This is a genomic window from Shewanella sp. KT0246, assembly GCF_019654955.1.
Taxonomy (GTDB): domain Bacteria; phylum Pseudomonadota; class Gammaproteobacteria; order Enterobacterales; family Shewanellaceae; genus Shewanella; species Shewanella goraebulensis.
In genome coordinates this window covers 1-48,599 of record NZ_BPEV01000035.1, presented here as the reverse complement: position 1 = coordinate 48,599, position 48,599 = coordinate 1, and the positions used below count along the sequence as shown (strand labels likewise).

General features: G+C 40.6%; 42 protein-coding genes. 7 read left to right on the top strand and 35 right to left on the bottom strand.

What is annotated here, in order from left to right; translation table 11 throughout:
• Positions 1-148: 148 nt before the first annotated feature.
• From K5Q58_RS16325 to K5Q58_RS16295, 7 genes are all read right to left on the bottom strand, one after another.
• On the bottom strand, positions 149-1,897 hold the full coding sequence (locus K5Q58_RS16325) for a hypothetical protein (protein ID WP_220754964.1): 1,749 nt from the start codon (positions 1,895-1,897) through the stop codon (positions 149-151).
• 129 nt (positions 1,898-2,026) lie between these two features.
• On the bottom strand, positions 2,027-2,434 hold the full coding sequence (locus K5Q58_RS16320) for a GFA family protein (RefSeq protein ID WP_220754963.1): 408 nt from the start codon (positions 2,432-2,434) through the stop codon (positions 2,027-2,029).
• A 227-nt stretch (positions 2,435-2,661) separates the two neighbouring features.
• Positions 2,662-4,920 carry a xanthine dehydrogenase family protein molybdopterin-binding subunit gene (locus tag K5Q58_RS16315; RefSeq protein WP_220754962.1) on the bottom strand — a complete coding sequence of 753 codons (2,259 nt, stop codon included), beginning with the start codon at positions 4,918-4,920 and terminating at the stop codon, positions 2,662-2,664.
• A gap of 2 nt (positions 4,921-4,922) precedes the next feature.
• Positions 4,923-5,390 (bottom strand): (2Fe-2S)-binding protein, encoded by a 468-nt coding sequence (locus K5Q58_RS16310; protein WP_220754961.1) that lies wholly within the window; start codon positions 5,388-5,390, stop codon positions 4,923-4,925.
• A 3-nt stretch (positions 5,391-5,393) separates the two neighbouring features.
• Positions 5,394-6,050, bottom strand: a complete 657-nt coding sequence (locus tag K5Q58_RS16305; RefSeq protein WP_220754960.1) for a nucleotidyltransferase family protein — start codon at positions 6,048-6,050, stop codon at positions 5,394-5,396.
• A complete protein-coding gene (locus tag K5Q58_RS16300; RefSeq protein ID WP_220754959.1) occupies positions 6,050-7,087 on the bottom strand; it encodes an XdhC family protein in 1,038 nt (345 codons plus the stop codon). Before K5Q58_RS16300 ends, K5Q58_RS16305 begins: the two co-directional genes overlap by 1 nt.
• A gap of 258 nt (positions 7,088-7,345) precedes the next feature.
• Positions 7,346-7,990, bottom strand: a complete 645-nt coding sequence (locus K5Q58_RS16295; RefSeq protein ID WP_220754958.1) for an MBL fold metallo-hydrolase — start codon at positions 7,988-7,990, stop codon at positions 7,346-7,348.
• A 401-nt stretch (positions 7,991-8,391) separates the two neighbouring features.
• On the opposite strand from K5Q58_RS16295, the gene K5Q58_RS16290 reads away from it, so the two are divergent.
• Positions 8,392-9,690 carry an alpha/beta fold hydrolase gene (locus tag K5Q58_RS16290; RefSeq protein WP_220754957.1) on the top strand — a complete coding sequence of 433 codons (1,299 nt, stop codon included), beginning with the start codon at positions 8,392-8,394 and terminating at the stop codon, positions 9,688-9,690.
• A gap of 275 nt (positions 9,691-9,965) precedes the next feature.
• Here the strand turns inward: K5Q58_RS16290 and K5Q58_RS16285 are convergent, their stop codons facing one another.
• From K5Q58_RS16285 to K5Q58_RS16260, 6 genes are all read right to left on the bottom strand, one after another.
• Entirely contained in the window at positions 9,966-10,460 is a 495-nt protein-coding gene (locus tag K5Q58_RS16285; protein ID WP_220754956.1) for a hypothetical protein, read from the bottom strand.
• Between the two features lie 193 nt (positions 10,461-10,653).
• Positions 10,654-11,640: an HlyD family secretion protein gene (locus K5Q58_RS16280; protein ID WP_220754955.1), complete on the bottom strand. Its 987-nt coding sequence runs from the start codon at positions 11,638-11,640 to the stop codon at positions 10,654-10,656.
• Complete coding sequence (locus K5Q58_RS16275; protein WP_220754954.1) at positions 11,640-12,092, bottom strand: hypothetical protein; 453 nt, start codon at positions 12,090-12,092, stop codon at positions 11,640-11,642. Before K5Q58_RS16275 ends, K5Q58_RS16280 begins: the two co-directional genes overlap by 1 nt.
• 182 nt (positions 12,093-12,274) lie before the next feature.
• A complete protein-coding gene (locus K5Q58_RS16270) occupies positions 12,275-13,156 on the bottom strand; it encodes a heparin lyase I family protein (RefSeq protein WP_220754953.1) in 882 nt (293 codons plus the stop codon).
• Positions 13,157-13,339: 183 nt separating this feature from the next.
• Positions 13,340-14,218 carry a prohibitin family protein gene (locus K5Q58_RS16265; RefSeq protein ID WP_220754952.1) on the bottom strand — a complete coding sequence of 293 codons (879 nt, stop codon included), beginning with the start codon at positions 14,216-14,218 and terminating at the stop codon, positions 13,340-13,342.
• 114 nt (positions 14,219-14,332) lie between these two features.
• A complete protein-coding gene (locus K5Q58_RS16260; protein ID WP_220754951.1) occupies positions 14,333-16,372 on the bottom strand; it encodes a DNA topoisomerase III in 2,040 nt (679 codons plus the stop codon).
• A gap of 412 nt (positions 16,373-16,784) precedes the next feature.
• On the opposite strand from K5Q58_RS16260, the gene K5Q58_RS16255 reads away from it, so the two are divergent.
• Positions 16,785-16,967, top strand: coding sequence for a hypothetical protein (locus K5Q58_RS16255; protein ID WP_153913104.1), 183 nt, complete (start codon positions 16,785-16,787; stop codon positions 16,965-16,967).
• 169 nt (positions 16,968-17,136) lie between these two features.
• On the opposite strand, the gene K5Q58_RS16250 is transcribed toward K5Q58_RS16255, so the two are convergent.
• The 15 genes from K5Q58_RS16250 to fabB form a co-directional block, all read right to left on the bottom strand.
• The gene (locus K5Q58_RS16250; protein WP_220754950.1) at positions 17,137-17,454 is read right to left on the bottom strand and encodes a hypothetical protein; all 318 of its coding nucleotides are present in this window, start codon (positions 17,452-17,454) and stop codon (positions 17,137-17,139) included.
• A 122-nt stretch (positions 17,455-17,576) separates the two neighbouring features.
• Positions 17,577-17,981, bottom strand: coding sequence for a VOC family protein (locus K5Q58_RS16245; RefSeq protein ID WP_220754949.1), 405 nt, complete (start codon positions 17,979-17,981; stop codon positions 17,577-17,579).
• Between the two features lie 226 nt (positions 17,982-18,207).
• Complete coding sequence (lepB, locus tag K5Q58_RS16240) at positions 18,208-18,930, bottom strand: signal peptidase I (protein ID WP_220754948.1); 723 nt, start codon at positions 18,928-18,930, stop codon at positions 18,208-18,210.
• A gap of 370 nt (positions 18,931-19,300) precedes the next feature.
• Complete coding sequence (locus K5Q58_RS16235) at positions 19,301-20,191, bottom strand: dienelactone hydrolase family protein (RefSeq protein WP_220754947.1); 891 nt, start codon at positions 20,189-20,191, stop codon at positions 19,301-19,303.
• A gap of 117 nt (positions 20,192-20,308) precedes the next feature.
• Positions 20,309-20,554: a DUF2164 domain-containing protein gene (locus tag K5Q58_RS16230; RefSeq protein WP_055026111.1), complete on the bottom strand. Its 246-nt coding sequence runs from the start codon at positions 20,552-20,554 to the stop codon at positions 20,309-20,311.
• Between the two features lie 192 nt (positions 20,555-20,746).
• Positions 20,747-21,814 (bottom strand): DUF4382 domain-containing protein, encoded by a 1,068-nt coding sequence (locus K5Q58_RS16225; RefSeq protein WP_220754946.1) that lies wholly within the window; start codon positions 21,812-21,814, stop codon positions 20,747-20,749.
• Positions 21,815-22,134: 320 nt separating this feature from the next.
• A complete protein-coding gene (purF, locus tag K5Q58_RS16220; RefSeq protein ID WP_220754945.1) occupies positions 22,135-23,646 on the bottom strand; it encodes an amidophosphoribosyltransferase in 1,512 nt (503 codons plus the stop codon).
• A 33-nt stretch (positions 23,647-23,679) separates the two neighbouring features.
• Complete coding sequence (locus K5Q58_RS16215) at positions 23,680-24,168, bottom strand: CvpA family protein (protein WP_220754944.1); 489 nt, start codon at positions 24,166-24,168, stop codon at positions 23,680-23,682.
• A 115-nt stretch (positions 24,169-24,283) separates the two neighbouring features.
• Complete coding sequence (locus tag K5Q58_RS16210; protein ID WP_220754943.1) at positions 24,284-24,877, bottom strand: SPOR domain-containing protein; 594 nt, start codon at positions 24,875-24,877, stop codon at positions 24,284-24,286.
• Between the two features lie 4 nt (positions 24,878-24,881).
• Entirely contained in the window at positions 24,882-26,210 is a 1,329-nt protein-coding gene (gene folC, locus K5Q58_RS16205) for a bifunctional tetrahydrofolate synthase/dihydrofolate synthase (RefSeq protein ID WP_220754942.1), read from the bottom strand.
• Positions 26,211-26,270: 60 nt separating this feature from the next.
• On the bottom strand, positions 26,271-27,056 hold the full coding sequence (gene truA, locus K5Q58_RS16200; RefSeq protein WP_220754941.1) for a tRNA pseudouridine(38-40) synthase TruA: 786 nt from the start codon (positions 27,054-27,056) through the stop codon (positions 26,271-26,273).
• Positions 27,057-27,171: 115 nt separating this feature from the next.
• On the bottom strand, positions 27,172-30,561 hold the full coding sequence (locus K5Q58_RS16195) for a FimV/HubP family polar landmark protein (RefSeq protein ID WP_220754940.1): 3,390 nt from the start codon (positions 30,559-30,561) through the stop codon (positions 27,172-27,174).
• A gap of 179 nt (positions 30,562-30,740) precedes the next feature.
• Entirely contained in the window at positions 30,741-31,757 is a 1,017-nt protein-coding gene (locus K5Q58_RS16190; RefSeq protein WP_220754939.1) for an aspartate-semialdehyde dehydrogenase, read from the bottom strand.
• 2 nt (positions 31,758-31,759) lie between these two features.
• Positions 31,760-32,902 (bottom strand): 4-phosphoerythronate dehydrogenase, encoded by a 1,143-nt coding sequence (locus K5Q58_RS16185; RefSeq protein WP_220754938.1) that lies wholly within the window; start codon positions 32,900-32,902, stop codon positions 31,760-31,762.
• 240 nt (positions 32,903-33,142) lie between these two features.
• The gene (gene fabB / locus K5Q58_RS16180) at positions 33,143-34,354 is read right to left on the bottom strand and encodes a beta-ketoacyl-ACP synthase I (protein ID WP_220754937.1); all 1,212 of its coding nucleotides are present in this window, start codon (positions 34,352-34,354) and stop codon (positions 33,143-33,145) included.
• A gap of 265 nt (positions 34,355-34,619) precedes the next feature.
• On the opposite strand from fabB, the gene mnmC reads away from it, so the two are divergent.
• Positions 34,620-36,626, top strand: coding sequence for an FAD-dependent 5-carboxymethylaminomethyl-2-thiouridine(34) oxidoreductase MnmC (gene mnmC, locus K5Q58_RS16175; protein WP_220754936.1), 2,007 nt, complete (start codon positions 34,620-34,622; stop codon positions 36,624-36,626).
• Positions 36,627-36,712: 86 nt separating this feature from the next.
• Complete coding sequence (locus tag K5Q58_RS16170) at positions 36,713-37,174, top strand: hypothetical protein (RefSeq protein WP_220754935.1); 462 nt, start codon at positions 36,713-36,715, stop codon at positions 37,172-37,174.
• A 2-nt stretch (positions 37,175-37,176) separates the two neighbouring features.
• On the opposite strand, the gene K5Q58_RS16165 is transcribed toward K5Q58_RS16170, so the two are convergent.
• The 6 genes from K5Q58_RS16165 to prmB all read right to left on the bottom strand — a co-directional run bounded on the left by K5Q58_RS16165 (position 37,177) and on the right by prmB (position 42,648).
• A complete protein-coding gene (locus K5Q58_RS16165) occupies positions 37,177-37,743 on the bottom strand; it encodes an RNA methyltransferase (protein WP_220754934.1) in 567 nt (188 codons plus the stop codon).
• A 125-nt stretch (positions 37,744-37,868) separates the two neighbouring features.
• Positions 37,869-38,144, bottom strand: a complete 276-nt coding sequence (locus tag K5Q58_RS16160; RefSeq protein ID WP_220754933.1) for a YfcL family protein — start codon at positions 38,142-38,144, stop codon at positions 37,869-37,871.
• 3 nt (positions 38,145-38,147) lie between these two features.
• Positions 38,148-39,338: an ATP-NAD kinase family protein gene (locus tag K5Q58_RS16155; RefSeq protein WP_220754932.1), complete on the bottom strand. Its 1,191-nt coding sequence runs from the start codon at positions 39,336-39,338 to the stop codon at positions 38,148-38,150.
• A 55-nt stretch (positions 39,339-39,393) separates the two neighbouring features.
• Complete coding sequence (locus K5Q58_RS16150; protein ID WP_220754931.1) at positions 39,394-40,566, bottom strand: MFS transporter; 1,173 nt, start codon at positions 40,564-40,566, stop codon at positions 39,394-39,396.
• A complete protein-coding gene (gene aroC / locus K5Q58_RS16145) occupies positions 40,567-41,661 on the bottom strand; it encodes a chorismate synthase (protein WP_220754930.1) in 1,095 nt (364 codons plus the stop codon).
• Positions 41,662-41,703: 42 nt separating this feature from the next.
• Positions 41,704-42,648 (bottom strand): 50S ribosomal protein L3 N(5)-glutamine methyltransferase, encoded by a 945-nt coding sequence (prmB, locus tag K5Q58_RS16140; RefSeq protein ID WP_220754929.1) that lies wholly within the window; start codon positions 42,646-42,648, stop codon positions 41,704-41,706.
• 80 nt (positions 42,649-42,728) lie between these two features.
• On the opposite strand from prmB, the gene smrB reads away from it, so the two are divergent.
• Complete coding sequence (gene smrB, locus K5Q58_RS16135) at positions 42,729-43,256, top strand: endonuclease SmrB (RefSeq protein ID WP_220754928.1); 528 nt, start codon at positions 42,729-42,731, stop codon at positions 43,254-43,256.
• Positions 43,257-43,342: 86 nt separating this feature from the next.
• Here smrB and sixA read toward each other — a convergent pair whose 3' ends face one another.
• Positions 43,343-43,816 (bottom strand): phosphohistidine phosphatase SixA, encoded by a 474-nt coding sequence (gene sixA, locus K5Q58_RS16130; protein WP_220754966.1) that lies wholly within the window; start codon positions 43,814-43,816, stop codon positions 43,343-43,345.
• Between the two features lie 192 nt (positions 43,817-44,008).
• On the opposite strand from sixA, the gene K5Q58_RS16125 reads away from it, so the two are divergent.
• Positions 44,009-46,822, top strand: a complete 2,814-nt coding sequence (locus K5Q58_RS16125) for an insulinase family protein (protein ID WP_259651371.1) — start codon at positions 44,009-44,011, stop codon at positions 46,820-46,822.
• A 272-nt stretch (positions 46,823-47,094) separates the two neighbouring features.
• A partial coding sequence (locus K5Q58_RS16120) for a two-component regulator propeller domain-containing protein (RefSeq protein ID WP_308443250.1) occupies positions 47,095-48,599 on the top strand: 1,505 nt, incomplete at its 3' end.

Here is a 48,599-nt window from a genome sequence, read left to right as displayed (position 1 = left end):
GCTTAGCTGGACTGCTTTGATTTTGAATTTTACAGGATAAAACCATGTCTTTCTTGGTTGGGTATATCTAGGCATTTTAGCCTCCTCAAAGTGATGAGGAGGTGTCTACTAAACTGGGGGAAGAGCATAGTCCCGCTTGATTGGCTTGTTATCTTTCGATTACGTCGAGTATTTGCTTCATCGCAGGGTCTTTACCTTTAAAGTAGCTGTCCGACGACAGATTTACAGGAATATGAGGTGCGATCCAGATACGATGATCTTCAGCCTTTGAAGCTTGATGATATTGAGAAGAAATTATCCCCCATACACCACTATAGGGAAGCTTAAACCAGCCCGCCTCACCAAGATGATTAGGCCTACTGCCACTGGGCTCGCCTACGATGATGGCGTCTGTTAAGCGATTAATATCAGCAAGTAATAAATGTGCCGCTGAAAAGGTATTTCTGCCAACGATAACAAATAGCTTATTTTCTTCGCTCTGTTCAACAAAGTGAATCAACGCCCTAGTTAGCGGTGGTAAAATTGAGCCATTGCCCCCACTATTGTGGCGTAAATCCAGTACCAGATTTTTTATCTTACTTTTTGATAAGACTTGGCGGATCTCTTTGCTAAATAGTGCAATAGACTTGGACTTATTCTGAGCAATAGCATTTAGCTGCACGAAAAGGTAATTATCTTTTTTGTTTTCCTGATACCAGTAATTTTCATTCTTTTGTTGTAAATAATCCGGAACATTTGCGCCTTCTAACTTAGGTAATGTAGGAAAACCTCTAAAATTGAACGACTCTCCCGATAATTTGACTCGTTCATTTTTGCCATTTTTATCAGCTAAAGTTAAGAGAACTTCCTCTGCACTTTTTACGATGCCAAGCCCCTCTAGTACCTCAGGTAAAGCCAAATAATATGGCCCTAGCCAATATTGTTGCATCTCATTATCCCTGGCATTTACACTAGCTATCTTTTCCATTGCTTTTTCAATAGGCGTATCTGCAATTGATATCACTTTCCGCCCAAGTAAATGCTGATAATCTGCATTTGTTTTAACAATATAAAGACCATCACTAAATTTATAAAACTGGACAGGTAAGCGAGTAAATGAGCCTTTTTTGGAGTGAGTAGGAACAATAAAGTTATGTCCATTACCAACACTAGCGACAAGTTCCATAAACTGGAAAACGATTTGCTGATCGCTTAGGTTCGGAATATTCTGTGCTACTGCTTTTGCTTGAAGTTCAAGCTCACCTTCAGAAACGTGATGATAAGTATCAACATGAAGACGTTTAATCTCATCAAGTAAAAATTGTAAATCTACCAACCAGGCATCGTTTCTTGATAACCCTGATTCAAGGTACTCCCCCGAAAGCCGCTGATAGCTTTCATTATCAACGAGTTTTTGAAACTTGGGACTACCAATAAGTGACTTTCTGTCATCCCACCTAAATTCAAGGGCTGTCTTTATCCAATCAAGAGCTTGTGATTTATTCCCCAAAGCTGAATAACACTGAGCAATTTTAATCATTATGTCGTTAGACGGCGAGCCTGCCGACTTGAGCCCTGTCATGATTGTACCGAGTTCCAATGTTTGTTTTAGCGCAGGTATGGCTTGCTCGCATCGATCGGTTTGCAGATAACCATGCCCCAGCATAAACCAAGTATCACCATCATCTTGGTATTCTTGAGTAAGGCTTTTAAGTAATGGGATAGCTTTGTCCCACTCGCTTTTTCTAGCTAAGTGGATTGCCTGATTTCTCTGAGCCCAATACTCAGCGCCACTTTCGGGAAAGCTTGTTGATGGCAACCTACCAATGGCCTCATTGCTCATTAAATTTGACTTAGATGCAGCGAGTGAAGTGGTACATACAAAACAAAGAAGATAGGTAATTATTATTTTTTTCATGATGCTTGACTCTAATGTTGTCGAGAAAGATAACACCCTGTTAACAGGCAAAATATAGTTGGCTAAAATGAGGAACGAAGTGACAAAAGCCAACTGTTTTTTGTCCTAGTTTAACAACTTGTTAGAGAGCTATTTACGGCTAGGCTCGAACGAGTCATATCTTGGAAGCTTAACATCTAGTTCTTCCCAATTTGCTTTTGACGAAACAAAATTATGAGAGATTGGGCGTTCTTCTATATCTGAATCAAGAATACCCAGCCTTAATCTATAACGTGTAGGATCTTGTTCATTTGAACTATAAACTGGAGAACCACAATTAGTGCAGAAATACCTATTTTTACCTGGCTTAAATGAAAATTTGCTTAAGCTATTTTTGCCTGATGTAATCTCTAAATCTACAGAGCTTATGAAACCATTTGTGGCAAAAGCTGTACCGCTATTTTTTCTGCACAAAGAACAATGACAGTGAATAATGTCACTGATTTCACCATTTATTTTTATTTGCACTTCGCCGCATAAACACTTGCCTAGATACATAATTCGATATTCCTACAGCTCTCTAACGTCGCAATATGGGGCGCATAAATGCTTGGCTAAAATTAGCGACGAAGGAGCCCAAGCCAAGCGTTTTGCGTCCCTTTCATAAATGCCTAGTTATGTTTTTATACGATATAGCAAATAGTTACCCAGCAGCAATGGCCAAATTATTATTGCTACAGGTTGAACATAAAGCTTGGGCATCGTTATCACTCAAGGATTTAATGCTACATCTTCAGCACTTTACTCAGCGGTAAATCGCGATAACGTTTACCAGAGGCTGCAAATATGGCATTGGTTAAACTCGGGGCCACTGGCGGCACGCCCGGTTCACCGACGCCTGCAGGTTTGGCATCTGACTCAACAATAATGGTTTCAATTTCTGGTGACTGGCCGATGCGTAGCAGCGGATAGTTATGGAAATTTGATTGCTCGACTTTACCGTCTTTGTAACTAATTTCGCCCATCATCGCGAGGCTTAAACCAAATATGATGGCGCCTTCAGTTTGTGAGTGCACGCGGTCAGGGTTGACAACTGTGCCTGCATCAATCGCTGCGATACTCTTCAGAACCTTTAGCTTGTCACCATCCATTTCAACTAATGTGGCGACAGCAACATAGCTGACGAAGCTGCGATGCACGGCAAAACCCCAGCCTTGATTGGCTTTGATTTTAGGCTGATTAGCCATGGCCTTTTCAACGGCATCAATCACACCTAAATAGCGGCCAATATCAATGGGGAAGTCTTCTAGAGTCTCGCCATAGTTACCGTATTTAACCACTTGGTTTTCAAGCTTTTCATGTCGCGGTTTGCCCAATAGCTCACGCCACATGCTAATACAGGGTTTGCCTGCATTGACAGCAAGTTCATCGACAAAGCTGCCGACACCAAAACCATGCTGAATATTACACACTGAGCGCATCCAACCGATTCGAGAATGCGCCGTTGCTTTGACTGACTCCAGCTGAATTTGGCTTAGGTTAAACGGCATATCCGAAAAACCAAGGTCTAATTCCCCTGCTGATGGCATATCTACGCCTTCGGCAAAAGTTGAGCTAATCGACGGGAAACCTGTTCGGGCAAGTAATGCCGTTGGGGCGTTATTGCCATCTAACTTAGCTTGATAATGCTGTGCACTAATAGCATGGTAATACCCGTTTTGAATTTCATCTTCACGGCTCCATATCAGTTTGACGGGTTTAGCTATTTTTTGTGATAACCATGCAGCTTCAGCGCTAAAGTCAGGTTTCGATTTACGCCCAAAGCCGCCACCTAACAAGGTGACATTCACTTTAACTTGCTCGTCTTTTAAGCCTAAAACGCCAGCGACATTCTTTTGAGTACTTTGCGGCGTTTGGGTTGATGCCCAAATTTCGCAACTATCTTTAGTCACTGATGCCGCAGCCGCTGGCGGCTCCATCATGGCATGGGTTAAGTACGGTACGGTGTAAACAGCTGACAAACTATTATCGTTACTCCAATCAGTAACAGAATCGCCCAATTGACGAATAACCGTGCCAGACTCCCCGACGCGTTTTACAAGCTCAATTAAATCGGCATCCGAGTCATATTGGCTGTTAGCAGAGTCTGTCCAAGTGATTTTTAACGCTTTACGCCCTTGCAGCGCACTCCAACTATTGGTTGCAATAACGGCAACTCCGCCAAGCGGCTGAAATAACGGCGCACCTTTTGATATCGGGATTTGTATGACATCTAACACCCCTGCGACTTGACGAGCGGCGCTATCATCTAAGGTAGCCACATCACTACCAAACACTGGCGGGCGAGTAATTGAGGCGTGCACCATTCCTGCTACTTTGACATCAAAACCATATTCAGCTTTGCCGTTAAGCATATCGTCCATATCCACAATAGTGGGCGACTTACCAATGTGAGTAAATTTAGATGCTGGTTTTAGTACCACACTATCAAGTGCGGGTGTTGGCAGAGCAGACGCTGCAATCGCTAGCTCACCAAATGACAGGCTTTTACCATTGGTTTTGTGATGGATTTCACCTGCCTTTGCATACACATCTGATGGTGAGACTTGCCACTGATTAGCGGCGGCTTGCTCTAACATGCTTCTTGCTGTTGCGCCCATTTGACGCATTTTTTGATAATGCTTACGAATACTGCGGCTGCCATCGGTGTTTTGACTGCCATACTGCTCATCTGCTAGGCCTTGTACGACAACAATTTGATCCCAATCGGCTTCTAATTCATCGGCTAAAACTTGTGGCACACCTGTTCTGATCCCCTGACCCATTTCTGAGCGGTGACAGGTTAAATACACCTTATTATCTTCGCCAATGGCGATAAAGATATTCAGCTGTGCTTGCTTGCCTTGAGCGCTTGCCTCTTGACCGATTGCCATAGGACTCCACGCTAAACCTGAGGCTCCTAGTGCTAATCCGCCGCCCACTGCGCCAAATAGTTTAAGCACATTACGACGGCTAATATTTTCAACTGCGGTAAATGTGGTCATGGTTATGCCTCCGCTTTACGATTGTCTGCTGCGGTATTGATCGCAGCTTTAATACGGGGATAAGTGCCGCAGCGACAAATATTGCCTGACATCGCATCATCGATTTGCGCTTCAGAAGGTTTGGCTGTGGTGTTAAGTAACGCTGCCGCTGACATAAGTTGCCCAGCTTGGCAGTAACCACATTGCGGGACGTTGTGTTTCTCCCAAGCTGCTTTTAATTTTTCAGCTTCAAGCCCTTCAATGGTCGTTACAGATTTACCTGCGGCCTGCTTAATGCTGGTTAAACAACCACGTACAGGTGAACCATCGATATGCACAGTGCAGGCTCCACAAAGGCCAGCGCCGCAGCCGTACTTGGTGCCAGTTAACCCTAAGATATCCCGCAGTGCCCATAAGATAGGCATATTAGGGTCTGCATCTAGGGTGAAACTTTTACCGTTCACTTCAAGTGTTTGCTTTTGTTGCGTCATCACTTACTCCTTGTTAGCCAACCACCAGCTAAGATCGGCTTTGGTATCAATATCAATGGCGGCTTGCTCTAACGGAAAGACGGCCAAGGTTTGATTAGTTAAATGTTGTTTTAATAGTTTTTTAGCCCCTGAATCGCCAGTTAATTGCTGAAGGGCATCAAAGTCTTCAGCAAGGAATATGGCTGGCACACCTGGGTTTTGTTGATAATAAGCAGCTGTCGTTTGACCAAAAAGACAAAACAAACGATAGAGGCTTAAATAATGTAAATGAGAAATAGCCACTTGATCAGCAAGGCTTAATAGCAAGGCATCAGCTTTTTCAGCTTGGGCATATTTGGCGGCCATGTCCACCGAACTGGCAATACCCGATTGCCAGTCTTGATTGATGAGTATCGGCGTATTCATTGGCACCAATGGAGATAATTCATCAATATGACCGCCCAAAATTACGCAAGGTTTACCAATATCTATTTGCTCAGCAGCTTGAGTTAATTCCAATAAGCTATGCGTCAGCAAGCTGTGGTTTTCAGCTTGTGGATCTGGGTCTTTCACTTCTGGGCCTGATACTGTGGCAGCAAGCTTTGCACCATCAAACCGTGTGCTTTGACCCGCAGCCAACATCACGCTGATCACTTTGGGGGCTTTAGATAAAAAAGTCACTAGCCCATGACCCTATCTAAGCGGCATAAATCATCATCTTTACCGATGCTATGATGGAGCACCCCATGACACTGGGATAATATGCTTATTGCTACCGAGCTCGGTAATTCGCCGCCGAGCGCGAGTCCTGCAGGCGCTGAAAAGAAGCCACTGAACTCTTGCTGTGAAAGCTTGGCTAAACCTAGCACTTTATCTCGTCTGTGCCCTGGGCCTAATAACGCGATATAAGCGATATCGGTGGGCTGTAATGCGCTAAGTGCTAGTGCATCTAACTCAAGATTGTGATTCATCACAACAGCAGCGTCTAATTGAGTTAATGTGTCACTTTTAAGTTGTTGCAGTGGGGTTTTATTGATTTTAGCAACCGGAAAATCATAGCTGCGAGCATAGGCTGAGCGACTATCAAATACGGTAACTTTCCAGTCTAATTGGGCAGCCATTGCCGCTAAAGGCTGTGCATCTAATCCACCGCCGAATATGCCTAAATGAAATGGTGCACGAACTGGTATCGATAAATACTCTTTCTCAGCTAATGTGAGTTGCTGAGCTTTATTCGATAAGTCGTTAGTTTGAATTGGCTTATTGGTATCAGACGCAATAAATCTACCTGACATCTCACCAGCGTGACTGGCATTGTTATTAAGGGATAATTGATAGTGGCCGCGATAACCAAGGGTTAATTGCTGGTGCAGCTCAGGTAAGCCAAGGTAATGGTTGTCAGCCAGTAATGGCACCATCATGATATTAACTAACCCACCACAACCTAGCTGATAACTCGTGTCGTTTTCATCGGTGGCATCATAAGTAAGATGAAGCACTTGCTGAGTTTGAATTGCTTGCTGTGCATGTCGGCGTAAGTCGGCCTCTAGACAACCACCACTGAGCATTCCCAGAGTTTTGCCTAACGGGTCAAATAACATCATGGCACCGGGCTTACGGTAAGATGAACCTTCAACCGAAGTAATAACAGCTAATGCCCATTCAAGTTGCGGTTTTTCAGCCCAAATATCCAATAGTGATAATAAGTGATGCGCCATAAATCCTTGCCTGCTCAATCAATCCTTAATTAACTCATAGCCTAGTTAAGATACGAGTCATTGCCAGCACATTGTTGTGTTGGAGCTTATAAGCTAACAAAGGATGTCAATAATGCAAAGATTAGTGAAGGCTAAAGAATGTAATAAACCATGTAAACTCGAGGGAGGATTGCCAGCGAGTCAGGCTACTCGCTGGTTTGCATAGGTGCGGATAATAGGTAAAAAAATGTAACTTTATATCCCGACATATCGACTGGCTTAAGCCAGTAACTGATCTGCCACAAATGGGTTGTGCTGTCGCTCTTCTTCAAAAGTAGACATAGGGCCATGACCCGGAATAAAACTCACCTTGTCGCCTAAAGGCCATAGCTTTTGCGTAATTGAGTTAATCAGCTGCTTATGATCTGATTGCGGGAAATCAGTTCGGCCAATTGAACTTCTAAAAAGGACGTCACCAACCCATGCAAGATGCGACTCTTTTGAGTGAAATACCACGTGACCTGGTGTATGGCCTGGACAATGTAGTACTGCTAGGGTTTGCTCACCAATAGTGACTTCATCGCCTTCGTTTAAATACTGAGTTGGTTCAAAAGAATCTATATGCGGGAAACCAAAATTTTGACTCTGCTTCGCTAAGTTTTCTAGCCAGAATTGGTCAGCAATATGCGGTCCAATAATCGGAATATTGAGTTGATTAGCGAGCATTTTAGCACCACCAACATGATCAATATGACCGTGAGTTAATAAGATTTTATCTAAAGTAAGCCCTAACTTACTGACTTCGGTCACAATGCGATCAATGTCTCCGCCGGGATCAACCACTGCTGCTAGTTTGGTTTTTTCACACCAAATCACACTACAATTTTGTTGGAACGGGGTAACTGGAATGATTTGATATTTCATTTCTTATTTCCTCACAGTAGCAAGTGTTTGCTTTGAGCTTATTATGCTTCAAGTGGCGTAAAAAAGTTTGATCTATCTTTTAAATATTTATAAAAAAAACACAATCACACGAACGCTTGATGCCAACTTGATATATAGACCGTACATTCAATGTATTTATTTAAGCAATAAACAAGGTTAATTTACTCTTAGTTCCTTATTTTAATATGAATAGATCATTAACAATCAAACTGTATTTAAAGGTGAGTAATAAGAGTGAGTTGAAGCGATTATAAACAATTACAAACATAAATTAGCTTTTGCTAACAAAACTTAGCTAATTCAGCTTAAGTTTTCATTGTGATCGATAGTTAAGCTTTCTACAATACTACCTTTCTCTAGTCTCTCTTCACAGGTACGGCATGCAAATGGACAGCATTCTCTCAGGTATTGTTTCAAAGAAACATTTTTTCTCGGTTCCGCTCAATTATCAGCAACCAGAAGGAGAGAAAATAACGGTATTTGCTCGTGAAATAGTCAGTACTGAAAACCAACAAAAAGACTTACCTTATTTAGTGTATTTTCAAGGTGGCCCAGGTTTTGGTGCAGTTAGACCCATTGAAAATAGCGGCTGGATAAAACGTGCTTTGCAAGAGTATCGGGTTATTTTACTCGACCAACGAGGCACCGGCCTTTCAAGTTTAATTAATCATGTCACGCTGAACCATTTACCCCTTGAACAGCAAGTAGAGTACGTTAGCCAATTTCGAGCTGACAATATTATTCGCGACGCTGAGTTTATTCGCCTTAAACTGACCAACAATACTCAGTGGAGCATTTTAGGCCAAAGCTTTGGTGGTTTTTGTGTATTGCACTACCTGTCTGCTGCGCCAGATTCGATTAAAGAAGCCTTTATTACCGGCGGTATTCCATCATTAACTCGCCGCGCTGATGATGTTTACAAAGCGACCTATCAACGTGTGATTAAAAAGAATAATGACTTTTATCGCCGCTTTAAAGATGCAGAGCAATTAACCGCTGAGCTTGCTGAATACGTAGATAACAACCAAGTTTCATTAGCCACAGGTGAACAACTCACCGTTGAAATGCTACAGTTACTTGGGGTTAATATCGGGATGGAACAAGGCCCTGAAGCAGTGTATTACCTGTTAGAGCAAGCATTAATTGACACAGCTTCAGGCAAGCAGATTAATCCGCTTTTCTTACATCAATTTAGTCAGTTCTTGGACTACAATACCAACCCTATTTTTGCTTTAATGCATGAATCGATTTATTGCCAGCAGTTCCATCAGCAAGGTGCTAATTGGTCGGCCCACCGTGTAAGAGAGCAGTTCCAGCAGTTTAATTATCAAAAAGGTCAACGCCTGTTATTTACTGGCGAGATGATTTATCCATGGATGTTTGAGCAATTTAACCAACTAAAGCCGCTTAAAGCCTTAGCCGATGCTATTGCCAGTAAATCTGATTGGAGCAATTTATATGACGTTGATGTGTTAATGCAAAACACAGTGCCCGTTACAGCAGCAATTTATAGCGAAGATATGTATGTTGATATGAATTACAGCCTCGAAACAGCGGTCTTGGTTGATAACCTTCAATATTGGCTAACATCTGAATATGAGCACAATGGTATTCGTATTGATGGTGAACGAGTGTTAGATAAGCTGATTTCATTAAATCGTCAAAAGTCGTTGAGATAATATGACTTTTGGTCAAAAAACGGCTTGAGATCACAATGTGAATGACTAATTTAATTTTCGTTTAAGCATAAAGGCTCATAATCACTCGTGTTCCGCCCTTTATGTTGTGAACTAGTGAATTTTTATGAGTAATCCTTTATTGGCTTACTCATTTTTTTTGGCTTAAATTCTTCAGTAAATTCAACTGTATTTTACTAACACCATTTGTCATTTGAGTTGCAAAAACTAAAGGGAGCCTCAATAATTTTAGCTCCCTTCATGCAAGATAAATAATCTTAAGCAGTTTCAGCTGTTGCTTCGTCAGTCGGTTTATCACGCAGTGAAAAGTAAATTTTCGAAACCAAAAACTCAGCGATTAATATCCCAAATACCAATACAAAGAAGGCAACAATTCCGTTGAACGGCCCGGTAAAGGTAATGCTGTCACCAAATGCTAAGTTAATCGCTTCAAGCATAATAATTTTTGAAAAGAACAAAATTGCCCATGTGCTTAACGCGCGGTAAATCTTTGGCGCCGTACCCGGTTTACTCTTAAAGTGATCAGCTAACTTGTGTTCAAATGCAATAGTTAGCTTGAGTAATAATTGCAGTAAAATGGCAACTAACAAGGTTACCGAAAAAGACGACACGGTGATATGTTGCCAATACTCAGCAAGTAAGTTCAACACAGTTAAATCAACTAACACTGCTAAGGTATAACCTACAAAATAACGTTGTGGGCTATTAAAACCATGTAATGGTCTAGCTAGCGTGGTTTGTTCTTCTGACATAGTAAACCTCTAATTTATCTGTGTTTATAAACGATTAACTTGCCTATCAATAGTAACCAGTTATCAACAATATTCAAACAAATAAGTTACTAATGCCGATTAAATTAAGCTCCTGCAAGCTCAATTTGATCATTAAAATGCTTCGGCATTAGAGTGTTTAAGAATGAGGCAACCTAAATAAGGAGTGCCTAAATCAAAAGGCGCCAAAATAACTCTTCATTGCTTTAAGTCTTAACGTGGCTGCGCCTAACATATCGATTGGACCTAATAATGAAAACGGCTTTTCAGTTGATATCCACGCAGAGCCTCGAGCACCAATGGGGATTTCAATCCCTTCAGGGTCGGTGAATTCAATTAACACGGTGCGGCCAATGTTTTTCGAGTTATTAATAAGTTGCTGAGCAACACCTTGCTCTTGGCTACCATGACTACCTCTAGCTTCACCTGTTGCTAATGAAATTGAATGTACTCTACCTCGAAAAATATGACCTGGATAAGCATCAACATAAAACTCAGCAAACTGGCCTTGCTTCACCCTATTCCATAATTGATCAGGGATACGCATTTCTAAAATCTTCGTCTCAGTATTCCACAGTTGAATGTTACCCACTCTTGAGCCTGCTGCAGTGTCGATTCGAGTAATCGCACCATCAAAAGGCGCACGAATTTCAAGTTGGTTATTTTCAAATTCAGCTTGTTGCTGCTGCGCTAGCAATGACTCACGGTCAAACCTTAGCGAGCTGAGCGTTGACTGATATTGGTCAATATCGCGTTTTGCTACCACGTTTTTAACTTGAGTCAGTCTTGTTAAGTCTTGTTCTGTTTGGCTAATTTCGCTATCTAGGCTGTTAATTTCAGCTTCAATTTGGCGCAAGCTATTACTCTCTTCGTTATTTACCAAGGTATATAATAACTGCCCTTTTTCAACACGCTGATTATGCTCAACGTAGTAATGGTCGATTGATTCAGTTATCGGACTTAAAATCGCCGTTTGCGCTCTCACAACCGATGAGTCAGTTAAATCCACTGGCGAATAAAATCGATGGGCGAAAAACACTGCTAAGTTAATCAGCACGCCCACCACAACCATTGAAATGTAATTAGCCGTTGTGCGCTTGACTAAGCCCGTTTTTAACAAAATCCAGCAAATCAATATATATGGGTAAAGTAGCTCTTTCATTATGCTTGTCTCCCTTTTATCACTGCAGTAATTTTTTTCCAGTCCGTTACTACAATTAAGATGGCTGCTATCCACAATTCGTTATAAAAAAAGCCGATAGTACATAACCAAAACACCAACTTGGCTTGTCCCGTATGTTCTGCATGTTTTTTAGGTAGTGAGTGCAATTTCCAATAACCCCAAATCGCTAAGCAAATCGTGACAATCAGCATCATGGTCAGTGCGCCGATAAAAATCTCGGTATCAAGTAATTTCCCTTTAAGCGCGGATGTGGTGGTCCAATAATCCGCTGGAATATCTTGATGGTGCACAGTAAAACCGCTGGCTAATACAACTGAGCCGATGGCGATAAATACAAGGGTCATTAAAATAATGAATATCGTTTTGTAGCGACTAACAAAACCTGCTGCGGGTTTGGTTTTAGGGATAGTAGTAGGAACCGAATGTGTCATAACCTGCCTCTATTTGATGTTGTTTAATCATCTTGTAATGGCAGAAATTATAGGTTGAGGCTGGCATCAAAAGTTACCATTTTACGCCACAATATTAGGGAGCATAAATTGACCGATTTACTGGTTTGATAGCTGGTTAACTCACAAGCGACGAATATAAGAATCGAAAATAGTAATGCAGATTAAAAATGACTGACTTTCACATCATCTAACCAGATTGATTCGACTCGCTCAGAGCGCTCACGTAAAACCCCTAACTGAACAAACATATTCTCATTGCTGGCAACTAAGGTTTGTAAGGTTAAATCGACTTGCTGTTGGTTATCCAATGATACTTGTATATGGCCTTTATTCATCGACCAACGGGTTGCTAACTTAACGGTATACCAAACGTTTGTTTTTATATCGTCAAACTGCCATAAGGCTTGTTGGACGTTTTGAGTTTCAGGTTGATCACTAATCACTACCGTTTTGGCAATATTAGATACCAAACTCATTCTTGCACCATTAAGTTGTAATCGATAACTCTGTCGATAGGTTTTATCGGACTCCCAATACGCTATTTGATGGGTGTCATCACTGAACAAGTTAGGAAGCATAAACTGCCAGCTTACAATGGTCGTTTGGCCTTCTCTGGTATATGCAGGCTTATGCTGTAACTCAACACGATTAAGTGCATCGATACCACGCCAAAGATAGGATTGTTCACCTGTAATCTCAATTAAAGCTGCATAATCTTGAGCCATAGCGGAGGTTGAAGTTTGGGGTAATGCAGAAGTAATAGCTGGATTCGGTTTTGGCCGAATGCTAATACCTTGAGGATGTAAAATATATGACCACTTATCTAAACTTTGCTCATCAAAATTTTCGTGCCAAATACCTGTTGAGATAACACTATTGTCAGCCTGAACTAGAGCACTTTCAGCCAAAGAAGGTTTTGCTGAGCCTATCAATGTAATAGCAAGTATTAGCGCTACAAGTGTAGTAACAGCAACAACTGAAGCTGAATTTTTAATCCCTATTACTCGATTACGATAATATTGCTGCATTCCCAATTTATCCATTATCCATTAACCCTTTCAGCCCAAGATAAACGATTTATTTAAGCTCACAGATTAGCGAAAGTAGTAAAAATTAACGAACTTTATATTGAATAAACTATGTACTCAATAAACAACAATAAAAAAGCGCAATATTGCTATTGCGCTTCACGGTTAATCGAGAAAACTTGAATCAGTCATTAAGAACTAGTTAGCCTGATTCTCGCGAATATCCATTATTGGCATCACACCTTCACCCATCATGGTAGTCGGTAATTTTCCGTCCCATGCTTGCGCTTCAGTTAAGGTGACGATTAACGGGTTGTTTTTAAGCGCCTTGGCTTTAGCCTCAATCGCTTGAGCTTCAGCCTTACCTCTTAATAAAATAGACTGAGCCTCTGCTTCAGCAATCTTTAAAATACCTTTTGCTTTAGCATCAGCCGTGTTCACTGCGCGTAATGCTTCTAGGCGCTGTCTTTCAAGTTTATGCTCTTCTGCCGCAGCTAAGTTTTTCTCAGTTTGCTTAATTTCAATAGAGTTAATGTACTTTTGCGGCAAGATAATATTTTCAATTTGAATGTTATCAACGACAACCGGAAAATCAGCCATTTCTTCAGATAGTCGACGTTCGATACCTTGAATAGCACTGGCTCTGTCTTGAATCAATTGTTCAGCTTCAAACTGAGGAATCGTATCTTTTGTTGCTGAGCGGAATCGAGGGTCTAAAATACGCTGCTCAAATTGACTCAAACCACCGTAGCTTTTAAACAGTTCTAATGCGGCTTCTTTATTAACCGTCCAGTTAACCGATACTTCAATGGTGACTGGCATCTGTTCTTTAGTGCTTGAGGCCATTTTTTCCGCATTTTTACGGGTTCGGACTTCAATCACTTCTACTGTTTCAATAAAAGGAATTTTAAAATGTAGGCCCGGGTTTTGCTGATCTTTTGCTTCTCCGAAGCGTTTTACCACACCAACATGGCCTTCAATGACGATGTAGTAAGAGTTAAACACAGCAACGATGAGCAATAAAAATGGTATCGCTTTTAAAAGCGAAGAAGGGGTAATAACATCCTTGATATTCATAAACTTCCTAATGATTTAAATAACATAGCAATTTCCTGACGCGCTAGATTACCTAAAACAAACAAAATCACAACACAATTTAGTGAAATGTATCAACCAATCTCAACCAATAAATTACTTAGCGCTGCGGCTTTTGGTGTTTCTTGCTGATTTAGCAGTCCCCTTGGAGGTGCTGGTAGATGATTTACGTTTATAACCGCCTTTTGAACCTGAGCGACGCTTTTTATAACCAGGACCCGTTACCCCAGATAAGGCATTGGGTAATCGATTAGCAGCTTGAGTTATCAGTTCATTCAGTTGAGTGATTAATGGTGTCATAAACGCATCGTAACGTAATTGCTTTTGACTTATGGCATCTAGGCTACTTTCCCACAGCGCTGTCATATCTGGCGTTGTAGCAGATTCGGGCAATGAGTTCACCAAACCGCTTCCCACAGCCGTTGCTACAATCGCCTTGCCTTGGCGCTGTAAATAGCCACGCTTGAATAGCAACTCAATGATACCTGCACGTGTGGCTTCAGTGCCTAATCCATCGGTATCTTTGAGGATTTTTTTCACATCTGCATTGGTGACATAACGGTTAATTCCGGTCATTGCCCCTAATAATGTGGCATCGGTAAAATGCTTTGGTGGTTGAGTTATTTTTTCAACGAGCTCTCCATTTAGGCTTTGTAATTGCTGTCCCTTTACTAGCGCAGGCAGGGTTGCTAACTCATCATCATCTTCTTTGTTGGTATTAACACCATTATTGCTGTAGTTATTGCGACTAGAACTATTACTACTAGAACTGCCTGATGCAAAAAGCTGTTTCCAGCCCAGTGAGGTTTCTTGTTTAGCTTTGGTAGTGAATAAACCGCCCTCAATAGTGACTTCAACCAGTGTTTCGTCATATAAATATGCAGCGTAAAACTGCGCTAAGTATTGTCTAGCAATATGGGAATATAACTTGGCTTCTTTTGATGACAGATTAGCTAAATTACTGACCTTTTCAGTGGGTACAATTGCGTGGTGAGCATCAACTTTTTTATCATCCCAAGCTTTAGATTTAAGCTTAGCATTTGGTGCATCTGCTTTTGCCGTTAAAGAGGGATCGTTTTTAGTGATTGCATTAATCACATGCGGTGCTAAACCATGTTGCTCAACCGGTAAGTAACGACTATCTGAGCGAGGATAAGTAATCAGTTTATGACGTTCGTACAAGCTTTGGCATATATCCAATACTTCTTTAGCACTCATACCGAATCGTTTAGCCGCATCAATTTGTAATGCCGATAAACTGTATGGCAGCGGTGGATTTTGGCGTTTACTCTTAGCTTCGATTTGGGTCACTTCAGCGGATTGATTGCTAATGCGACCAACAACATTTTCAGCTAGGCCTTTTGCCAGTACCCGCCCTTCTTCATCCATATATGGCTGACACGCTTCACTGGGTTTCCACTTAGCAGTGAATGATTCATTTTGCTCAGTTAATAAATGCGCTAACACTTCATAAAAAGGTTTAGGAACGAAGTTCGCGATTTCTTCATCACGCCTCACGACTAACCCAAGTACAGGGGTTTGGACTCGTCCAACCGATAATACCCCTTGATAGCCCACCTTTTTACCCTGAATGGTATAAGCGCGGGTCATATTCATGCCATATAACCAATCAGCTCGGCTACGAGCTAATGCAGAGGTTGAAAGTGGCACAAACTCTTTATTGGTTCGCATTTGGCCAAGCGCTCTTTTTACTGCCGAAGGATTTAAATCACTGATCAGCAGGCGTTGAGTTTGAGCAATCTTATCGGCTTTTACCCCTGAATGAGAAATGACTTCATCCACTAGCAACTGCCCTTCTCTGTCGGGGTCGCCAGCGTTAACCAAGCTCGAAGCCTGCTTAATCAGTTTCTTCAAGGTAGACAATTGCGAACGTGTTTTTGATTTCGGCTTCAATTTCCATTGTTCAGGCACAATTGGAAGGTGAGCTAGCTGCCAAGACTTGTAAGCTGGATCGTAAGCATCGGGTTCGGCTTGCTCTAATAAATGTCCCACACACCATGAAACACAATCACCGTTGGCGGTCATAATGTAACCATCACCTTTTTTGTGTGGCTTTGGCAATACATCAGCTATGGCTCGGCCTAAGCTTGGTTTCTCGGCAATATATAGAATCATTCAAGTCTAACCATCTAGATTGGGAAGCGCTCTTAACACTGTATTTTAAATAATATGGCTCCTACTGTATATAATTACAGTTATTATTAACAGTAAATATTCACTGAAATTAGATTTAAAAAGAACTGGCAATAAATAACACCTGAGCGAGTTTAAATAACAATTAAAGGCTTCTATATCTAGCTGTTCAGTATTTAATTAGGCTATTTTTGTAGTTAATTTTCATAACCGAAAAACAAAGAATATAAAATCGCCCCTATTGCCATACAATTGACTTTTTATACCGCCAAAAACAAACGTTTCATCTAAGTTCCCATCATTAAAGCTGAAATAAAGTTGATCCAGATCATCATTGTTAACGAATTCTTGGGATAGGTTTAGTTATCGCAAATTTTGAGCTCAGGAGCCCGTTATGGAATTGAAGCAATGTGAGAAGTGTTACACAGACGTCTGCGTAAACGGGAAATGGTTTCATCATGATCATTTGACCACAAGTGCTTACATGTTAAATGGTGGTTCACCAGAAATGGTTGAACTTGCTAAAATGCCAACCACTGAAACTGAGTTAGTCGATATGCTGACTAGCACTTTTTGATTAAACTTGATTGAGTTTATTCAGCCTAAAAGTGGCAACAAAGCTCTATAAATTTTGATCAAAAAAGCAGTGTTAACACTGCTTTTTTTATGCCTGCTATTTAAACCCGCAACCAGAGCGAATTTTGTCTTTGGTTCTATGTAATAATAGGCTATGTGTTTGCTATTAATCATTCACGCTGCGCTTTCATAGTACGTACCACTAAAATAACGATAGCAGTGGCTGCAGGGCTCAATATTGTCAGTGCAGTTTTGGTTGACCATACCGTTATCAGAATATCGAGATCGTTATGGGATGTGTAATAATCAACAGGGAAATAGAAAATCAACAACCACAATGGTATTGAGCTTATGACAATATGAAGCATGTACTTGCTGTTAACCTCTCGCTGCTTAGCTTTTTTATTGCACAGATGAATAACACCAACAGTGATAACAGAAAAAACCACTGCCACACCCCATAAAAGAAAAGCAATCACCATTCCCATTCATTACCTCAATAAACGATTAATTAAACTTAACCACTGCATTTAACGCAGCTTTTAATACTACTGTTATCGCTTTATTAAGCTGGCTTATTCGACTTACTTATTCAACTTGCTTATTCAACTTACGAATTCAACTGCAGTAAGTCCCATTTATTGCCGTATAAATCTTGGAAAACCACGACAGTGCCATATTCTTCTATCCTAGGTTCTTCATTGAATACCACTTCATTGGCCAGCATTAACTTATAGTCACGCCAAAAGTCGTTAGTTTGAAGAAACAAAAATACCCGACCTCCAGTTTGATTACCCACCGACAGCTTTTGAGTTTCATTGCTGGCTTGGGCTAATAGCAACTTGGTGCCATTGCCATTTGGCGGTGACACTAACACCCAACGTTTTCCGCCACCTAAATCGGTATCTTCGAGCAAGGTAAACTGTAGTTTTTGAGTGTAGAAGGCAATAGCGTCATCATAATCGTCAACGACTAATGCAATCATTCCAATTTGCTGTTGAGTAACTGTCGACATGCAATGTCCTTTTAATTGAATGTAAAATTAGCACTAAGATTGTAAGGCTTTAATTATAAAAAATCTGATTTATTTTATTGATATAAAACAAGTTAAATAAAATTTGGTAGGCTTAAGTTCAGTGAAAATAAAAAATAAGCCACTCATTAATGAGTGGCTTATTGTGAATTAATTGGTCAACAAATAGTAAACTGCTTTAGCGACTATTAGTTCCTTTGAGCCACGTTTAACTGCTGACGAGGGAGTGGAAAAATCTATCTTTTCTCGGTAAATAGTAATTTTCATAATTAAAAGACATCACAACACGCTTTGTGCGTCCAATGATTTCATTGCGAGGCACAAAGCCAATCACACGTGAATCAGCACTGTTATCCCGATTATCACCCAATACAAGATAATACCCGGGTGGCACTGTCACTTCGTTAAAGTTAGCACGTTTTGATCCAAATTTATTGACTCTTATTGAATGCTCTACGCCAAGTAAATCTTCAATCTTATCCTGCAAATCATGGCTGCTTGTTATTTGGCTTTCTTGCTCAGTATCGAATTCAAGCTTTTGAACAGCTTTAGCGGTGACATCTAAATCATCTTGATAGCTAATACTTTGATTATTGATCACTAGTTGATTGTTGTTTAGCGAAACTGTGTCACCAGGAACTCCAACAACACGCTTTACCAATCTATTTCCAGCAGCTTCGGAGTCAAAAATAATGATATCACCGCGAACTGGATCGCCTGTTTTATATAAAGAAAAATGAGTAAAAGGAATGCGAACATCATACGCCATTTTGTTTGCAAGAATTCTGTCACCGATTAATATGCTTGGCTTCATTGAGCTTGTAGGAACGGTATACCAATCAGCGACTGCACTTCTGAATACGCTCATTAGCGCGATAAAAATGAGCAGTGATTTATACTCTTTTAGAAACTTTGCGAGTTTGTTTATCATCATAATCCCTTATGTTTAGTGTTGAACCTAGTGCTAGCGTTAAGCTTGCGGCTTTGCGCTTACCGTTTAATACAATGTACTTTCTGCAATGTACTCTCTGTAATGCATTTTCTGTAATGCACTTTATGTAATAATTTGAGCACTTGATTAAAGCAATTATAAGGCCACTATTATTTAATAATAAATTCAGTAACTTGATATTTTCAGGGTTAACTTAAATGAGTAATTTCACCACCTATTAGTCTCTTAACCTTAACAAGTGATGAGTCGTCACATGAAAATGAGCTAAACAAACCACTCGTTCAAAAATTTTGCATTAAAAAAGGAAGCCGAAGCTTCCTGTTATAGTGACGTCATCAATGAAGGGTCGTTAACTTAATTTCTCTGTAAAAAAGTTAATGGTACGATCCCATGCAAGTTTGGCGTTGGCTTCATCATAACGGCCTGTCGAGTCATTATGAAAACCATGCTTGGCGCCTTTATACATATGCATCTGATAAGGTACTTTATAACGATTTAAATCAGCTTCGTAATCAGGCCATGATTTATTAACCCGCTCATCTTCTTCACCAAGTTGTACCAACAAAGATGCTTTAATATTTTCACGAAGTTCTTTCTTAGCGGGTGTACCATAAAAAGGCACGCCAGCGCTAAGCAAGTCAGATTCGACTGCAGCAAGGTAGTTAACGATGTAACCACCAAAACAAAAACCTACTGCGCCTAATTTTCCGTTACTGTTACCATGAGATTTTAAAAATTTAGCCGCAGCGACAAAATCTTGCTGAATTTTATCTCTGTCCATCGAACGCTGCATTGCGCGGCCTTCATCGTCATTACCAGGATAGCCACCTAATGGATATAAAGCATCTGGCGCAAATGCAATAAAACCAGCTTTTGCTAAACGACGCGCCACATCTTTCACATAAGGGTTTAAGCCGCGATTTTCGTGAATAACTAAAACAACAGGTAACGGACCCGTTTTATTCGTAGGAATAACAAAATAACCTTGCCCTTTACCGTGGCCCTGTGGCGAGTCAAATGCCTCGTAAGTCGCTTTAATATCAGCGTCATTAAATGACACTTGCTCAGCAAGAGCATAGTTAGGGAGTAGCGCAGATGTCAGAACACTCATGGAGTATCCAACAGCGACTAAAGTACCCAGCTTCTTCATAAAGGTTCGACGGTCCATACCACCGTGGGCATATTCGTCGTACCAATCAAATGCTTCTTGCGGGATATCATTTCTTTGTGGCTGAGACATTGCTTTTCTCCATTTTGAATCTTTTAAAATTGAGTTCCTTTGACTAACCTAGGGGAGGAAAAGCACAATGTAAATAGTTTGTCGTACAAATAGTAAATGACTGATTTATTTGAATAGCTATTTTATATCTTTCTCAATACCGTATATATCTTCATCAATGGTTTCGATACGAGCTTCGAATATTGCCCGGGCATCATGTAAGCCACGATTGTAAAAATGCGCACCAATATTCTTGCCTAAAAAGTCCAATAAAAACTCTGCATCAAACTGTCCTAAATCTTGATCTAGCTCTTCTTCAAAATAGCGTTGAAGCTTGTTAACCATCATTTCACGTTGTTCTGCGGTAAATTCGATTTTAGACATTAAATAGCCTCCATTTAGTGTTAACCGGTAAACCATATATAACGGTTGATACTGTTTTAAAAAGTAATTAATTAAAATTCAGCTAAGTATGACTAATTCCCCTTTAATAAAACAAACTAATTTTCGATATTCATGACATAAAAAAGAGAAGCTAGGCTTCTCTTTTAAAAGTAATGAGTCATTCATCTGCGACTAAAGCGTCATTGGGAAATCTCTTACAGTTGTTTCATTTTCAACTACCACAACACTCTGCTCATCTGCACTTAAAAAGAACGGCAAAGAACCATCGTCAGGCTCAGCAATGTTGGTATCTTCTGGATCATCGTTTTGTGCTAAACAGGTATAACCTAAACTGTAGGTTTCTGCACTGACAAAACCAAACTCATATCCATAGCTTTCAACGTCTCCGCTGGCATCAAGAGTTGGATTAACTCTTGCTGAAGCTATTGGCGCCACTTCATCTTCACTGTAGTCAGCGTCTCTGAAGTCAGCCATTGACTCTAGTGCGGTGTCATTAGGATAAAGGTAAACAGCAGCGTTAAATTCAGAACCACCAGCTGCAGTCTCACAATCAGCCATAGTTTGTTCGCTGATTTGGCCAGAGATTGCGCCCACTTCAACAGTATTAACTAACTGAACAGAAGTCGGCTTTAGGGTCCAATAATCTTTATTACCTTTTGGTCCTTGTAGGCCTTTGGTAAGGTTAAATTCAGCAACAAAATTATTGGTTCCAGCTGCGATGGTGAATGATTTATTGAAGAAAAGTCTGCCAGTATCTTCCTCTTCAGCCCCAACACCACCACATGAGCCATTACTATTAGTGACAAGCCCTTCGACCATGCCACCGACCCATTCATTGGTGTCAGTATCTTGCTCTGCGCCAGACAGCACATATGAACTCTCATCTATTGAGACTTCATTGTTTTGCATGTAAATACACATCTGGTATTCGCCAACAGGAATTGACTGTCCGCTAACTAATGTTTCTATTTCAGAGCCTTGTACACTTAATAAATCGACGTGTTGTAAGCCATCGTCTCCAGTGTTTACATCAAATGAAATTGCACCATCGCTATTTTTTAACACGACCTGCTTAAATGCAATATTAACCACATTCGCTGATGCTGGGTTATCTGAAACACCTAAGCTAAACACACCTTGCTCTGGTGTTGGATTTGAGTCTGAGTCCGAACCACAACCGACTAATACACTACTAATTGCGACGGCCAATGCTAGGCGCGAATATTTTTTGATTGTCATCATAAATCCTTATTAGAACACCATTGATGAGTCTTAAATCCTTTTAGTTTCACTCAATCACTGTTTATTCATTTATTGTTTGTATCTGCACATTATAAGCGCTAATGCTTATGCAGGTTTGAAAATGTATATAAGTTGATCATTTTATGGGTTAGTTCGACGATATTTCCAGCTCACTAGCCTTATAGGTTTACATCAGCCCATAAAAACACACATCTGTATTACCTATAAATCTCTATAATAATCAGCTGTTGATGGGATTACACGCACAAAAAAGCCAGCTTTCGCTGGCTTTTCAAATGCAATGGCGTCACGTCAAATTAAGGATGACAAACGTTGTGCATCTCTAAGTTAGTACCAATGTCTTTGCTATTTGCTTTAGCATCATCGTTACGTAACTGTGTTAAGTGATCTAAGTAGGCTTGGTCAACATCATTGGTGATGTATTGACCATCGAATACTGAGGTTTCAAAACGCTTAATATCAGGGTTTTCCATTCCTACAGCATCGACCAAATCAGTTAAATCTTGGAAGATAATGCCATCTGCACCGATGATTTTTGCAATCTCGTCAGCATCACGGCCATGAGCGATAAGCTCATTGGTCGTTGGCATATCAATACCGTAAACGTTAGGGAAACGGATTTCAGGAGCAGCTGATGCAAAGTAAACTTTCTTTGCGCCTGCTTCACGTGCCATTTCAATAATCTGCTCAGAAGTGGTACCACGTACAATAGAATCATCGACTAATAATACGTTTTTACCTTTAAACTCAGTGTTAATAGCATTGAGCTTACGACGTACAGACTTCTTACGCTCTTGCTGACCTGGCATGATAAACGTACGGCCAATATAACGGTTTTTCACAAAACCTTGACGGTAAGGCAGATCCATACAACGGGCAATTTCTAATGCGATATCACATGATGTTTCAGGAATTGGAATAACCACATCAATGTCATGATCTTCCCATTCTTTTTGAATTTTAGCGCCCAATTTTGCGCCCATGTTTACACGGCTGCCATAAACTGAAATTTTGTCCATCGCTGAGTCTGGACGAGCAAAATAAACAAACTCAAAAATACATGGCGCATAGCTCGGGTCTACTGCACATTGGCGAGTAAATAGCTGGCCATCTAACGAGATATAAATCGCTTCACCAGGCGCAACATCACGCATCACTTCAAAGCCTACGGCATCTAATGCAACGCTTTCAGAAGCGACCATGTATTCGGTACCCGTTGGAGTTTCGTGCTTACCAAGCACTAACGGACGGATACCGAAAGGGTCGCGAAATGCGACTAAGCCCTGACCAATAATCATCGCTGCAACAGCGTAAGCACCACGAGTTTGTGCGTGTACTTTAGCCACTGCATCAAATACTTCATCAGCGCTTAAGGTTAAACTGCGAGTTTCTTGAAGCTCATCTGCTAATAGGTTTAGCAGAACTTCAGAGTCTGAGGTGGTGTTAACATGACGACGTTTTTTAACTAGGCTTTCAGCCAGTTCAACCGTGTTAGTTAAGTTACCGTTATGGGCTAAAGAAATACCAAATGGTGAGTTAACATAAAAAGGTTGCGCCTCTGAAGCACTTGAGCTGCCCGCTGTTGGGTAACGCACGTGTCCAATGCCAGCTTTACCTTGCAGGCGTTGCATATGTTTAACTTCGAAAACGTCTTTAACTAGTCCATTTGCCTTACGTAAACGAAACGCACTCTTGTCAACAGTCACAATACCTGCTGCATCTTGACCACGGTGCTGAAGCACGGTCAAAGCATCATAAATGGTTTGATTAACCGATGACTGACCAACTATTCCGACGATACCACACATGGGTAAGCTTCCTCATTGTAAGATGTTTTATATTTATATTTTGGGTACAAAGCTAGATGTGTTTTCCAAGTAGTCAAAAAACCACTGAATCACCACACCAAATTGGGGTACAAGTTCTGACTCTTTCCACCAGTCTTGACTTGGCGAACCGGTAAAAGCATCCAGAAAAAATAAGATTGCGCTGACAATTAATGCCCCGCGCAGTGCACCGAAACACAAGCCTAAAACTCGATCGGTACCTGATAAACCAGTTTTAGAAACCAGTTGACCTAATAAGTAGTTTACTAATGCGCCTAAGATAAGCGTGGCGACAAACAAGATGGCAATGGCAACACCGTTGCGCATGGTTTCGTCGCTCATTTGCGTTAAATGAACGGCTAAGTCTTGATAAAATTGGCTGGCAATAAAGAAGGCAGCGAACCATACCACTAAAGACATGGCTTCTTTGGCAAATCCGCGGATCAAACTGATGACAGTTGATAAGCCGATAACGATGAGAATAGCGTAATCAATCCAAACCATTGAGATGGGGATCCGGTATAGATGTTAAGACGGCGCGATTCTAACAGAGACAGAAAACTTTCTCACCAACTGCTAGATAAATTGACTTTGCGCTGTACCAAACAATAGTGAATAGTTAGTTTTCTAGGGGATTGTATTGAACAATTTTGCCTTGAAGACCGTTAATTTTTTTGATTTTTTTCTGGTATGTTTTCAATTTATCAGTCGAAAGCTCAGGGCCGACAAATACCTTAGTCAACGAACCATCAATTGGTTTTGCAGGTAAGGTGTAGGCAGTAAAGCCATTTTCTCTAAGCTTTTTAACTAAATCTTCAACATTTTTGGCATTGTTAAATCCACCCAACTGCAAAGTGTAACCCGCTTTAATAGGCTCCACTTTTTTCACTTCAGGCTTAGCTTTAGCAACTTGTTTAACTTCGGCAGTTTGAGTTTGAGTAGGTGCACTATTTGCGATCGACTCCTGAGCAGTATCTTCTGATACTCCTAGGTCTTGGGTTTGGGCGATTTCTTCAACTTCAAAGGTTTCAGGTTTGTAACCTTCACCAATGGCATCACTTGCTTGCTCATTGATTACTGGACGCAGCGGGATTTCAGTGAACTCTTCGATTTCTCGTTGTTTCTTGCCATCGAGTAAGTCAGGCAAAAATATCACCCCAAGCGCCACGATAACGACGGTTCCCACTAATCGGTTTTGAAATTGAGCAGACAAATGTTTATTCCCTTTGTAAAATTTTGCTAAAGCCAGCCACAGTGTAAAATGAGCCAAAAACAATTACCACATCATCTGCAGTTATATTTGCACTTATGCCCTGCCACGCTTGGCTAATTGAATCAAACTGATAAGATACGGACTTAGCTGAATTATTGGTTGAACTCACCGGCAGCTGATTTGCTAACGTTTGCGCATCTAAGCCGCGATCAACATCTAAGCTTGTAAAATACCACTCATTAACTGTGCCGTTAAGCTCGCTAAGTACAGCGGATGCATCCTTATCTTTTAACATGCCACACAAAGCAATAATGCGAGCAGGTTTATATTGTTGCAATTGAGATGCTAAATACTTTGCGGCATGGGGATTATGAGCAACATCGACTAGTACAACAGGTTTATCTAACACTTGCTCTAATCGCCCTGACAAGCTCGCTGTTGCGATGCCAGTGGTGATATCAGCAACACTAATTGCTGGCCATGTTTGTTCAATCACGGCAATGGCAGTCGCAGCATTAGCTAAGGGTAGCTTAGGTAAGGTCAGTTTATTAATGGCACACTTTTTGCCACTGAATTGCCATTTATCGCCATTAAGGTGATAGCTAAAGTCTTTATTAACTCGATATACCTTAGCGTTAATTTCAGCGGCATATTCAAGTACTGTACTTGGCAAGTCAGGCTCACCAATCACGGCTAAACAGTTTTCGCGAAATATGCCAGCTTTCTCGCGGCCCACTAACTCACGGGTATCGCCAAGATATTCTTGATGGTCGATATCAATTGAGGTAATGACAGTGACATCTGCATCGATAATATTAGTGGCATCTAAGCGTCCACCTAAACCCACTTCAAGTAACACCACATCAGGTTGAGTCTGCTTAAATATATACAGCCCTGCTAAGGTGGCATATTCAAAGAAGCTTAATGAGATTTCGGTTTGTTGACTTTGTGTTCTGGCACTTTCAATCGCAATAAAAGCTGCGATTAACTGTTCATCAGAAACATCTTGATGATTCAATCGAACTCGCTCATTAAAGTTAATTAAGTGAGGAGAGCTATACACGCCTACGGTTTTACCCGCTTGCAGTAATACGGACTCAATCATGGCGCAGGTCGTCCCTTTGCCATTAGTGCCTGCAACAGTAACAACCTGAGAGTCGAGATTTAGTACATTTAAGCGCAGAGCCACCTCAGTGACACGGGTTAAGCCCATTTCAATTTCAGTTGGGTGAATAGACAATAAATAATCTAACCACTGAGATAAACTTGCACCTTTATTTGGCGCCTTGATAGCCTGACTATCATTTTCACAACTGGCATTTACTGAAGTCATGTTATTCCTTAACTCAACAAGTCTGATTTATCCAAGGTTTAACTCATAAAACCGAGTTACTTAATCGAGCATAAATAATGGCCCCATAGGCGGCTTAGGTAATTGATATTGCTCCGGGTAAGTCACATCCACTAGATATAGGCCATTTGGCTTTGATGTTGGCGCAGCATACTTTCTATCTTTTAAGGCAAGTAGCTCATTGACCCATTCTACTTTTTGATTTGACTGACCAATTTCAATTAGGGTGCCGACAATATTTCGCACCATATGGTGTAAAAAAGCATTGGCTTTAATATCAATCATAATGAATCGCCCTTGGCGAGTAACATTAACAAATTCGATGGTTCTCACAGGGCTGTGAGCCTGACATTGCAGGGCACGGAAACTGGTAAAGTCGTGTTCGCCGACAAACAGCTGCGCACCTTGATGCATCAATTCATGATCAAGTTCGTAGTGATAATGACTTAAGCCATTGCGCAAAATGCCCGGTCTAAATTCACTATTATCAATAATATAACGATATCTACGGGCAGTAGCTGAAAAGCGAGCGTGGAACGTATCGTCCACTTCCTTTGCCCATCGAATCGCAATATCATCAGGTAGTTTGGCATTTACACCTAAGGTCCAAGCGGACATTTGGCGAGTAGACTGAGTGTCAAAATGCACCACTTGGCCTGTACCGTGAACCCCTGAGTCGGTTCTGCCAGCGCAAATTATCTCAATGGGTTCATTGGCTATTGATGATAAAGCGGCCTCGATTCTTGCCTGTACAGAAACAACTTCTTTCTGTCGCTGCCAACCGAAGTATTGACTACCATCATATTCGACACCTAACGCCACACGCATTGAAATAACCCTCAAATTTTAAGAGCGCGCATTTTAGCACAAAAAAAACGGCGCATGCATGCTGCGCCGTTTGATCATTTTTATTGCTTAGTTAACACACTATATTCGTTGTTTATTAGCTCATATTATCAAGCAGTTTACCCGCTTCTGTTTGTTGACGTTCGTTGCCGTCAATTTGAACTTCTTTCAAAATCGCTTTGGCGGCATCTTCATCTTCGATTTCGATGTAAGCGCGAGCTAAATCTAACTTGGCATTGACAGAGTTCTCTTCATCATCAACATCAATCATTTCAGCATTGCCGATTAGGGAGTTAACCTCTCCCATATCCACATCGACATCTTTATATTGATCACTTAAGTCGATGTCCTCATCGGCATCGTTAAGTAATTTATCAATATCAATAAAGCCATTCTCTTGCTCAAACGTATCAAGTATTGCCTCAGAAGGCGCTGCTGAACTATCGGACTGTTCTGATTCAGTTTTAGTTGATTCACTTACTGTGAGGCCTTCTTGGGCATCTAATGCCGCTAAAGCTTCATCTACGGTTAAATTATCATCAACTAATTGATAACTATCATCATCGTTACTGATACTGTCAGTTTGCTCTGCAGCAGGATGGTTAGAAGCTTGCTGGAATAAATCCGCTTCCCAGTCCAAAGCTGGCGATTCGGATTTCTTAGACTTTAAATCATCGAAGAAGCCTGAGTCTTTAGCAGCAATTTCGGTGTCAGGCTGTTCTTCAACATTCAATTCGACATTTAATTCGCTGTCTTCAGAATCTGCTACTGAAAGCTCAGATAACATAGCGTCAAACTCCTGCTCTGAAACAGTAGTTTGTTCTTGATCTTCTTGTGTTGAGTCTAATTCTGTTGCAAAGCTCTGCTCTGGCACCAGAGTTTCATCATTTGAAAATAGTGGCACTTCTTCGTCAGCGATTTTATCGACATCAAAATCTGCTAACAGGGCATCAAGCTCATCAATATCTGAATCTTGTTCTTCATTACTTTGTTGCGAAACTTTATCTTGCTGCTCTGCTGCAAGCAATTCAGTGACCAGCAGATCTTCTTGAGGCTCAGTTTCTTTTTCTGATTGCAATTCAGAAGGCGAATCATCTTGCATATCCAATAAAGACTCATCACCTGGCGCAAACTTAAGATCTGTCTCATTTGAGTCTGTAACATCTAGGTCTGTAACATCTAAGTCAGCTAACAATTCATCTAAATCGGCAGCTTCGTTATCAGTATTTTCTAATTTTGATGAGAATTGCTCTGGTTGCTCTTGTTCAATGTCTGCAATGATGTTGTCGATTTCGAAATCAGTATTGGTATCAAAATTGGCTTCATCTTTTTCGGTTTCTGAACCATTCGATTCTAACTCTGAAAGTAGCGAGTCGATGTCGCCATTATCTGATTCAATTTCAAGTTCAGACTCTATTTCTTCAAGTTCTGCACTCAATACCTGCTCAACATCAAGACCTTCATTGCTTAATGGAGCGAACTCTTTCTCTGGATCAACTTCAGCGATAAGCTCATCAATATTCGCCGTTTCATCTAGGCTGACTGAAACATCATTTTCTAATTCGGCGGCAATTTCTGCGGTAAAATCATGTTCATCTTCCGTAGGTGCGTCAATGGAGGCTAAAAGCGCATCCAAGTCATCTTCATCCGAAGTCGTTTCTGCTTGTTCAGATGCTGACTCTGTCTCAATTTCAGCCTCTAAAGCTAAATCAGCATCAGTTGAAATCTCATCTGGTAAATCAAAGTCGGCTAATAAGTTATCGATATCATCTTGGGTATCTGTCGCTTGAGCTTCTGTGACTTTAGCTTCTGTGGCTTGAGCCGCTAGTTCTGGCGCTGCAGGCTCATCTTCTGTTGTTAAGACTTCTGAATCTGTCTCTGCTGGTATATCAAATCCAGCTAACAGGCTATCAATATCATCTTGTGGGTCGGCAGCAGGAGTGTCACTTTCCAGCGATTGAGTATCACTAGAGTCAGTTTCTTCAGGTAAATCAAAGTCAGCCAATAGACTGTCGATATCATTTTGTGGATTGCTATCTTCTGTTGCATCAATGTTTGACTCCGAACTTGAATCTAAACTTGCTGCAGAGTCAGGCTCTGGTTCGTCAAAGCCAGCTAATAAGCTGTCTAAATCATCGGTGTCTGATGCTGTTTCTTGTTCTGCAGCGGTATCTTCAGATTCAACTGGCGAATCTAAACCTTCAAGTAAACTATCAAGGTCATCTTCATCAGCTTCAAGAGGTTGTAAATCTTCCTCTTGCTCTTCCATAGCTTCAGCCCATAGATCATCTAACGATGTTCCTTCAGCCTCTTCTTCAGTCGTTTCCGTATCTTCGGTGATGTACATATCAGCATCGGATGATTCGTCCAAGCTTAGTTCTTCAGTGGCTGTAGTTTCTAAATCAAGCAAATCATCGATGCTGTCGGTTGACGCTTCATCTTCATCTAAATGAATGGCTAAGTTTTCAATATCATCCACTTCTGCTTCAGGTTCAAAAGCCTCCTGTTCCATCTCTTGCTCTGCTGAAGTTTCAGCTTCATTCGATGCATTGTTCTTACGGCGCATTAGCCAAAATATCAACAAGAAAATAATGACTAAAGGTAGCGCAGCAACCAGTGCTAACAACATCATATTGTCTGAAATTGAACGCCAGAAATCAGTCGGTTCTTCTACCACCTCAGGTTTATTATTCTGCTCCACTAACTGCTGATGAGTCGTCTCTAACCCTTGGTATTTTTCAGTGAGTAACTGAAAGTCTTCTTGCATCGCTGATAGCTGCAAAGTTAACTCTTGGATCTTAGCTTTTAGTGCAGTGTTGTCTGCATCTTTCACCATTAACATATCTTCTGCACGCGCAAGCTCGTCAGTTAATGACAAGGTCTTAGTTTGTGCATCTTCTAATTTAACAGTTAACTCATCAATTTGAGGCTGGCTTTTAGCTGCGGCTTGTTTTGCTAAGTCTGTTGCCGTGGGTTGCTTTGTCTCAGCCACTATTTGTAATGGCTTTTGCGGCGATGGTTGATTAGCTACCGACGGGTTATTTGTTGAAGGAATCGCTGGAGGTGTTGTTGATGTAGCACGTTGATTCGCATTAGGAAGACGTTTATCGTTATTTTCAGCCCTTGTTTTAGCTTCTGAACGACTAACTTGTGCCATAACATCAGCAGATGGCACTAATAGTGTCATGCCGCGTTCTAATGAATTGTAATTATTACTGCTAAAAGCATGAGGGTTCGCGTCAAATAATGCCGCCATCACTTGATATACGGAGATATTTTGATTGGGTCTTACTTTTTGAGCAATGCTCCAAAAGGTATCAGCTGAGGTTGTTGGGCCATATTGACGAGCTGGCGCGGAGCTGACCTCACCATTTGGACCGGTAATTTTGAGCGTTTCTGCATGGGCAGGCTCGATAAAATGAGAAGCAGAAACAACGGCCATTGCACAGGCCATAATGCCAACAAAATAAGAGGTACGAAAAATCATCAATCTTTCCCTTTGAGCGCGATCGAGTTGTCTTCGTGACAACTGGCTTTAGGTCATTTATTTTTATTAATTAAGACTATAAACCAGATTTAGTCACCCTGCTACTGCTGACAGCGGTAAAACGAAAAAAGCCTGCAGGCTGCAGGCTTTTTAGTCTAAATAACTCTATTCATAGCAGATTAATAATAATCTCTAATGAGAACTTCAGCTATTTGAACACTGTTTAAAGCAGCACCTTTACGAATGTTATCGGCCGTTACCCATAAATTTATACCGTAATCGTGAGAAATATCTTTTCTTACACGACCGACAAACACAGGATCTGTGCCAGCAGAGTCGGTTACAACTGTTGGGTAGTCTTCATCGTTTTCAAATAACACCACTCCTTCTGCATCACGCAGAACTGCTTTTACTTCTTCAGCTTCAACAGGTTGACGAGTTTCTAAATGCACAGCTTCTGAGTGTCCGTAGAATACAGGAACACGCACAGCTGTTGGGTTAACCACAATATCGTGGTCGCCAAAAATCTTCTGTGTTTCCCACACCATTTTCATTTCTTCTTTGGTGTAGCCATTTTCCATAAACACATCAATTTGCGGTAACACGTTAAATGCAATTTGCTTTGGATAAACTTTGTTTTCAGCAGGTAAGCCTTGAAGTAACTTCGACGTTTGACCTGCAAGTTCATCAATAGCTTGTTTCCCAGAACCAGAAACTGATTGATAAGTCGCAACGTTAATACGCGAAATACCAAATGCATCATAAATCGGTTTTAAAGCCACTAACATCTGAATGGTTGAACAATTAGGGTTGGCAATAATGTTACGATTACGAAAATCAGCAATGGCTTGTGGATTAACTTCAGGTACAACAAGCGGTACGTCGATGTCGTAACGGAAATGTGAGGTGTTATCAATCACAACACAGCCATTCTCAGCAGCAATAGGTGCCCACTTAGCTGATACATCGCCACCAGCAGAGAAAAAGCCAATTTGAGCTTTACTCCAATCGAACGTGTCCACATCAAGAATTTCTACTTGTTTACCATTAAAGCTTACGGTGTCGCCTGCACTGCGGCTACTTGCTAATGGGTATAAGTTTGCGACTGGGAATTTTCGCTCTTCAAGGATCTCAATCATAGTTTGACCCACTGCGCCCGACGCACCTAAAACAACAACATTAAATTCCTGTGACATAATTAACGCTCGACTCCTGAAAAACCTAGTTTATATATCCAATTTACCTCAGATAGCCCCGTGTTGACTAGCGACAATGCACTAAATTCACGTCTATGTGTGTGATTTTTTCTCATATGGTCAAACCCATGGTTATTAAGAAAGCTATTTCTAAACAAATAGTCGTCATCACTGAGGTTGTAGACCAACCTTGAGATATTCAGTAACTGAGTTTCTGAAAGGTCACTGTTAATATTAAGCTGGCTGATATTAAAAGCGGGTAACAAATTGCTGACGCTCTTATCGACCTCAAGATTAAGAATAGCGCACAGTTTTTGGAACAACATGTGCGTTCCTCGTGCTTTACCTTCAAGGCTGTAACCCGCAATATGAGGAGTCGCAAATTCAACTAATGGAACTAGCTCAGGCATTGGGTTAGGCTCACCTTCCCATACATCCAAAACCAGTTTTAAATCGCTTCTTTGTTGCTTTACTTTAATCAGGGCGCGATTATCAATGACTTCGCCGCGACAGCAATTTAATAACCAAGTATTGGGTTTAAGTTGGTTGAGTTTAGCTTCGTCAAACAAATACCAAGTCTTATCTTCACCTGTTCGTGTAATTGGCACATGTAAACTAATGATATCGGCTTGGTCAATAATGGTATCAAGGGGAACAAACTCGCGAGATGCATTGACTTTATCGCCTTGTTTAGCCAAAACAGGATCGCACAATAGTACTTTCATACCGTAAGCTTTTAGACAATGTTCGAGTGCTGAACCTGTATTCCCTGCCCCAACAATGCCTACAACCTTACCTTTAAGCGGTTGCTTGAATCGTTTAGCAAGCTCTAACATGGCAATAAACGCGAACTCACCGACAGCTGTAGCATTACAACCTGGAGCATTACTAAAGGGAATATTGCTTACTTGAAGGTAATCAAGATCAATATGGTCAGTGCCAATTGTCGCGCTGCCGACAAACTTAAGCTTATTAGCTTTTGCAAGTAGCTGCTTATTTACCTTAGTGACGGAACGAACCAATAAAACATCGACATCGACCAGTTGCTCTGGTCTAAGTTGACGGCCATTAACAAGAGTTATTTCACCTAGTTCGCCAAATAATGCTTCAACATAAGGCATATTCTCATCAGCAACAATCTTCATACTTGGGATTTACCATCTTAAAACGATACGATTGCCTTATTCTATCAAGTAATGAGAAACAGTCGTTACCTTCAAAAACGAAATAATGAATTCTATTTTAAATTTGGATCCTAAACAGCGGTTAATTTACTTTAAATACAAAAAAACCTTCAACGTTTCCGTTAAAGGTTTTTAAATATTCAGTCTAAATATCAGCTTTAATGAGTCATAAAATACATCATAACGACAAGCTAAATATTATTACTTAAATTTACGCATCACTAATGTTGCGTTAGTGCCACCAAAACCAAAGCTATTGCTCATAACAGTGGTTAGCTCAGCATCACGATATTCAGTGACTAATGGAATACCAGCCGCTTTTTCGTCCGGAGTATCGATGTTGATACTTGGCGCAATAAAGCTGTTTTCCATCATTATCATGCTATAAATCGCTTCATGAACACCTGCAGCACCCAAAGCATGACCTGTCATTGACTTAGTTGAAGCCACTGGCGGAATGTTGTCTTGGAAGACTTCATGGATTGCTTCAAGTTCACGCACATCACCTACTGGGGTAGATGTACCGTGAGTGTTAACATAATCAATTGGTGTATCAACATCAGCAAGTGCCATTTGCATACAACGAACAGCACCTTCACCTGACGGAGCAACCATATCGTAACCGTCTGAAGAAGCGCCATAACCGATAATCTCGGCATAGATTTTAGCGCCACGAGCTAATGCGTGCTCTAACTCTTCAACAACCACGATTCCGCCGCCGCCAGAGATAACAAAACCGTCACGGTCAGCATCGTAAGTACGTGAAGCCAATTCTGGTGTTTCGTTGTACTTAGTTGATAACGCACCCATCGCATCAAACCCCATAGTCAGGGTCCAATCTAATTCTTCAGCACCACCAGCAAATACCATATCTTGCTTACCCATTTGGATAAGTTCAGCCGCATGGCCAATACAGTGAGCAGATGTTGCACAGGCTGAACTGATTGAGTAGTTCATGCCTTTAATTTTGAATGGGGTAGCTAAACATGCACTCGCGGTACTCGCCATAATACGAGGTACGATGTAAGGACCTACACGTTTAACGCCTTTTTCACGTAGCTTATCAGCTGCTTCCACTTGGTTTTTAGAAGATGCACCGCCGGTGCCAACAACTAAACCCACACGATGGTGAGAATATTGCTCTTCAGTTAAGTTTGCATCGCTGATAGCTTCTTGCATAGCAATGTATGCATAAGCGGCAGCATCACCCATAAAACGTAGCGCTTTACGGTCAATGTGATCTGCTGGGTTTAATTTAATCTCGCCCCACACGTGGCTGCGTAATTTCATTTCTTCGAATTGGTCAGAATGGGTAATACCACTACGTCCAGCTTTAAGTGAATCAGTCACTTCTTGCTTGTTATTACCGATGCTTGAAACAACACCTAAACCTGTTATTACGACTCTTTTCATTTTTTGCTATCCATTTTGTACGTGTCAGTACCTAATTTTGCTGCCGCAATGATATCCGCTTTAGACGAATAAAGTGGTCAGCTTTCAACAAACATAGGTAAAATAATCTCAATAGAACCAAATTTGAGTATGAGCTTTGACCAATTTAACCACTGACTTCCCTATAGTTACCCGAGATTGTGCAACAATATCGACTAATTTTCCAAGTAGTTACTGTCAAAACCCTAATTATGCAGCAAGCATAAGGCATTATTATGAAACTGTCTTGTCAGATAAGCCAAACTCTCACAAAACCTTGTGTATTGGTCAGCTTGGGTTTGGAATTGGCATGGAAGTCATGCTGCTTTGGCAATTATCTGAACAATTTAGCCAATCGATCCACCTCAGTGTATTTGATGCATACAGCATTAATGCATTTGAACTAAGTCAGTTGATTCAACAAGCTCAGATTCAATTGACCCAAGATGTAACAAGTCATGAATTAACAACTCTTTCTTCCCCTTGGCATGATTATGTTGTGCAATTAACAACATCCTCTATTGCCAATATTAACGGATGCCAGCGGCTCAGTTTTAACCAAGGTCAATTTGTTGTTGATGTTTACTTTGGTAATCTACACAACAGCATTCAAACTCTTCCTTTTAGCCAACAAGGCCAGCTAGAGCACTGGCATTGCTTACCTCATACGACGCAAGAAGAGTATTTAGATCAACACTTCACTCAAAAGCTATTCTGGCAAATGGGTAGGATCAGCCTCGACAGTGCTAGCTTTTACACTTTTGATGAAAGAAATGCTCCATCAAAGCTAGTCCATTACGCTGAGAGTGCTGGATTTACCTTAGTTTCAAATCCGCAGAAACGTGAAAATGGCGTTTTAAAACTGCTTAATAATGAAATTCCCCTATGTGAGCGAAAAGCACTTCGCCAATTATTATTAAGCGAGTATGCCTATTGTTTACCTCACGCAAATTTGCCCCCTGAAGATGATAATGAGTCCATTGCGATTATAGGCGGTGGCATTGCAGCCGCTCACCTTGCTTTGTCACTGGCTGAAAAAGGTAAAAATGTCACAATTTATTGTAAGGACCAAATGCTGGCTGATGGCGCATCAGGTAACAAACAAGGGGCTATTTACCCACTTCTAACTCCCGATAACGGTTTAATGAGCCAATACTTTCAACAAGCCTTTTTGTACAGTCGTCGCCGTTTAGAGGAGTTAACTGCTGCGGGCCATCAAATAGATCATCAGTTATGCGGCGTGTTGCAAACGGGCTTTGATGAACGTAGTGATGCAAGGTTAAATAAGATTATTGATGGTCAGCCTTGGCCAAACGAAATAGCATTTTCCGTAAGTTCCGCCAAAGCGAATGAGCTTGCCAATATTCAAATAGATAAGCCCGCATTTTATTACCCGTTAGCAGGCTGGATTTGCCCCCAAGAGTTTGCAGTGGCTGCAATAAAACAAGCACAGAAAATAGCCTCAAGTAAAGGCAATGAAGTGATTGTAAAGCTTAACTGCAAGATTTCAGCATTAACCAAAACAGATTCAGTTTGGCGACTAACCTCAACGGAGCATAATGAGTTAGGTACGCAGCATTATGAACACCCCATAGCTGTTGCAGCATCAGGCGCGCAGCTAACGGAGTTTGCACAAACTCGTTCACTGCAAGTCACAGGGTTTCGCGGCCAAGTGAGCCATATTCCCTCAAAAGGTAAACTTGCCGAATTACAAACGGTAATTTGCGCTCATGGTTACCTCACCCCTGAAAATAACCAGCATCATTGTGTGGGGGCAAGTTACGTTAAGTCACCTGACAACCTTGATTACTGTCCTGATGAACAACGAGAGAACGCTCAAAAAATGCATCATAGTTTCCCCGACAGGGATTGGGTAAATGATGTGGATGTTTCAGATGAAAAAGCTAGAGTCGGCGTACGAATGGTCACTCGAGACCATTGCCCTATGATGGGATTAGCGCCAGACATCGATAGCATATTCGCGCAATATCACACTGAGCCATTAGCAGACCATCAACTCACTGTTGCCAGTCGTAAGTTTTGGCGCCAGCACCGCGCACCTTCACATCAAGGTTTATACGTTTTAGGTGGGTTAGGATCAAGAGGGTTAAGTTCAGGGCCGCTAGCTGCTGAGGCATTAGCCTCCATTATTTGCGAGCAAACGCCGCCAATCAGTTACGACATGTTCGCAATGTTAAACCCCAATCGCATGTGGTTAAGAAAGTTACTCAAAGGCAAATCTTTGATGGTCTAATTTTCTAATTTAACTAAAGTCTTCAGTCAGCAAAATGATGAAAACTCACTTAACATCCATACCCGAAACTTGCTATAGGAAGTATTATGAACCAAAGGATCCACCAAGCTTATTTAGGCGAGTTGTACGGCATCGCCTTTTTTACTTTATTTCAGAATGTAGAACAAAACCCTCAACGTCAGCTCCTTTGGAATAAGCTTGTTGAAGTAGAAACACTAACTGCTGAGTTACTATTATCATACCTGTTAAAGCAATCTGAACGCTTTAGCTACCCAGTCGATAAAATGACACAGAAAGGCCATGAAGATGCACAGAAGTGGCTGGGGTTAGAGTGGACTGAACTACTGCAAACTCTAAAGACTTGGGTGGAACCCTTTGAGGCAGAATACCGTCAATGGGCAAAAGACTGTAAAGAAAATCAGGAGGTATTTGATTTAATCGCCGCCCATGAGACCGCCATACTGCAATGCTTTGAAGCCGAAATAATCCAAAAAAATGGCCAAGTTAAACTTGACCATTTTATTCAGCAACATAGTAAACCAGCTTAACGCTATTTGAGCCAAGTTTTGACTTTGGTGCGATTATTATTATCGCGACTCTCACGAATAAGCTCATCATCAGCCGCTACTTGGGCACTTTTTGATAAACGGTCATATAACAATACATTGACCGATGCCGCCAGATTCATACATCCCACAGTCGGTACATATACAACGTCATCTGCAGCATCAATAATTTGCTGTGGAATGGTGCCATCTTCAGGGCCAAAGATATAAAAAGCATTTTGCGGATGTTCAAATAACGGCAACGGCGTGGCACCAACCACTAAATCAACACAAATAATTTTAGCACCTTCTGGTGCTTGCTCAAGCAACGACTCCACCCGTGTTAACGGAATCGTTTTGGCTGCATTTTTAGTATCAACGTCATATTGCGCTTCGCCTGAGCGAGCAGCAAGTTCGTAACGATTACCAGTGTAAAGTACTGACTTTGCTTGATAACAACCCGCAGCGCGCATAATACCACCTACGTTAACTGGGGTTTTAGGGTTAACAAGACCAATAGCAGCCCTTGAGTGTTCGAGGGTACTATCGATAGTATTGATTTGTTCAGTCATGCAATATCACTTACTTTTACTATATATTTAATATCAGTGCTTAGTTAATAACTAATGCTTAATTAATAACTAGTGTTTAGTTGATATCGGGGCTTAATTAATTTCTGAGCTTACGTAATATCGCGTTATTTGATATCGCTGATAATTTGACGTAATTGTTGCCAAGCATTTTGCACTAATTCAAAGTCTGCTTGTTCTAATTCATCGTTAGCCAGTGCCAAACAATCAACCATTTTTTCATCTAACGCTTCAATACCGCTAAGTTGTTCTTGTTCAAGCTGAGAAAAAACCACTGCGATATGGCCTTGTAAGTAACCACTTGCAAATAGCGCGTCATCATCACCATTGGCAACTGTATGTTCAATCCAACCTTCTAATGCCGCATCGTACTTCTCTAACATGCTCTAACTCTCCGATAAATCTGGGTTGGCGACTTGGTACATCACGTAATCGTGGTATCCAGTGGTAATTTTATAATAACCAGCAAGCGCACTATCTAATTCAGGGTCGCCACTATCCACAATTAATGGCCTTCCTTCAAGTGCTTTTAACTTAGTTTTTGTTGCTAGAATAATAATATTGTCTTTTCCAATACGTTTAATCAGCTGTGGCGATAGTTGCTGATTACCTCGACCGAGAATATGCCCTTGGCCACCAATGAGGGTAATTACTAACTTGGCTGGGTTGTCTTCAGTTAATTCAAGTAACTGTTTTGCCGTTACATCTGATGCGATAAGTTGTTGATGCTGAATAACATCTACACCTAATAAGGTATTGTCGAGATGCAAGTCTTCCATCACTGCGGCAACCGTTGAGCCACTGCCAATAATATAAAGCTCATCTTCCATTTGATTAATAACATCTGCTGCAATATCTGCCAGCACTAATTCATCCACTTCTTTACCGCCCATTTTTACCGCTTGAATGTAACGCGGCTCAGCAGGTACTAGCATTTCACCAAAGCGTTTTGCTCTAACCGTGCCCTGTCGGAAAGCTTGTTCATCAATGTCCATCACATCGGCGCTCATCAAGCTAACTAACTCGCGTTTAAGCAACATACTGACGACGATACCCGCTGCATGTGGCGTGATGGCATAAACGCCAGAATGAATTTTCACGCCTGCAGGGACGCCTAAAACGGGCAATTGTGCAGGTAATGAGTCATCCATTACGGCATAAATATCACGGGCCGTGCCATCTCCGCCAGCAAACAACAATAAATCTAACGATTCATTTAAAAGAGCTTTGACAGCCTGCTGCGTATCATCAGCAGATGATTGATATACGGAGGATGATTGATTTGAGTCGGATGATTGCAGCGCAGAATCATTAGCTTGATATGAATGAATACAAGTGACTGAAAACCCCATCTCAACAGCAAGGTTTTGGCCCATATCGCCTGAAGCCGTAATTATATCAATTTGGTCTTTAAACGGCTCGATGACAGCCAAGGCTTGCTGCATTCTTAGACCTGCTTTGGGCTCAGCGCCTTTTTCAAACGCCAATTGCGCCACATTGTCAGAGCCTTTCAGACCGACACTGCCACCTAATCCTGCCAATGGGTTAATAATCAAACCTAATCTAAAACGCTTCACTGCAATGAATCCTTTATTTTTACCTTAAATCAGATGTGTAAACCTAATATCAAAACTAACAAGTGCTTTGACTATTTGGTTTTGTCTCTTTAATCGCAGCAGCTGCGATTAACGATAGTAGTGCACAAAAAGAGGCAAACAACCAGGTTTGGCCAGAGCCTGAACCGTCGCCCCATATCATTCCGCTTATCCATATCCCTATCGCGCCACCTAAGCCAAAACTTAAACTAGCATATAAGGCTTGGCCTTTACTGCGATGAGCAATATCAAAATTTCGATGAATAAACTGTATCGACGCAGCATGAGTTAAGCCGAAAGTGAATGCATGTAATGCTTGACTGATAGACAAGAGCAAAAGATTATCGACCCCGTAGGCAAGCAAAACCCATCTTAATACTGTAAAAGCAATACTGACAATCAATAATATTTTCACGCCAAATCGCCCCAGCAGTCTAGGCGCTAGCATAAACATTAAGATTTCAACGACCACGCCAAAAGCCACAAACAGCCCTGCTACGCCCTCAGAGTATCCTGCTTGTTTAAGATACAAAACGAAGAAACCGTAAAATGGCCCAACACTCATTTGTAATAAAATCGCAGAAATCAGGAACCAAATAATAGGAGAAGTTAACTTCAGAGGAGGTCTAGAGGCGGCATCGCCAAGTGAGGCTCTATTATTTGGTAAGGCTAAGGCACATAGAAACATACCCACAAATAGCACCATGCCAATTGATGGCACAATTTCAGCCCCATACTCACTAATTGCAAAGCCTGCGAAAATCACTAAACAAATATAACCTACACTTCCCCAACTTCGTATAGCACCGTAACGATGCGATTCATCCCCTAAACTTTCAAGAGTAATGACTTCAAGTTGGGCCAAAATAGCATTCCAGAAAAAGGTATAGACCATCAGGCTTAAGGCAAGATACGTTAAGCTGCCGTCAAAGAAAAAGCTGATATAGGTTATCGCAGCGGCAGCTGAACCGAATTTGACTAATTCAGAACGCATTCCCGTTCTATCAGCCACCATAGCCCATACATTAGGCGCAATAATGCGCGTCCCCATGAGTATCGCCATCAGAAATCCAATTTCTTGCGCATTAAAGCCTCGGTTATCAAAAAAGACACCAAGATAAGGAACCATTAACCCAAGAATTGAAAAAAAGAAAAAGTAACAAGCGCTGAGCCAACGGACGTTAGGCTCAGCAGATAACGCATTAGGCATTTATTTCATACCGATAACAGGGGTTTGAGAAACCACATCCTGATTTTGAGCGCGATGACGAAGCAAGTGATCCATAAGAACAATCGCTAACATCGCTTCTGCAATAGGTACTGCTCGAATACCAACACAAGGGTCATGACGACCTTTGGTAACAACATCAGCCGTTGTGCCTTGTGCTGTCATACTTTGCCCTGGCACTGAAATGCTTGATGTTGGTTTTAGCGCTATATGAGCAACGATAGGCTGACCAGAAGAGATGCCACCTAAAACGCCGCCAGCATGATTTGACTCAAACCCAGCTGGAGACATTAAGTCGCGACCTTCTGAACCTTTTTGGGTCACGACGCCAAAACCGTCACCGATTTCAACCCCTTTTACCGCGTTAATACCCATGAGTGCATGAGCTATATCAGCATCTAGTCGGTCAAATACTGGTTCACCTAATCCAACAGGAACTCCTGTTGCTGCAACAGTAATTTTAGCCCCGACAGAGTCGCCTGATTTTTTTAAATCACGCATGTACTCATCAAGTTGCTCTAATTTAGAGGCATCAGGAAAGAAGAAAGCATTTTGCTCTACTTCATTTAAGTCAACCGAATCAGCGCAGATAGGCCCAAGTTGGGACATGTAACCGTTAATTTCGATCCCATGAACTTGTTTAAGGTATTTTTTAGCAACGGCGCCGGCTGCTACACGCATCGCAGTCTCACGGGCAGATGAACGTCCACCACCACGATAATCACGTAGACCATATTTTTGCTGATAAGTGTAATCAGCATGACCTGGACGAAATAAGTCTTTGATATTTGAATAATCTTGACTGCGCTGGTCAGTGTTCTCAATTAACAAACCAATTGAAGTACCTGTTGTTTTATCTTCAAAAACACCAGATAAAATGCGTACTTCATCAGGTTCGCGGCGCGCAGTTGTATAACGTGAGGTACCCGGGCGACGGCGATCTAAATCGTGCTGCATATCTTCAACCGTCAGTTCAAGACCTGGTGGGCAGCCATCAATAATACAACCTAATGCAACACCGTGACTTTCACCGAAAGTCGTTACGACAAAATTCTGACCTATGCTATTTCCCGACATGCTATCTGATTACCTCAACGTGATATATTTTTCTAATCGTTATTATTCACTATCTTTATAGATGGCGAAAAGTGATTCATTTTCAACTAGCTGATCATAGGTAAGAACAAACACACCGTCTCCGCCATGTTCAAACTCGACCCAAGTGAATGGAACATCTGGGAATTGCTCGTTCAAATGCACCATCGAATTGCCGACTTCGACAACCAATAAACCATCAGGAGTCAGATAATCTGCTGCATTAGCAAGAATACGCTTGGTTAAATCTAACCCATCACGACCTGATGCTAAGCCTATAGCTGGCTCATGACGATATTCATCAGGCATATCGCCGATGTCTTCTTCATCTACGTATGGTGGGTTCGATACGATCAAATCGTAATGTGGACCTTTTTCAATCGATGAGAAAATATCAGATTGAATGGGGAAAACTCGGTCTAATACATTTAATGATTCAATATTAATTTGAGCAACTTCTAGCGCGTCTTCACTGATATCCAATGCATCAACCTCAGCATCTTCAAACGCATAAGCACATGCAATAGCAATACACCCACTGCCAGTACATAAGTCCATAACACGTGACACTGGCTTGTTGTACAGCCATGGGCTGAAACCGTTATTGATCATTTCAGCTATTGGAGAGCGTGGCACTAACACACGCTCATCAACATAAAACTCTAGATCAGCAAAGCGGGCTTTGTTGGTTAGGTATGGAACCGGTAAACGCTCTCGTACACGACGAATAATTAATTCAACAATCTTGTGTTTTTCACTGCTAGTCAGGTTTGAGTTAACCACCTGCTGACCAATTTCTTCAGGAAGATGTAATGCATGGAAAACCAAAGAAATAGCTTCATCCCAAGCATTATCAGTTCCGTGCCCATAATAAATGTTAGCATCATTAAAACGGCTCACAGCCCAACGCAACATATCGCCAACGGTTCTTAATTCGGTGACAGCTTCATCTACAAAGATTTTATCCAAAACATAACTCCTGAAAAATTGTTCCTGACCATTGTAACTGAAGTCTATTAAGATGACCTAGAATTCAATACAATAGCGCTATGAATAAAGAAAATAATCCTGACTTTGCGCTGTTTTCAGAGCAATTTGACGGCGTTAAACCGTTAAATCAAGATAAACACCATTTTAAGCAGTCGGTCAAATCCAAACAACAAGTCGAAATAAAAGAGCAGCAAGTATATGCTGATAGTTATTTCTCGGATAATTATCAACCTATCTTGCCTGTTGAAGGGCCAATGCGCTGGTTGAACGAAGGCGTTGAAAAAATTGAGTTGAAGCGATTACGTCGCGGAGATTATCAGCCTGATTTATTACTTGATTTACATGGTATGCGCCAAGCTGAAGCTAAACTTGAATTAGCTGCGCTACTGCAGGCATGTGTCAAACAACATATTCTTTGCTGCTGCGTGATGCATGGTTACGGTTCTGGGATCTTAAAGCAACAACTACCTATGTGGCTCGCACAGCATCCCAAAGTGAAAGCTTTTCATCAAGCACCTAAAGAATGGGGCGCTGATGCAGCTTTACTCATCTTGGTTGATATTGGCGACCATGCTCATCGAAGATAATTTTAATAACAGTTTATGAGTGCTCGGTATTTCGATAACCAAGCACTCACCAGACTTCACACTTTACAAAATGACTGAAACTAGATTTAAGCACTCATTTGCGTAGGGGTTTGCATCAATTCAAAATGACCGCCATGTTCATTTCGCTCAATTGACGCGATAGCTGAAGTGGCAAAAATAGGTGGTTCCATTCCGGCGACTAATTCACTGACCATGTAACCTAGAATGGGCATGTGAGCAATGACTAACACCTTGTTAGCATCATAATGTTCTGCATAAGCCAAAATCGCATCAACAGCAATTTGTGGGCTTCCTGAAGGCGTAATATCATCTAAAACTAACCACTTATTCGGCTCTGGTAAGTGTTTAGCGACCTCTTGCCACGTTTGCTGAGCTCTTAAGTAAGGACTCACAATCACTAAATCTACACTAGCGACTTTTTCAGTTAGCCAGTTTGCCATGGCATTAGATTGAATGCGGCCTAATTGCGACAGCATTCTTTCTCTATCAGATGGTGCATCAAAGCTTGCTTCACCATGTCGCATCAAAAATAGCTGCATACTTCTATTGCTGCTCATCGTCGCCACTCATTATTATTGTGTTTGTTTTTCAATTGTAGCCTTAAAAAGGCCATCTACAAAGTATCAATGAAGTAAAATTAATTAGTCTTTAGTCGATATTTTCATTAGATATTTGCTAAAAGTCGTCAACGAGATCAATATATAACAAGCCTTCTTATCTGGAGCATTATCTTGACCATAAAGCCAGACACAGCACTTGATGCAAAAAATAACATCGTTACTAGCCCAAATGACCATCGCCAATATCGCCATATTGAGCTCGATAACGCATTAAAGGTCTTACTCGTGGAGGATAACACTGCGACACAAGCGGCTGCTTCCATGACAGTGTCTGTAGGCCATTTTGATGACCCAATTTCTCGCCCTGGCATGGCTCATTTTCTAGAACACATGTTATTTTTAGGCACCGAAAAATTCCCTGATTCTGGCGAATATCATCAGTTTATCAACCAGCATGGTGGCTCAAATAACGCTTGGACTGGCACAGAACAAACCAATTTTTTCTATAGTATTGATTCCGAACACTTCGAAGAGTCATTAGATAGATTCAGCCAATTTTTTATTGCGCCAAAATTTGATTTAGATCTTGTTGACAGAGAAAGGCATGCCATCGACTCTGAATACAGTTTAAAACTAAAAGATGATATTAGGCGTGTTTATCAAGTTCAAAAAGAGTCGGTTAATCCCGAACACCCTTTTAGTAAATTTTCAGTGGGCAACCTTCAGACCCTTGCAGGGGATGAAGCAGAAGTCAGACAGGAACTTCTAGACTTTTATCGGTCGAAATACAGCGCAAATATTATGACGCTTTGTTTAGTTTCTCCACTTTCATTGGATGTTCAGGCTAAATTAGCACAACACTTTTTCAGCCAAATCAATAATCGAAATGTTGAGTTTAACTATCCTGATGTCCCTTATCTTCATGAAGATGCAAAGCTTAAACACATCAATATCTCACCGGTGAAAGACCAAAAAAGATTAAATATCAGTTTTGCCCTTCCTTGTATTGAGCCATTCTACCAACGTAAACCACTTACATTTATCAGCCACTTATTAGGCAATGAAAGCCCTGGTAGCTTGCTGTCTTATTTAAAAGAACAAGGCTATGCCAATAATTTATCAGCAGGTGGTGGCGTCAATGGCTACAACTTTAAAGATTACAGCATCAGTATTCAGCTCACAGAGAAAGGGCTGCAGCAAGTCGATACGATTATTGAATGTACTTTTGAATATATTGAGCTAATACGCACTTCAGGAATAGAACCTTGGCGTTATGATGAACGTTCAAGTCTGTTATCTACAGCCTTTAAATATCAAGAGCAAATAAAAATACTCGATTTAGCCAGCCATTTAAGCATCAACATGCAGCATTATAAGGTCGAAGATATTGTCTTTGGCGACTATCGTATGGATGGGTTAAATCCTGAAGAAGCATTAAGCTTATTAGAGATGTTCTCCCCATCCAATATGCGTACTCAGTTGGTTTCCAAAGAAGTCAGTACTAACCAGCAAGCTAAATGGTATTTTACCCCCTACTCAGTTGAAGATATTCCTGCTGAGAAAATAGCCCATTGGCAACAGGCAAAACCTAGAGCAGAATTGTCACTACCAACAAAAAACCCGTTTATTGTGAATAATCCACAATCTCGTGACGAAGCCAGTAACAGTGATGTACCTGTTGTGGTTGCTGAAGATGAAGGTTATCGAATTTGGCATCGTAAAGATGATGAATTTAACGTACCTAAAGGCCATTTGTACCTTTCTTTGGATTCAGAAAATGCGAGCCCAACACCTAAACATGCGGCATTAACGCGGTTATACGTTGAGATGGTTTTAGATTACTTAACAGAATCAACTTATCAAGCTGAAGTTGCTGGGCTTAATTACAACATATACCCTCATCAAGGCGGTATAACTCTACATCTAACCGGCTTTACAGGTAATCAAGAAACCTTATTGGCTTTAGTGATTGAAAAAGCAAGAGAGCGTAATTTTACTCAAGAGCGCTTTAAACTCATTAAAAAGCAGCTACTAAGAAGTTGGACTAACGTGGCTCAAGCTAAGCCTATTGCTCAACTATTTACTAGCCTTACAGTCACACTACAAAAACGCTCTTATGAGCCCGCGAAAATGGCAGAGATGCTCGAAGATGTCACCTTAGATGAGCTTCACGATCATGTGAGTGCATTTTACGAGAAAATTTATGTAGAAGGTTTAGTTTATGGCGACTGGCTTGTTAGCGAGACTCAGCAACTCGCAAAACGATTAAAGCAGGTTCTATCTTTAGTCACAAAGCCAAGCTCTGAGTCCAGTCGCGAACTGATAAACCTTAGTGACAGAGGCACGTTAATGCGTGAACTTTCTGTTGAACATCAAGACAGTGCAATCATCGTTTACTATCAGTCAAATGAAACCACAGCTAATACTGTTGGTTTATTTAGTTTGCTAAACCACACAATGTCGTCTACTTTTTTTCATGAACTAAGAACAGAAAAACAGCTTGGTTACATGGTCGGAACAGGATATCTACCACTTAATCGCCACCCAGGGATGATATTCTACATACAATCACCAACTACCGGACCTCGCGAATTACTCGAAGCCATTGATGAATTTATCGCTGACTTTAACTATGCAGTAATGCAAATTACAAAAGAGCAATGGGAAACGACTAAGCTAGGCTTAATTAATCAAATATTGGAAAAAGATGCCAACCTTAAAAGTAGAAGTCAGCGTTACTGGGTTTGCCTTGGTAATAGAGATTATGACTTTAAACAGCGAGAAAGAGTAGTTGAAGAAATCAAGAAATTTACTCGTGCAGACCTTATTAAGTTTATCGTGAGCAATATGCGCAGTAAACACAGTGACAGATTAGTGATGTTTAGTGCTGGTGAGCAACACACTCAATTAGAGCCAATGCCTACAGCGCAAGTGATTACGGACTTAAGAGGATTTAAACAAGATGCCAATAAGTTTGAATTCTAGTGATTTACAAGACGTTTAAAAATTTTTACAGAATTTATAAAATTATCATCATCGGTGCTTTTTACAGTGTAAAAAACTGCCTTATGAAGTAAATGGAGTCTATTTAGGATGATTTTTAATCATTGCAAGCCATTGTTTGTATAAATTTAATACAGAGTGTTGAAATATATTTTTTTTATTCTTACCAATTTTTGACAAAGTATTAACTTTCTGAAAAAGTGGAGTATTACGTTGAATAATTCTAAATCACAGAAGATAAAAGTATCCTGTTTATGCAAATGATAAGTCGGTTGTTAATTTGTACATTTCTCCTTGCTCATGCATTGACGAGCCTTGCTTTTGCTGATTCTGGTTCAAATTATGATCTGACACTTAATACAGAGATTTATAATACTGAAGATGGTTTATCTCAAGTAACTGTAACTAGTATTGTTGAGGATAAAGATGGGTTTGTATGGTTAGGTACCGTTAATGGACTCAACCGTTTTGACGGTACAAATTTCAAACACTTTTTTGCCGAAGATAATAATTCAAATTTACCCAGCTCTTTCATTAAAAGTTTACTCGTAGATAGTCAAAATAGGCTTATTGTTGGTACGGATTTAGGGTTAGCTTTATACAATGATACCTCAGAAACTTTCTCTTCAATAGAAGTCGATAACAAGCCATTAACAGAAGCGATATGGTCTATATCTGCACTTTCTAAAGGTGTGGTCATTGGTCTAGACAACAAAATTTTAATTCTTAATGAAAGTTTAACAAGAGTTTTATGGGACTTTAATAGCGAAGTATTACAAGAAGTTAAAAAGGTTGTTGAGATTGAAGAAAGCTTATATATAAGAAATTATAATGGAATAGTCTTTAAATTAGAAGATAATAAACTATCAACCATAGCCTATAAGTCAAATGACATAGGTCTAATATCTAATAGGCTAATTATATCTACAAACGATGGTTTATTTAGCATTAAAAATAACAATAAAGAAAAAATTTCCGATGTTGTTATGACGTACTTAGAGCCTTCTAGAGGAGGTAATGAATTAACTTCTATTATTGATTCAGATATTGTTAGAATTGACGAAAATAACACTATTAAAAAAATTGGTTTCATTGATCAAGATGCATCTAGAAAACGTCCATATATAAAAGAAACCAAATCAGCGATATTTATAACTGATGTAAACTTGGGCGTAATAAAAATTGATAGAAACAGAAATTTAATTAAAAGTTCAAAGTTTATAAAAGATAATATTTGGGCTGCGACACAAACTGAAACCAATATATTCCTTGCTACTGACTCTCTTGACGTTAGAGTGTTAGACAAATCTTTAAAGTACCTTTACTCAATTGAAATTGAGAATGCTTCAGGCCCAAAATCAATAAGAGTATTAAATAATAATCTATACACAGGCAATATTACAGGTTTAACTAAAACTGATTTATCCACCTTAAATACCGTTCAAATACTTGACAAACATATAAGTAATGTAAAGTTGAGTGAAAATAAAGATTATATCTTCGCTTCAACAATTAACGGTAAAATTTTTGTAGTAAAAAATTCCACAGTGGTTGAAACACTAACTACTGGAGAACGTTACCCTATATTTGATTTAATTGAGAGAAATAATGAGTTATGGGTAGCCTCTCAGGGAGGATTATTTAGAATTAAAAATGGTAAACCAGATAAAATCTTCTCGGAGAGTATGGTTACCACCTTAAAATTCGACGGAAATGAACTCTATTTTGGTACCAGAAATTCATTACTAAGATTGAATAT

Excerpts from the sequence above, each read along its gene's own strand:
- K5Q58_RS16245 (WP_220754949.1), bottom strand. The coding sequence starts at position 17,981 with ATGTCGACAGTTACTCAACAGCAAATTGGAATGATTGCATTAGTCGTT.
- K5Q58_RS16150 (WP_220754931.1), bottom strand. The coding sequence starts at position 40,566 with ATGCCTAATGCGTTATCTGCTGAGCCTAACGTCCGTTGGCTCAGCGCT.
- K5Q58_RS16250 (WP_220754950.1), bottom strand. The coding sequence starts at position 17,454 with ATGGGAATGGTGATTGCTTTTCTTTTATGGGGTGTGGCAGTGGTTTTT.
- lepB (WP_220754948.1), bottom strand. The coding sequence starts at position 18,930 with ATGATAAACAAACTCGCAAAGTTTCTAAAAGAGTATAAATCACTGCTC.
- K5Q58_RS16315 (WP_220754962.1), bottom strand. The coding sequence starts at position 4,920 with ATGACCACATTTACCGCAGTTGAAAATATTAGCCGTCGTAATGTGCTT.
- purF (WP_220754945.1), bottom strand. The coding sequence starts at position 23,646 with ATGTGTGGTATCGTCGGAATAGTTGGTCAGTCATCGGTTAATCAAACC.
- truA (WP_220754941.1), bottom strand. The coding sequence starts at position 27,056 with ATGCGTGTGGCGTTAGGTGTCGAATATGATGGTAGTCAATACTTCGGT.
- K5Q58_RS16190 (WP_220754939.1), bottom strand. The coding sequence starts at position 31,757 with ATGTCACAGGAATTTAATGTTGTTGTTTTAGGTGCGTCGGGCGCAGTG.
- K5Q58_RS16270 (WP_220754953.1), bottom strand. The coding sequence starts at position 13,156 with ATGGATAAATTGGGAATGCAGCAATATTATCGTAATCGAGTAATAGGG.
- sixA (WP_220754966.1), bottom strand. The coding sequence starts at position 43,816 with ATGCAGCTATTTTTGATGCGACATGGTGAAGCAAGCTTTGATGCACCA.
- K5Q58_RS16215 (WP_220754944.1), bottom strand. The coding sequence starts at position 24,168 with ATGGTTTGGATTGATTACGCTATTCTCATCGTTATCGGCTTATCAACT.
- K5Q58_RS16160 (WP_220754933.1), bottom strand. The coding sequence starts at position 38,144 with ATGTTAGAGAAGTACGATGCGGCATTAGAAGGTTGGATTGAACATACA.
- K5Q58_RS16320 (WP_220754963.1), bottom strand. The coding sequence starts at position 2,434 with ATGTATCTAGGCAAGTGTTTATGCGGCGAAGTGCAAATAAAAATAAAT.
- K5Q58_RS16265 (WP_220754952.1), bottom strand. The coding sequence starts at position 14,218 with ATGAATATCAAGGATGTTATTACCCCTTCTTCGCTTTTAAAAGCGATA.
- K5Q58_RS16260 (WP_220754951.1), bottom strand. The coding sequence starts at position 16,372 with ATGATTCTATATATTGCCGAGAAACCAAGCTTAGGCCGAGCCATAGCT.
- K5Q58_RS16325 (WP_220754964.1), bottom strand. The coding sequence starts at position 1,897 with ATGAAAAAAATAATAATTACCTATCTTCTTTGTTTTGTATGTACCACT.
- K5Q58_RS16295 (WP_220754958.1), bottom strand. The coding sequence starts at position 7,990 with ATGAAATATCAAATCATTCCAGTTACCCCGTTCCAACAAAATTGTAGT.
- fabB (WP_220754937.1), bottom strand. The coding sequence starts at position 34,354 with ATGAAAAGAGTCGTAATAACAGGTTTAGGTGTTGTTTCAAGCATCGGT.
- K5Q58_RS16310 (WP_220754961.1), bottom strand. The coding sequence starts at position 5,390 with ATGACGCAACAAAAGCAAACACTTGAAGTGAACGGTAAAAGTTTCACC.
- K5Q58_RS16280 (WP_220754955.1), bottom strand. The coding sequence starts at position 11,640 with ATGAAAGAGCTACTTTACCCATATATATTGATTTGCTGGATTTTGTTA.
- smrB (WP_220754928.1), top strand. The coding sequence starts at position 42,729 with ATGAATAAAGAAAATAATCCTGACTTTGCGCTGTTTTCAGAGCAATTT.
- K5Q58_RS16275 (WP_220754954.1), bottom strand. The coding sequence starts at position 12,092 with ATGACACATTCGGTTCCTACTACTATCCCTAAAACCAAACCCGCAGCA.
- K5Q58_RS16255 (WP_153913104.1), top strand. The coding sequence starts at position 16,785 with ATGGAATTGAAGCAATGTGAGAAGTGTTACACAGACGTCTGCGTAAAC.
- K5Q58_RS16285 (WP_220754956.1), bottom strand. The coding sequence starts at position 10,460 with ATGTCAGAAGAACAAACCACGCTAGCTAGACCATTACATGGTTTTAAT.
- K5Q58_RS16195 (WP_220754940.1), bottom strand. The coding sequence starts at position 30,561 with ATGATTTTTCGTACCTCTTATTTTGTTGGCATTATGGCCTGTGCAATG.
- K5Q58_RS16290 (WP_220754957.1), top strand. The coding sequence starts at position 8,392 with ATGCAAATGGACAGCATTCTCTCAGGTATTGTTTCAAAGAAACATTTT.
- K5Q58_RS16165 (WP_220754934.1), bottom strand. The coding sequence starts at position 37,743 with ATGACTGAACAAATCAATACTATCGATAGTACCCTCGAACACTCAAGG.
- K5Q58_RS16230 (WP_055026111.1), bottom strand. The coding sequence starts at position 20,554 with ATGTCTAAAATCGAATTTACCGCAGAACAACGTGAAATGATGGTTAAC.
- K5Q58_RS16300 (WP_220754959.1), bottom strand. The coding sequence starts at position 7,087 with ATGGCGCATCACTTATTATCACTATTGGATATTTGGGCTGAAAAACCG.
- aroC (WP_220754930.1), bottom strand. The coding sequence starts at position 41,661 with ATGTCGGGAAATAGCATAGGTCAGAATTTTGTCGTAACGACTTTCGGT.
- K5Q58_RS16185 (WP_220754938.1), bottom strand. The coding sequence starts at position 32,902 with ATGAAGATTGTTGCTGATGAGAATATGCCTTATGTTGAAGCATTATTT.
- K5Q58_RS16170 (WP_220754935.1), top strand. The coding sequence starts at position 36,713 with ATGAACCAAAGGATCCACCAAGCTTATTTAGGCGAGTTGTACGGCATC.
- folC (WP_220754942.1), bottom strand. The coding sequence starts at position 26,210 with ATGACTTCAGTAAATGCCAGTTGTGAAAATGATAGTCAGGCTATCAAG.
- K5Q58_RS16235 (WP_220754947.1), bottom strand. The coding sequence starts at position 20,191 with ATGTCTCAGCCACAAAGAAATGATATCCCGCAAGAAGCATTTGATTGG.
- K5Q58_RS16225 (WP_220754946.1), bottom strand. The coding sequence starts at position 21,814 with ATGACAATCAAAAAATATTCGCGCCTAGCATTGGCCGTCGCAATTAGT.